Genomic DNA, 57,671 nt, shown 5'->3' with positions numbered 1-57,671 from the left:
GCTCATTTCATTCGTAATATAGAAAGCAATTGCTAAATTAAAATGAATGTATAACATTTTTATATTGATAAGCCAAAGATCGAGAAAAGTAGTAAAGATGACACATGGCTAGAGAGGAAATGTCTTAGGCTGAAAGCATTTCTACATGATGACTTTATGAAAGAACACTCAGGAGGCTTCACTCTGAAAAGGGAAACTTAGTAGGAGATGAACGTGTTCGTGCGTTAACGAAATGAGTGGAAACATGTCATATGTTTCAATTAGGGTGGTACCACGTGAGATTAACTCTCGTCCCTACTATGGAAAAATAGTAGAGGCGAGAGTTTTTTGTATTGTAAATTTTAAATATAGGAGGCATATCACGTTATGTCAGTTCAAATACCTAGAGGCACACAAGATATTTTACCGGGCAAAGTAGAATATTGGCAGTTTGTTGAACAGCGAGCAAGAGAAATCTGCCGTGCGTTCAACTACCAAGAAATTCGTACACCAATGTTTGAACACACTGAATTATTTTTGCGCGGAGTGGGAGAAACAACGGATATCGTACAAAAAGAAATGTACACATTTAAAGATCGAGGTGACCGCAGCTTAACGCTTCGTCCAGAAGGAACAGCTGCAGTTGGACGATCATTTGTTTCAAATAAAATGTTTGGAAATCCAACGCAGCCAACAAAGCTGTTTTATATCGGTCCTATGTTTCGCTATGAACGACCTCAAGCGGGACGTTTCCGTCAATTCGTTCAGTTTGGCGTAGAAGCATTAGGGGTAAACGATCCAGCTATCGATGCTGAAGTTCTTGCCCTGTTAATGAGCTTTTACCAATCGCTTGGATTGAAAAAATTAAAGCTGGTTGTTAACAGTTTAGGAGATACGGAAAGTCGTCAAGCTCACCGTCAAGCGCTTATCGATCACTTTGCACCTCGCATCGGAGAGTTTTGCAGCGACTGTCAAAGCCGATTGGAGAAAAACCCTCTTCGTATTTTAGACTGTAAAAAAGATCGTGACCATGAACTGATGGCTACAGCGCCGTCTATTCTTGATTATTTAAACGACTATTCAAAAGAATATTTTGAAAAAGTACAGCAGTACTTAAGTGATTTAGACATTGACTATGTTGTAGATCCGACGCTAGTCCGCGGGTTAGATTATTATAATCACACAGCGTTTGAACTAATGAGTGAAGCAGAAGGGTTTGGCGCCATTACAACTCTTTGCGGCGGAGGCCGTTATAATGGGCTGATTCAAGAAATCGGCGGACCTGAAACACCGGGTATCGGATTCGCTTTAAGTATTGAACGCTTATTATCTGCATTGGAAGCAGAAGGAATTGAGCTTCCGGTAGAAACAGGCGTAGATTGCTATGTAGTGACAATGGGCGATGAAGCGAAAGAAAAATCCGTTTCAATTGTAAATACGCTTCGACGTGCAGGCTTTGTAGCCGATAAAGATTACCAAGATAAAAAAATGAAAGCTCAGTTCAAAGCAGCGGATCGTGTACAAGCAAAATTTGTTGTTGTTCTAGGTGAAGATGAGCTAGCAAAACAAGTTGTAAACGTAAAGAATATGGAATCTGGCGAACAGCAAGAAGTATCAATTGATCAATTGGTCAGCTATTTGCAAGAACAAGTATAAGGGGGAACCATGATGACAAAACGTTCATACTACTGTGGAGATGTAACAGAACAAGCAACTGGCGAAACAGTTCTATTAAAAGGATGGGTTCAAAAACGCCGTGATTTAGGGGGATTAATCTTTATTGATTTACGCGACCGCGGCGGAGTTGTACAAGTTGTATTTAATCCTGAAAAATCTGCTGAAGCTCTAAAAATTGCTGAAGATGTACGTAATGAATTCGTACTGGAAGTGCAAGGAACTGTTGTAGCTCGTGAAGAGGGAACCGTTAACCCGAACTTAAAAACAGGTAAAATTGAAGTTCATGCTGAGCAGATTACGGTGTTAAACAAAGCGAAAACACCTCCTTTTGCCATTGCGGATCAAACGGAAGTATCAGAAGATGTTCGATTAAAATATCGTTATTTAGACCTTCGACGTTCTGAGATGTTTAACACGCTTAAAATGCGCAATGACATTACAAAAACAATTCGTGATTTCTTAGATCAAAATGACTTTTTAGATGTTGAAACACCTATTTTAACGAAAAGTACGCCAGAAGGCGCACGTGATTATCTTGTGCCAAGCCGCGTGCACGAAGGGGAGTTTTATGCTCTTCCTCAATCACCGCAAATCTTTAAGCAGCTGCTAATGGTAAGCGGAGTTGAGCGTTATTATCAAATTGCTCGCTGTTTCCGTGATGAGGACTTGCGTGCAGATCGTCAGCCTGAATTTACTCAAATCGATATTGAAACATCATTTTTATCTCAAGAGGACATCATGACAATGACGGAAGAAATGATGTCTAAAGTAATGAAGCGCGTAAAGGACTTAGATGTAACGACGCCTTTCCCGCGCATGTCATATGATGAAGCGATGAGCCGCTACGGTTCAGATAAGCCGGATACACGTTTTGAAATGGAGCTAGTTAACTTATCAGAGCTTGTGAAAGACTGCGGGTTCAAAGTATTTAGCGCAGCAGTTGAAAACGGCGGAGAAGTAAAAGCGATTAACGTAAAAGGTGCCGCTTCTAGCTATTCACGTAAAGATATCGATGCTCTAACAGAGTTCGTGAAAATTTACGGTGCTAAAGGGTTAGCATGGCTGAAAGTTGAAGCAGACGGCTTAAAAGGACCGATTGCAAAATTCTTCAACGAAGATGAGCAAAAGCAATTTGCTGAAGCTCTTCAAACGGAAGAAGGAGATTTACTTTTATTTGTAGCTGATAAAAAGTCAGTTGTAGCAGATGCACTTGGCGCTCTTCGTCTAAAGCTTGCAAAAGAACAAGGGATTATTGATGAAACGAAATTTAACTTCCTATGGGTAACAGATTGGCCTCTTCTTGAGCATGACGAAGAAGACAACCGTTACTACGCGGCTCATCATCCATTCACAATGCCAGTTCGTGAAGATTTACCAATGTTAGAAAGCGATCCTGGACAAGTCCGTGCACAAGCATATGACTTAGTATTGAATGGTTACGAACTTGGCGGAGGATCTTTACGTATTTATGAGCGTGATATTCAAGAAAAAATGTTTAAAACGCTTGGATTTACATTAGAAGAAGCATATGAGCAGTTCGGTTTCTTACTTGAAGCATTTGAATACGGTACTCCTCCTCACGGCGGAATTGCGTTAGGTCTTGACCGTTTGGTTATGCTTTTAGCAGGACGCACAAACTTGCGCGATACAATTGCCTTCCCTAAAACAGCGAGTGCAAGCTGTCTATTAACGAACGCACCTGGTGAAGTAAGTGAAGCGCAATTAAATGAGCTGCATTTGCAGGTAAAAAAGCAAAAAACAGAAGCGTAATCGATTGAACTGTCTGTTAAATCGAGCCTGTCACTTGAAGACGACAGGCTCGATTTTTTTGTTTTACTTATTAATTGCAAAGTGATTTTTTCTGTGATAAGATACTTTCAAGAACTAAATAGTCCTGATGTGTTCGTCCTTAATCCAGTTTTGACCGAACAATTTTTTGCTTGGGAGCTCGGAGTTTTTAACGAGCGTACATGCCTCATCTCGAGGACTTACAATGGTTAAAGCAGAGCACCCACCTGCCGAGAGCGGGTTCAAAACGAAGGCACTCGAGACGGCACGATCGGGACTAGCATACATATAAGAAATCCTCTATGTAATGATTTGCATAGAGTTTTTTTATGGAGAAATAACGAATGCTGATGTTCGTTTTGCTAAAAATATGATATAGTCAATTTCGTTGTTTATTTGAATTAATCATACACGTTGGTGTATTTAATAGAGGAGTGTTTTAACATGTTGCATCAGTTTTCGCGTAATGAACTGGCGATAGGAAAAGAAGGGCTAGCTACTTTAAAAGGCAGCACAGTTGCTATTTTAGGGATAGGAGGAGTAGGATCATTTTCTGCTGAAGCTTTGGCTCGCTCAGGAGTAGGGCGTTTAATTCTTGTAGATAAAGACGATGTTGATATTACAAATGTCAACCGTCAAATTCACGCGCTGCTTTCTACGGTAGGACAGCCTAAGACAGAATTAATGAAACAGCGTATTTTAGACATTAATCCAGACTGTGACGTCGTTTCTTTGCAAATGTTTTATACAGAAGAAACGTATGAAGAGTTCTTTAGCTATAAACCGGACTTCGTAGTGGATGCATCTGATACCATTTCGTATAAAATTCACTTAATGAAAGAATGTCTAAAACGTGATATCCCGATCATTTCAAGTATGGGTGCTGCCAATAAAATGGACCCAACACGTTTTAAAATTGCAGACATTTCAAAGACGCATACAGATCCGATTGCAAAAGTTGTGCGTACTCGTCTGCGTAAAGAAGGAATTCGCAAAGGAATTAACGTCGTTTTTTCTGATGAACGTCCAATCGTTATTCGCGAAGAAGTTCGCAAAGAAGTAGGAAATGATCAAGCGCAAATTCGCAAAGCGAAAATGCCTCCATCTTCTAATGCTTTTGTTCCATCTGTAGCAGGCTTAATTATGGGCGGTCATGTTATTAATGAATTATTAAGTGATATTAAGATTCGCCGCGTAGGTGATGAATAAAAAGAAGGCTATCGCAGCCTTCTTTTTTTATGGAAATATCTCTTCTGTTTATGCTTTGGATGGAATCTTCTGTACGATATGTATAAAAAGTACTAATGTTTTGAAAAATATGGATTGATGATGAATTTACACTGTATTAAAAAAAGAGATTTATGTAAATTTATTTAACGCTCTATTTACATAAAATTTACGTTTCCGCTTTCTTTCTTTTGGATATTCTACAGTAATATTCAGAAAGCCTTATATACCAAGGGTTTTGATAGAAACAAGAAAAAATAAGCCCCAAATAAGTAAGTTTACAGTAACTTAAAATTCACTTCATATAAAGACAACAATCTACTCGTATAATGTGTCTTGTACCTGTTGTTCGAGTACAAAGGACTAGTACTAATTACACATACATTTATTGGAGGGTAATGCAATGAAAACAAAGGGTTTTAAAGTAACATTAGCAGCTTTTTTAATGGTAGGAGCACTAGCAGCATGTGGTAAAGAGGGAGCAAGCAACGACAGTGGTTCAGGCAGCAAAGAAGAAGTGTCAGGTACGTTAACAGCGGCGGGATCTACAGCTTTACAACCACTTGCAGAAGAAGCAGCGAATGGAATTACTGAAAAATATCCAAACCTTTCAGTAACGGTACAAGGTGGAGGTAGTGGAACTGGTGTCAACCAAGTAGCATCAGGAGCAGTTGACATTGGAAACTCTGACGTTCCAGCAGCCGATAAAATCGAAGATAAATCAAAAGCAGATAAACTTGTCGATACGAAAGTAGCGGGCATTGGGTTCGCACTTGTTGTAAATAAAGATGTAAAAGTAGAATCGTTAACAAAAGAGCAAATTCAAAAGATTTTCTCTGGCGAAATTAAAAACTGGAAAGAAGTTGGCGGAAACGACGAAAAAATTAACGTAATCAACCGTCCGGCATCATCTGGTACACGTGCTACATTTGAGAAAACATTAATGGGTGACGCAAAAGTAAATGACAGCGTTGGTACAGCTCAAGATTCAAACGGAGCGGTTGAGCAATCAGTAAACTCAACGCCAGGAGCAGTAAGTTACCTTGCTATGTCGTATTTAATTGGCGATAAAAAAGAAAGTTTAAAAATGCTTAATATTGATGGTGTGGAGCCAACAACAGAAAACATTGTTTCTAAAAAATATCCGTTCTGGTCTTATGAGTACATGATTACAAACGGTGAGCCAAAAGATGGTGCAAAAGAGTACATTAACTACGTAGCTGGTAAAGACTTTGCTAAGCAAGTAGAAGATATGGGATATATCCCAATGACTGAGTTCAAAAAATAAGAATGTTTTAAAAAAGAATAGGGCTGACTAACACAGTCAGTCTTATTCTATTTGAATGTTAATAAAGTATATAGCGAATAAAAAGAAAAGCGAATATATACTGAATATGTAAGGAGACAGAGCGATGAAGGGGAAAAAATCCATTAATTATGTAAAAAGCGAATACATTGGCCGTACGCTTTCTACATTTTGCGGTATTTTAATTGTACTTGTTACGTTAGCTATTATCGTATTTATTTGTGAAAAAGGCATACAGTCATTTTTACAAAGTAATATATCAATCGGTGAAATGTTGACTTCAACAAAATGGAGCCCAAACAATAAAGAATACGGGGCACTTGTGTTTATTCTAGGTTCCATGCTTGTATCAATCGGAGCTGTTATTATAAGCGCTCCAATTGGAATTGCTATTGCCATTTTTAACAACTATATTTCGCCTAAATTTGGTTCAACGGTTTTGCGACCGGTGTTAGAGCTTTTAGTCGGAGTTCCTTCAGTGGTATACGGTCTTTTAGGGGTTACCATTTTAGTGCCGCTTCTTCGCGATAACTTCGGCGGAGTGGGCTTTAGTTTGATTGCCGGAATTATTGTCTTAAGCGTCATGATTCTTCCGACAATTGCAAGTATTGCTGACGATGCAATTCGAAGCGTAGCACCTGAATATTTAGAAGCTTCTTATGGATTAGGTTCAACAAGATGGCAGGCCATTAGCCGAGTGATTATTCCATCTGCTAAAACAGGTATTTTAACAGGCATCGTGTTAGGGCTTGCCCGCGCATTCGGAGAAGCGCTAGCTGTTCAAATGGTTATCGGAAACACGGTTAAGCTTCCTGAAAGCTTATATAGCCCAACGGCAACATTAACAGGTATTTTAACAATGGATATGTCTAATACGTTAAACGGAACGGCATGGAATAACGCATTGTGGACGTTAGCCATGATTTTACTGCTTATTTCTTTCGTGTTCATTTTAATTATCCGAGCAATTGGGAAACGAGGTGCTCATCAATGAAAAACAAAAATGCACGCACAGTAAATAATATATGGACAGGTATTTTTTATGGCATTGCCGCTCTAGTTGTGGCGCTATTAGTGTATTTAGTTGTTGAAATTATCGCCAAGGGCTGGGGATTTTGGGATCCGAACTTTTTATTTGGAAAGCCAAGCAATACGATGGCAGGAGGCGGTATCGGACCACAGCTGTTTAACTCGTTTTACATGCTTGTTTTAACGCTGATCATTTCTATTCCTCTTGGGTTAGGAGCCGGAATTTACTTAGCGGAGTACGCGAAGCAAGGTCGTTTCCTAAATTTCGTCCGCTTATGTATTGAGACAATGGCGTCATTACCGTCCATTGTAGTTGGTTTATTTGGATTATTAATTTTCGTCACATTTTCAGGCTGGGGCTATACGCTTATCGGCGGAGCACTTGTGATTACAATTTTAAATTTACCCGGTTTAACGCGCGTATGTGAAAGTGCGATTGCATCTGTTCCTGCGAGTGTAAAAGAAGCGAGTTTAGGTTTGGGTGCAACTAAATGGCAAACAATTGTCAAAGTAGTGATTCCATCAGCGATTCAACAAATTATCACGGGCGTTATTTTAACAGCGGGACGAATCTTTGGAGAGGCAGCTGCGCTGATTTATACAGCTGGCTTAACGACGCCGATGTTAAATTCAAATGCCGACTTAACGAGTCCTGTAAACCCGTTTAATATTTTTCGACCAGCGGAGACGCTTGCCGTCCACATTTGGAAATTAAACTCTGAAGGAATTGTACCTGATGCGAGATTGATTGCAACAAAGTCAGCTGCTATTCTAATCATTATGGTTCTGTTGTTTAACATAGTCGCTCGTTTAGTAGCAAAACTTTTAGACAGCTACTTTAAAGGTTCAACAAAAACGAAAAAACGAAAAGACGTTAAAAGTGCAGCTTAATAGATAAAGAAAAAAAGAAAATGGCTTTGAAACTGAACAACAGTTTCAGCCATTTTCTTTTTTTAATGTCTCTAAACGATTAAAAACTTTTGAAAAGTATTTTTCTTGGCCATTTTGTTTAGGATGAAAATATTGTTTGTTTTTGATGCGATCCGGTAAATACTGTTGAGGGACCCATCCGTTATCAAAATCATGCGGGTACTGATATGCAACGCCTCGGCCAAGGTTTTCTGCTCCTTTGTAATGAGCATCCTTTAAATGAGGGGGAACGTCGCCGGACAACCCTTTTTTAATATCACTTATCGCTTCATCTAATGCTTTGTAAGCAGCGTTGGACTTCGGTGATAGGCAAAGTTCAATAACGGCGTTTGCAAGCGGAATTCGTGCTTCTGGGAACCCTAATCGCTCAGTTGCTTGAATAGCTGCTAGCGTTCTCATACCAGCATCCGGATCAGCTAGTCCAACGTCTTCATAGGCAATGACTAAAAGTCGACGATTGATGCTGATCAAGTCTCCTGCTTCAATTAGCCGTCCCAAATAATGAAGAGCGGCATTTACGTCGCTGCCGCGAATCGATTTTTGAAAAGCCGACAATACATCATAGTGAGCGTCACCATTTTTATCGTGTGAAAAATATTTCTGCTGCAGACATTCTTCCGCCGTTTGTAGGGTAATAACGATTTTACCATCGCTTTCACTTGTTGATAAAACAGCCAGTTCCAGAGCATTCAAAGCGGAGCGTACGTCACCGTTACAGCTGTTGGCAAAATGGTTCATGGCGTCATCTTCTACGACAATTTTTCTATCCCCAAATCCATTGGATGAGTCGCTGAGTGCTCTTGTTAGCGCCATTTTGATATCATCTGGCGTAAGAGATTTTAATTCGAAAATTTGGCATCTGCTTCGAATAGCAGGATTAATCGCGTGATAAGGATTGCTTGTTGTCGCTCCGATTAGAATGATCATGCCGTTTTCTAAATAAGGAAGTAAAAAGTCTTGCTTGGCTTTGTCAAGGCGATGAACTTCGTCTAACAGCAGAATTACTTTGCCTGACATTTTGGCTTCTTCGGCGACAATTTCCATATCTTTTTTATTGTTTACAACGGCATTTAACTGACGAAACGCCGTGTTGGTTGTTTTTGCAATAGCTGTTGCAATTGTTGTTTTCCCAACGCCTGGAGGCCCATATAAAATCATCGAGCTTAAGTGATTTGCTTTTACCATTCGATAAATCATTTTATCTTTGCCAACTAAATGCTGCTGCCCGATAACGTCATCTAAATGAGTCGGACGCATTCGAAATGCAAGAGGTTTTGTAGCCATGTTTATCTCCTTTCTTTTCTTTCACTGTATCACAAGAGGTGAATAGGTGGTGGAAATTTATCTTATAGGCATAGTATGTTATAATGTCAACAGCTACATTTGCAAGAAACGTGTATAGAGAAGTTCATATAGCTTAGTAAAAAACGACTCATCACAGCATTCAGTGACAACGTGAGGGTCTTATTTTTTTCATAAATAAAAAAGTGTATTGAAGGAGTGTATCGTATGAAAATTTCAACAAAAGGACGCTACGGTTTAACGATTATGATTGAGCTTGCGAAGCGCTTTGGAGAAGGTCCTATCTCGCTTAAAACTATTGCTCAAACGCATGATTTATCTGAACATTATTTAGAACAACTTATTTCACCGCTGCGTAACGCTGGGCTTGTAAAAAGCGTGCGCGGAGCTTATGGAGGTTACATCTTGGCACATGAACCTGCTAACATTACTTCTGGCGATATTATTTCCGTTTTAGAAGGTCCTATTAGTCCTGTAGAAGGAATTGAAGATGAAGAGCCTGCAAAACGCGAGCTGTGGATTCGTATTCGAGATGCAGTTAAAGAAGTGCTAGATAGTACAACGCTTGAAGATTTAGCAAATCATTCTGATGATGATCAAGCGTCTTATATGTTTTATATTTAATAATGAGCTAGGAGGCGTTTATTTTGGAACGTATTTATGTTGATCATGCAGCAACGTCTCCAATACATCCAGCAGTCGTTGAGAAAATGACGACTTTTATGCATGAGTACTTTGGAAATCCGTCTAGTATTCATCACTACGGGCGGGAAAGTCGACGCTATTTAGACGAAGCTCGCCAAACGATTGCAGCAAGTATTGGAGCACACGAAAATGAACTGATTTTTACAAGTGGTGGGACAGAAGCAGATAATATGGCACTGATCGGAGTCGCTCTTGCAAACCGCCATAAAGGAAATCATATTATTACCACGCAAATTGAACACCACGCTGTGCTTCATACGTGTGAATATTTAGAAACACAGGGCTTTGAAGTGACTTACCTACCAGTTAATGAGTACGGACAAGTATCTGTGGATGAAATAAAATCAGCCCTAACGGATCAAACAATTCTTGTGTCGGTGATGTTTGGAAATAATGAAGTAGGTGCTATTCAGCCAATTGGAGAAATTGGAGTTCTATTAAAAGAGCATGGAGCATATTTCCACACGGATGCAGTGCAAGCTTATGGATTAATTCCGTTAAATGTGCAACAATTAGGTGTCGATCTTTTATCCGTTTCGGCTCATAAAATTAACGGACCAAAAGGGATGGGCTTTTTATATGCAGCTGCTCACGTTTCACTGTCTCCTTTGCTATTTGGAGGAGAACAAGAGCGCAAACGACGAGCTGGAACTGAGAACATGACAAGTATCGTCGGGTTTGAAGAAGCTGTGAAAATTTCGCAACAAACGCTGCAAACACGTGCAGATGAATATAGAAGATACAAAGAAATAATGGTAGCTGTGTTGAAAGAAGAAGGTATTTCATTTGAAATTAACGGACATCTTGAAAATGCTCTGCCACATGTGTTAAATTTATCATTTCCAAAAACAAATGTTGAATCGATGCTCGTAAATTTAGACTTAGCAGGAATTGCGGCATCGAGCGGTTCAGCTTGCACAGCGGGAGCAATCGATCCTTCTCATGTGCTTGTAGCTATGTTTGGAAAAGGGTCTGAACGTTTAACAACTTCTATTCGATTTAGCTTTGGCTTAGGAAACTCAGCTGAGCAAATTGAAAAAACCGCACGTCAAACAGCAAACATCGTTAAGCGACTAACGATGTAAATAGCAGCCATCAGTAGGGTCTTCATCCCTCACTGATGGTTTGTGTCGTTTCGTTCGCTTTTTAGCGAACAATTTAATTAAAATGAAGAAAGCGGAGGTGGCGAAGTTGACAAAATCACCTAAAGATACGCGTGTAGTAGTCGGAATGAGCGGAGGCGTTGATTCATCTGTAGCAGCTCTTTTATTAAAACAACAAGGATACGATGTGATCGGAATCTTTATGAAAAACTGGGACGATACGGATGAAAACGGTGTTTGTACTGCGACTGAAGATTATAACGATGTTATTCGCGTATGTAACCAAATTGGTATTCCCTACTATGCAGTCAACTTTGAAAAACAATATTGGGATAAAGTATTTACCTACTTTTTAGATGAATATAAAGCAGGTCGTACACCGAATCCTGATGTAATGTGTAATAAAGAAATAAAATTCAAAGCCTTTTTAGAGCATGCAATGACGCTAGGAGCAGACTATCTAGCGACAGGGCATTATGCACGCGTTGCGTATCGCGACGGGGAGTATAAAATGCTTCGAGGCGTAGATGAAAATAAAGATCAAACGTATTTCTTAAATCAATTAGGACAAGATCAGCTGTCTAAAGTAATGTTCCCGATTGGTGAAATTGAGAAATCAAAAGTGCGTGAAATTGCGAAAGAAGCAGGCCTTGCTACAGCAACGAAAAAAGACAGCACAGGTATTTGCTTTATTGGTGAACGCAACTTCAAAGAATTTTTAAGTCAGTATCTTCCTGCTCAGCCAGGTGTAATGCAAACGCTTGACGGCGAAGTAAAAGGCAAGCATGACGGTCTCATGTACTATACGATTGGCCAACGCCATGGTTTAGGTATTGGAGGCAGCGGTGAACCTTGGTTTGTAGTAGGAAAAGATTTAGAAAAAAATGTTTTGTACGTCGATCAAGGCTTTCACAATGAGCTGCTCTATTCTACATCTCTTACAGCAACCAATGTCAGCTGGGTAAGCGACCGTGATTGGTCGTCACCAATGACGTGCACAGCAAAATTCCGCTATCGTCAAACCGATTCAGCAGTAACCGTTGAAAAAGTCGATGATGATACAATTAAAGTTACTTTTGCTGAACCTGTTCGCGCAATTACGCCAGGTCAAGCAGTTGTGTTTTACAAAGATGATGAATGTCTTGGCGGAGCAACAATTGACAAAGTATTTCAAGAAGAAGAGCAAATCTGGTACGTATAATTCATATAAGCAAGAACGAAAAACCTCGGCTGTATATAGCTGAGGTTTTTCTATGATATACTTTACTTATTGGGTAAACTAATAACTTACATATTCTAGATTTTCATGATGTGAAAGTCTTTTAAATCATAACTAAAACAGTGGAGTGAACGAAAAAATGACAGATAAAAATCAGCTAGGAATTCAGTATATGCAGGAAGGGAAATTTGAAGAGGCTGCTAAAACATTTTCAGAAGCAATTGAAGATAATCCAAAAGATCCAATTGTGTATGTGAATTTTGGCAATTTGTTAGCGGCTGTTAGTGAGATGGATCGTGCTTTGAAATTTTATGAACGTGCGATTGAATTAGATGAAGAAACGGCAACAGCGTATTACGGAGCAGGAAATATTTATTTTAATGCAGAGCAGCTTGAGCAGGCAAAGCACTACTTTGATTTAGCAATCAAACAAGGCTTAGATTCATCCGATGCCTACTTTATGCTTGGTTTAACGCTGTTTCATATGGAAGAAATTCGTTTTGCGATGCCTTATCTGCAGCGAGCGGTAGAACTAAACGAACATGATGTAGAAGCAAAATTTCAGTACGGTCTTTGTTTAGCACAGCTCGAAATGGTAGATGAAGCGATTGCTGAATTTCTTAAGGTAGTAAATCAAGAGCCAGAACATGCCGATGCTTTCTATAATTTGGGCGTAGCGTATGCCATGAAAGATGATAAGGACAAAGCAATTGAGATGTTAGATGAAGCTTTAAACGTGCAGCCAGATCACGTAATGGCAGCAAATGCTAAACAAGTTCTGTCTACATTAGAACATTAAGAAAGCGGGTAAAGGAAGGATAACATGAACGAAGAACTAGTGAACCCTTCACAGCCAGAACGTCATTATATAAGCGGCACGTCAATTGTAACGGTTTTTCATAACGAAGAAAACTTATATAACGTTACGCGGATACGGATCAAAAAAACAAATTTAGAGATTGAAGATAAAGAAACGGTCGTTACAGGCTATTTTCCTAAGCTTAATGAAGATGAAGTATATACATTTTACGGGGACTTCAAAGAGCATCCAAAGTTTGGTCTGCAATTTCATGTTGAGCAGTTTAAAAAAGAACTTCCGCAATCAAGGCAAGGGGTTGTTCAGTACCTATCAAGCGATTTATTTCACGGAATCGGTAAAAAAACCGCTGAAAATATTGTGGACGCCCTAGGAGAACGCGCTATTTTTCGTATTTTGCAAAATGAGTCCGTGCTAAAAGAGGTTCCGAGGCTTTCAGCCGACAAGGCAGAGGCTTTAGTAACGCAGCTTCGTGAACATCAAGGGTTAGAAGAAGTAATGGTAAAGCTGACAGACCTCGGGTTTGGACCGCAGCTTTCGATGAAGATTTTCCAAGCGTACAAACAAGAAGCGCTTGAAATTGTTCAAAATAATCCTTATCAGCTCGTAGAAGATATTCAAGGTATTGGTTTTAGCAGGGCCGATGAACTTGGAAAGAGGCTTGGTATGGCAACCAACCATCCTGATCGTTTGCGTGCAGGTATTTTATACGTCATTGAGCAAGAATGTAATCAAATGGGACATGTATACGTCACGGCAGATCAGCTGTACGGAAAAACAGCAGAGCTTCTTCGAAAAAGCAGGCATGAGAATCTGTCTGAAATGGATCTTACAAGAGAAGTGGACGCATTAAAAGCAGACAAAAAGCTTATCATTCAAGACGAAAAAATTTATTTTCCTCCCCTTTTCTATGCTGAAAAAGGGCTGGTTAAAGCTATTCAAAAAATTATGGCCCAAACGCAATACGAAGAGCAGTTTCCAGAATCAGAATTTTTACTAGCTTTAGGTGAACTAGAAGAGCGATTAGACGTGCAATATGCACCGTCTCAGCGCAAGGGCATACAAACTGCTTTAATGTCTCCAATGCTTCTTTTAACAGGTGGACCAGGTACAGGGAAAACAACGGTTATTAAAGGAATAGTCGAACTCTATGCAGAACTTCACGGATGTTCGTTAAATCCAGGGGATTATAAAAAAGATGAAGCTTTTCCTGTTTTACTTGTGGCACCTACTGGACGCGCTGCTAAACGAATGAGCGAAGCGACCGGACTTCCGGCAGTTACGATTCACAGATTATTAAAATGGAACGGACAAGAAGGATTTGACCATAATGAGGAGAATCCAATTGACGGAAAATTATTGATTGTGGATGAAGTATCGATGGTAGATTTGTGGCTTGCTCATCAGCTGTTTAAGTCTCTTCCTGCTAATTTACAGGTTATTTTAGTTGGAGACGAAGACCAGCTTCCTTCAGTAGGTCCGGGACAGGTGTTAAAAGATTTACTGAGTTCAGAAGTAGTTCCTACCGTCCGTCTGACAGATGTATACAGGCAAGCAGAAGGATCGTCGATTATTGATTTGGCTCATGAAATAAAAAAAGGAAAGCTTCCGGAAGACTTATCGAGGCAGCAAGGAGATCGTTCCTTTATTCGCTGTCAAGGACAGCACATCACGAACGTCGTGCAACAAGTTTGCGGGAATGCGTTAAAAAAAGGCTATACGGCTAAAGATATTCAAGTTCTAGCTCCTATGTATAAAGGTCCTGCAGGGATTGATAAACTGAATGAAGTTCTTCAGGAATTATTTAACCCGGCTTCTGAGCAAAGAAGAGAGCTTAAGCACGGAGATATTACGTACCGAGTCGGAGATAAAGTGCTGCAGCTTGTCAATCAGCCGGATAGCAACGTATTTAACGGAGATATGGGAGAAATCGTCTCAGTTTTCTTTGCCAAAGAAAATACGGAAAAACAGGATATGCTGGTTATTTCATATGAAGGAAACGAAGTAACTTATACAAAACAAGACTTTAATCAAATAACTCATGCATACTGCTGTTCCATTCATAAATCACAGGGAAGTGAATTTCCCATTGTTGTGCTTCCAATTGTCAAAAGCTATTACCGGATGCTGCGACGCAATTTACTTTATACCGCCGTTACGCGAAGCAAACAGTTTTTAATTTTATGCGGCGAAGACGAAGCGTTTCAGTTTGGAGTCAGCCGGAATGAAGACAGCGTTCGCCAGACGAATTTACAGCCCCTGCTTCGAGAAAGCTTGGATAACGACATAGAAGATCCCGAAATTCCATTTATGAAAGATGCAAATATTGGGATGGAAAACGTTACGCCGTATGATTTCATGTAACCTTTCGCATGCTAACAAAGAGTTAAATAAACTCCTTTGTTGCCATCCTTCTTTGCTAATTGTCAGAAAATAAAGTATGGACATGGAAAGAAGTGGACATAATGCGTTTATATAAGTAGAACGTATAAAGAGGTGTCGACTTTGTTTAAATGTCCAAACTGTAAAAGTATTGACGTTGGCAAAATTGGTGTAAATCAGTATTACTGCTGGAATTGTTTTATTGAAATGACTATTTCAAAAGGACAAATTAATACTCACCAAGTAGAAGAAGATGGAACATTGAGCTCGCTTGATGATTTGTTCTCAGATGACGAGCGCACAATCAATTTCTAATTCTTTTTTACCGGGAGGAAGAGCAATGGGCAGAATCATTCCGTCAGTAGTCGCTTTCGGTCTTGGAGCTTATGCATTTAAAATGGCAGATGATCGAGAGATGTTTACAAAAAGAAATATGAAAAAAATGCGTAAACGTATGATGAAAGCTATTCACTAATAAAAAAGCACTATTGCACTGAGCTGCAATAGTGCTTTTTTGCAGGCAGAAGATACAACTGCATGTATAAACTCCTTTCTTTATCAAAAAATAGAAGGGAGGAGGAGTTTACGTTGAAAGATAGTTCATTCAAATGGTTCTATAGATTCGGACTGCTGTTATTAGCACTGCTGTGCGTATTAGTCTTTTTTAAAGTCCAGTTTTTATGGCTGCCTGTTATTTACATGTTTTTAAAAGCACTGCTGCCTTTTTTTATTGCAGCATTCATTACATATTTACTTCATCCGCTTATTGAAAAAACGCATGATAAAGGCGTGCCTCGTCCTCTAGCTATTTTACTGATCTACATTATCTTTTTTGGAGGAATCGGGTTCGGAGCCTATAAGTCGTATCCTATTTTTGTGGAACAAGTAAAAGATTTAAATGAACAGCTGCCTCATTTTACGAATACATATAGACATTGGGTAGAATCGATTCATGATCGTACAACTTCACTTCCAAACGGTGTACATGAGAAAATTGAAGGCAGCATTGATGATGTAGAGGCTACGCTCAACGTGTGGCTTACAAAAGTGGCGGAAGGATTAAAATCATTGATTACCTCTTTTTTGATTTTAATCATTATTCCATTTATTGTTTTTTATATGCTGAAGGATTTTTCCTCTATTAAGAAAGCAACAGCTTATGTCACACCGAAAAAGTGGCACAAACCAGGCGAACGTTTTTTATCGGATGTGAATGAATCGCTTGGCAATTATATTAGAGGACAATTTTTTGTTTGTCTCATTATTGGTGTGATTGCCACAGCAGCACTTTGGTTCTTTCATGTACCTTATGCACTTCTTTTAGGCTTTATTATTGGCGTAACGAATATCATTCCGTATTTTGGCCCGATTATTGGTGCGGTTCCAGCAGCTATTATTGCAGCAACTATCTCGATAAAGTTGGTTATTACCATTGTCATTATTATCTTTGTGCTGCAGTTTCTAGAAGGAAATGTGCTGTCTCCGCTTATCGTAGGAAAGAGCCTTCATATTCATCCTTTGTTTATCATGCTTGCGCTCCTTTTAGGAGGAGAGTTTGGAGGAGTATTGGGTCTCATTTTGGCTGTGCCAATTTTAGCAGTCGTTAAAATATCTATTTTGCATATTCGCTCTTATACGCTCAAACATTGACAAAGAGCGGTTAATTTGTCATAATATCGCCATAAGAAAACGCTACATATTTTGAACACAATGATGGATCGAGTACGTTGCACACTGGTTTTTAGAGAAGGGCTTCCTTGGCTGAAAGAAGCGCTAAACAAAGAGCAGCTGAACGCTAGTCCAGAGTGCAGGCTAAAACCTGCCGTGTCAGCAACGTTAACGCTATGAAGGTGATAAATGCTTTTGGCATTTATAATCAGGGTGGTACCGCGAGTTCAACTCTCGTCCCTGCTACAGGGATGAGAGTTTTTTTGTGTGCAAATAACTAGCAATTGCTTTTGGACACAGAGAAAATAGATGCTTTTATGTCATCATTTTTTTGTCTATAAATAAGAAGAGTATTAAAGGAGGACCAATCATGAAAAAACTGACGTCAGCACAAGTTCGTCAAATGTATTTAGATTTCTTTAAAGAAAAAGGCCATGATGTAGAACCAAGCGCATCTTTAGTCCCGCATGAAGATCCATCTTTATTATGGATTAACAGTGGAGTAGCTACATTAAAAAAATATTTTGATGGTCGAGTTATTCCTCAAAATCCGCGTATTTGTAACGCGCAAAAATCTATTCGTACAAACGATATCGAAAACGTAGGTAAAACTGCTCGCCATCATACGTTTTTTGAAATGCTTGGTAACTTCTCTATCGGTGATTATTTCAAAGAGGAAGCAATCCAATGGGCATGGGAATTCTTAACGAACGATAAATGGATTGGATTCGATGCAGATAAGCTATCTGTAACAGTTCACCCTGAAGATGAAGAAGCATTTAAGATCTGGAATGAAAAAATGGGTGTGCCTAAAGAGCGCATCATTCGTTTAGAAGGTAACTTCTGGGATATCGGAGAAGGTCCGAGCGGTCCAAATACAGAGATCTTTTATGATCGCGGAGAAGCATATGGTAATGACCTAACTGATTCGGAATTATATCCAGGTGGAGAAAATGAGCGTTATTTAGAAATTTGGAACCTTGTATTTTCTCAGTTTAATCATAATCCTGATGGTACGTACACGCCGCTTCCAAAGAAAAACATCGATACAGGAATGGGCTTAGAGCGCATGGTTTCTGTTATTCAAGATGTGCAAACAAACTTTGATACAGATTTGTTTATGCCAATTATTGAAGCAACAGAAAACATTTCAGGCGCTAAATATCGTACAAATGATGAGCAAGATACGGCATTTAAAGTCATTGCTGACCATATTCGTACGGTAACATTTGCTGTAGGTGATGGTGCGCTTCCTTCAAATGAAGGCCGCGGGTATGTGCTGCGTCGTTTATTACGCCGAGCAGTTCGCTATGCTAAAAAGTTAAACATTAATCGTCCGTTCATGTACGAGCTGGTGCCGGTAGTAGGTGAAATCATGGTTGATTTCTATCCGGAAGTAAAGGAAAAAACGGATTTTATCCAGCGCGTTGTAAAAAATGAAGAAGAGCGTTTTCACGAAACGTTAAATGACGGACTAGCTATTTTGGCAACGGTTATTAAAAAAGAAAAAGCGCAAAACAGTGATACGGTACAAGGCGAAGATGTGTTCCGTTTATATGATACGTATGGCTTCCCTGTTGAATTAACGGAAGAATATGCAGAAGATGAGAACATGAAAATTGATCATGCAGGTTTTGAACGTGAAATGGAAGCACAGCGTGAGCGTGCGCGTGCTGCTCGTCAAGATTCTAGTTCTATGCAAGTTCAAGGCGGCGTACTTGGTGAAGTAACCGTTGCAAGTGAGTTTGTTGGCTATGATAAAAATGAAGTAGAAACAGTTGTTGAAGCAATTATTGTAGACGGAGAGCTTGTTGACCGCGCTGAAGCTGGAACAGAAGCGCAAGTTATCTTAAGCCACACGCCATTCTACGCAGAAAGCGGCGGTCAAATTGCGGACCAAGGTACAATCCAAAGCGCTGCAGGAACAGCGGAAGTAAAAGACGTTCAAAAAGCGCCAAACGGCCAAAATGTCCAAACGGTATCTGTAACAAACGGAGAGCTTGTAAAAGGTGAAACATACAAGGCGACACTTGATGAAGAAAACCGCAGTGCGATTGTGAAAAACCATACGGCAACGCATTTATTGCATCAAGCACTAAAAGATACGTTAGGAACGCATGTTAATCAAGCGGGTTCTTTAGTAACAGCGGATCGCTTGCGCTTTGACTTCTCTCACTTTGGTCAAGTGACACAAGAAGAGCTTGAGAAAATTGAACAAATCGTTAATGAAAAGATTTGGGACAGCATCTCTGTACAAATTGAAAACAAAGCAATTGACGAAGCAAAAGCGATGGGTGCAATGGCGCTATTTGGTGAGAAATACGGAGATATCGTGCGCGTAGTACAAGTAGGCGACTACAGCTTAGAATTATGTGGTGGATGTCACGTGCCAAATACATCTGTTATCGGTTTATTTAAAATTGTGTCAGAGTCCGGAATCGGTGCAGGTACTCGACGTATTGAAGCTGTAACTGGAAAAGCTGCCTATCAGTTAATGAATGATCAAGTAGGCTTACTAAAAGAAGCTGCGGCAAAAGTAAAATCCAACCCGCGCGATTTAGTAGGGCGCGTTGAAGGATTGCTAGAAGAAATTCGTAATCTTCAGCGTGAAAATGATTCGCTATCTACAAAGCTTGGCAATATTGAAGCTGGCAATCTTGTTGACCGCGTGCAAAACATTAATGGTGTGAATGTACTAGCAGCGAAAGTGAATGCAACGGATATGAATAACCTTCGTGCGATGGTTGACGATTTAAAACAAAAATTAGAATCTGCTGTGATTGTATTAGCTTCTCCACAAGGTGAAAAGGTAAATATTATTGCAGGTGTAACAAAAGATTTAATTGCTAAAGGCCATCATGCTGGCAAACTTGTTAAAGAAGTAGCGACGATTTGCGGCGGAGGCGGAGGCGGACGTCCTGACATGGCGCAAGCTGGAGGAAAAGACGCTAGCCAAATTGAAAAAGCACTTGGCACTGTAGAAGAATGGGTTAAATCCGTTTAATTCTCCTCTTTCTTGGTGTACAATATAAATAAGACTTAGCATAGTGCACAATGTGTTCACAAATTAAGAGAGTGAGGTGGGACCGTGAGTTCATTTGATAAAACCATGCAATTTAATTTTCAAGATGAGCCAGCTGAAACAAACGTACATGAAGTATTGTTTACGGTTTATGACGCACTGCAAGAAAAAGGCTACAACCCGATCAACCAAATCGTTGGGTATTTGTTATCAGGAGACCCTGCTTACATTCCTCGTCATAACGATGCGAGAAACACAATTCGCCAGTTAGAGCGAGACGAGCTCATTGAAGAACTTGTTAAATCTTATTTACAACAGCATCGAAAGGATTCATAAATGCGCGTATTAGGATTAGATGTAGGAACCAAAACAATTGGTGTGGCAGTTAGTGATGAAATGGGATGGACAGCGCAAGGAATTGAAACAATTAAAATTGCAGATGAGCAGATGGAACAATCATATCCTCGTTTACAGCAGTTAATTGATGAATATTCCGTAGAGAAAGTCGTAGTGGGTCTTCCTAAAAATATGAATGGTACGATTGGCCCTCGAGGCGAAGCGTGCATCGAGTTTGCTGACAACGTCAAAGAAAAACTTAACATTGAAACGATGATGTGGGACGAGCGCTTGTCGACGATGGCAGCAGAGCGAGTACTGCTGTCTGCCGATGTAAGCCGCAAGAAACGCAAAAAAGTAATTGATAAAATGGCAGCTGTTATGATTCTTCAAGGATACTTAGACAGCAAGCAATAAGAAAAGCAGCAGGCTTTGCTTAAGCTGACAAGTTATGACTTTCCCTTTTGCATATTCTTTTGTACGTAAAAGGGAAGTGAAATAACTGAACAGCTTGCTTTTCGCTGAAGAAAAAGTTAAGCTAAGAGCTTACAATATAAAATGAGGTGCAAACATGAGCGTAGAAGAAAATAAAATTACAATCGTCGATGAGAATGGAAATGAGCAGCTATGCGAAATTTTATTCACATTTGATTCTGATCAATATAACAAATCATATGTAATTTACTATCCAATCGGAGCAGACCAAGATGATGAAGAAGAAATTGAAATTCATGCATCTGCTTTCACACCAAGTGAAGACGGTCAAGACGGTGAGCTTCAACCGATTGAAACAGAAGAAGAGTGGGACATGGTTGAGGAAATGGTTAACACATTCCTTGACGAAGAAGGCGAATAATTATAGTGAAAAAGCTGATGACAATTGTTATCAGCTTTTTTTTACATAGTGGCTGTTCTTTTTAGATAAAAAAAGGTTTTTCCTTGCATTCTTAGGGGAGATTGTATGATAATGACGAAAAATGAGATAAATTGTAGTATAATAATTCCTGCGTGTGAGAGTGCATTTTCATAAAAGAATTCATTGTTTGAACGGATGAAACTAGACTTTGGGCAGACAATAACATAAATCATGGAAAAATTTTAGGAGAGGCGATAGTTTAAGGAAGCGATACCATCTCACACCTATAGGAGATACGAATGAATCGCAATCTCATGTCTCCTCTCTGTTCATACTTACAAAAAATCAAGAAGAAAAGAGGTGAAACTGGTTGTATCTTCTTTTACAGAAGTAGATTTAACCAGGAAGCTGCTTGTCGCAACAAACATTTTTACCACCTAATCGTTCAAGAAAAAAACGAGTTATTTTTATTACAATTATCGTACTTCTTTTACTTGTTGGCGGTGCATTTTTCTATGCTCAATCCCGCTTAACGCCCGTGGATCGAAACAGCAATAAAAAAGTAAATGTGACCATTCCACAAGGTTCTTCCGTTCAATCGATTGGTACGGTATTGAAAAAAGAAGATTTAATTAAAAGTAAAAGTGCATTTCGCTATTACGTAAAATTAACCCATGTATCTGGATTTCAAGCTGGAACGTATTTATTTTCTCCTTCCATGAGCTTAGGGGAAATGGTTGAAAAAATGGAAAAAGGCGAGGTTTCAAAACAACCTGATATTCGTGTCACCATTCCAGAAGGGCGCCAGCTTGTCGAAATTGCTGATATCATTGCTAAAAATACAAAGTTTACAAAAGACGAAGTCATGAAAAAGCTAGATGATAAGGCTTTCATTAATAAAATGAAAGAAAAGTATCCAGATTTAGTAACGGATGAAGTGATGCAAAAAGATATTAAACATCCGCTAGAAGGTTATTTATATCCCGTTACGTATGATTTTTATGATAAAAATGTGTCGTTAGATGAAATATTGGATAAAATGGTAGGGAAAACAAATAATGTATTAGGTCAGTACAGTGGGCAAATGGAAAAGAAAAAATTCAGTGCGCATAAACTGTTAACAATGTCTTCTCTCATTGAAGAGGAAGCGACTGCGAAAGTCGACCGAGAAAAAATTGCCAGCGTCTTTTATAATCGCCTTGAAAAAAACATGCCTCTTCAAACGGATCCAACCGTATTATATGCCTTAGGAGAGCATAGAGACCGGGTGTTCTATAAGCATTTAGAAGTGGATTCTCCTTACAATACGTATAAAGTAAAAGGGTTGCCTCCAGGACCAATTGCCAGCTCTGGGCTGATGTCAATCAAAGCTGCGTTGCATCCAGCCAATACAGATTATTTATACTTCTTGGCTACACCTGAAGGAAAAGTTATTTTTACCAAAACGTTAGAAGAACATAACAAAGAAAAAGCCAAGCATATTACAGGTAAAGAAAAGCAAAATACCGAAAAATAATTAGAAATTTAAAATTGGGGAATCGCGATACTTCGCATTCCCCATCTTTTATGTTAAAATATATCGGGTTTACGTAAAAACGAAAAAAACTTATAATAGACTAGTTGTCTTACTATTTTGCAGTAATGAAACGTTATGAAAACATAATGTAAAATGTACTTCTGAGAACGGAGGAAGTGTTTTGCTTTTACAAAACGTAGAGCAGTATGTGGAAAAGCTTATTCCTAAGCGCCAGGAGCTTATTGAAGAAATGGAAGCTTATGCAGAAGAACATCACGTTCCGATTATGGAATTGATTGGTGTTGAAACGCTATTGCAAATTCTTCGTCTTCATCAGCCAAAACATATATTAGAAATTGGAACAGCGATTGCATATTCGTCTATTCGAATGACCCATGCGCTTCCAGAGGCACGAGTGGTTACGGTGGAACGAAATGAAGAGCGTTACCAAAAAGCGCAAGAGTTTATTGAACGGGCGGGAAAACAAGATAAAATTGTGTCGTTGTTTGGAGATGCACTAGAGCTTAGAGATGAAATTGAACGTCATGGTCCTTATGATGCAGTCTTTATCGATGCAGCTAAAGGTCAGTATCAGCGTTTTTTTGAACATTATGAGCCGATGCTATCTTCTAAAGGAATGATTATTTCGGATAACGTACTATTTAAAGGTCACGTAGCGACCGATTTGGCGGAAGTAGAAACACGTCGACGCCGCAGCTTAATTAAAAAAATTCAGGCATACAATACGTGGCTGATGAATCATCCCGATTATTATACAACTATTCTCCCTATTGGAGACGGAATCGCGATTAGTATTAAAAGAGGTGACCAAGAATGAAAAAACCAGAACTATTAGTGACACCAACTGCAGTTTCGGAAATCGAATCATTACTACAAGCTGGAGCAACAGCTATTATGGTTGGTGAACAGCGCTACGGTTTGCGTTTAGCAGGTGAATTCAAACGTGAAGATATCGTAGAAGCTGTAAATATTGCTCATCAGCATAATGGAAAAGTCTACGTAGCGATGAACGGATTATTTCACAATGATAAGATCGCCGAATTAAATGAATATATTTTATTCTTAAAAGAAGCAAGCGTAGATGCGATTGTATTTGGAGATCCTGCTGTATTAATGGCAGTGCGTGAAACGGCTCCAGAAATGAAAATGCACTGGAGTACCGAAACAACGGGAACAAACTGGTATTCATGTAACTACTGGGGCCGCAAAGGAGCTAAGCGTGCAGTTCTTGCTCGTGAGTTAAGCATGGATAGCATCATTGATATCAAAGAAAAAGCCGAAGTAGAAATTGAAGTTCAGGTGCATGGCATGACGTGTATGTTCCAATCGAAACGTTCACTTCTTGGCAACTACTTTGAGTATCAAGGAAAAGTCATGGAAATTGAAAATCGTAAAGTAGAAAAAGATATGTTTTTACTTGATAATGAGCGAAACAATAAGTATCCAATTTTCGAAGATGAAAATGGAACGCATATTATGAGTCCAAATGATATGTGCATTATCGATGAGCTTTCCGAAATGATTGACGCTGAAGTAGATGTATTTAAAATTGACGGCGTATTAAAGTCACCGCAATATATTTTAGAAGTAACAAAAAAATATCGTCAAGCGATTGATTTATGTGTAGATGACCGTGAAGAATACGAAAACGTTAAAGACGATTTGTTAGAAGAAATTGAAAGCTTGCAGCCAATTAACCGCCCGTTAGACACAGGGTTTTTCTTTAAAGAAACGGTATATTAAAAAGCATGCAAAGAAAGATAAACAAAGGAGGTACAAACGATGGCTGTTCAAATCGATACTGTAGTAGAAGGTAAACGAGTTATTACTAAAAAGCCTGAGTTGTTAGCTCCAGCCGGTAACCTTGAAAAATTAAAAGTTGCCGTACACTATGGAGCAGATGCTGTGTTTATCGGAGGAAAAGAGTTTGGCCTTCGTTCAAATGCAGATAACTTTACATTTGAAGAAATGGCAGAAGGTGTTCAGTTTGCAAACAAATACGGCGCACGTATTTATGTTACAACAAACATTTTTGCTCACAATGAAAATATGGACGGACTTGAAGATTATTTAATGGGATTAGAGCGCGCTGGCGTTTCTGGAATCATCGTAGCTGATCCGTTAATTATCGAAACCTGTCGACGCGTTGCACCTAAGCTTGAAGTACACTTAAGTACGCAGCAATCACTTTCAAACTGGAAAGCCGTTCAATTCTGGAAAGAAGAAGGATTAGAACGTGTTGTACTTGCTCGTGAAACGGGTGCTGAAGAAATGCGCGAAATGAAAGAAAAAGTGGATATTGAAATTGAAGCTTTTATTCACGGAGCGATGTGTATTGCTTATTCAGGCCGCTGCGTGCTAAGTAACCACATGACAGCGCGTGATTCAAACCGTGGAGGCTGCTGTCAATCATGCCGTTGGGACTATGATTTATTTAAAGTAGAAGACGGTAAAACGGAAACGCCTTTATTTGATGAGCAAGACGATCCGTTTGCAATGAGTCCAAAAGATTTAAATTTAATTCAATCTATCCCTCAAATGATTGAGCTGGGTATTGATAGCTTGAAAATTGAAGGACGTATGAAATCGATCCACTATATTGCAACAGTGGTGAGCGTATATCGCAAAGTGATTGACGCATACTGTGCAGATCCTGAGAATTTTGTGATTCAAAAAGAATGGCTTGATGAGCTAGACAAATGTGCGAACCGCGATACGGCTCCCGCCTTTTTTGAAGGGGTTCCTGGAGTGGATGAACAAATGTTTGGCGTACACGGCAAGAAAACAAAATTTGATTTTGCTGGTTTAGTATTGAATTATGATGAAGAAACAAGCATCGTGACATTGCAACAGCGTAACTATTTTAAACCGGGAGAAGAAGTGGAATTTTTTGGTCCGGAAATTAAAAACTTTACGCAAAAAATAGATAAAATTTGGGACGAAGATGGCAATGAACTAGATGCTGCGCGTCATCCGCTGCAAATTGTGAAATTTAAAGTGGACCAACCTCTATTTTCATATAACATGATGCGAAAGGGGATTTAAATATAAAATGGGGAAAAAGCCCGTTGTAATCGGTATCGCTGGTGGATCCGGTTCTGGTAAAACAACTGTAACCAAAGCTATTTATGAGTATTTTAAAGGGCATTCTATTATGCTTCTTGAGCAAGACTATTATTATAAAGATCAAAGCGATGTACCGTTTGAACAGCGTTTGCAAACAAATTACGATCATCCTCTAGCATTTGATAATGATTTGCTGATTGAACACTTGCAAAACTTATTAAATTATGAGAGCATTGACAAACCGGTATATGATTACGCAATTCATACGCGCTCTGAGAAGGTAATTAAAGAAGAACCAAAAGATGTTATTATCTTAGAAGGTATTCTTGTACTAGAAGATCAGCGCTTGCGTAATTTAATGGATATCAAGCTATACGTAGATACAGATGCGGATCTTCGTATCATTCGTCGTATGCTTCGTGATATTAAAGAACGAGAGCGTACGCTTGAGTCAGTTGTTGATCAATACGTATCTGTCGTTCGCCCGATGCATAATCAGTTTGTTGAACCAACAAAACGCTATGCAGATATTATCATTCCTGAAGGCGGTCAAAACCACGTAGCGATTGACTTGATGGTCACTAAAATTCAAACAATTCTTGAACAAAATGCCATTTTATAATAACATAGCATAGATGCAGGAATTTTTTTGAAGACAATGCAGACATATTCTGCTAACTAAACACAAACATTATAAAGAATAGAGAAACGAGCAGCTTCTATTTTGAAGCTGTCATTTCTCTATTAACTGATTTTTCCACAGAGTGGAAAATTTTTTGTACATACAGAAATCGACTGTATACACTAGAGATTTTGAGTTCAAGAAGGAGTGAAGGGATTATGGCACAAGAAAAAGTATTTCCAATGACAGAAGAAGGAAAGCTAAAGCTAGAGCAAGAGCTAGAATATTTAAAAACAGTAAAACGTAAAGAAGTTGTAGAGCGTATCAAGATCGCCCGCAGTTTTGGAGATTTATCGGAGAACTCTGAGTACGATTCTGCAAAAGACGAGCAGGCTTTCGTGGAAGGACGTATTACAACGCTTGAGAATATGATTCGCAATGCGAAAATTATTGAAGAAGATGTAGAAAATTCTTCTATCGTATCATTAGGTAAATCTGTAACATTTGTAGAGTTGCCAGATGGTGACGAAGAAACGTATACAATTGTAGGTAGTGCAGAAGCAGATCCATTTGAAGGGAAAATTTCAAATGATTCGCCAATTGCTAAAAGTCTAATGGGCAAACAAATTGGAGATCAAGTAACTGTTCAAACTCCTGGTGGAGATATGTCAGTGAAAATTGTATCTGTTAAGTAAAACATATGGTTGGAAGCGTTCTACTGAATGCTCGTAAGTAAAAAAGCTGACACGCGTCAGCTTTTTTTATATGATTTAAAAAAACGGAGAGAATAGAAAAGATATGTAGGAAAGGAAAGATGAAGATGAAAGATATCGATTTTACTAAAACAGCGCTTGTTTTAATTGATTTACAAAAAGGGATTGTGCCAATTGGAGGAGACGAAATTGTAGAAAAATCTGTTCAGCTTGTGAATCGTTTCCGCGAACAAAATGGATTTATTAGCTTTGTACGAGTAGATTTTCAAGATGGAAAAGATGCGTTGACGCCAGAAACGGATCAAAAGCCATCTGCTCCTCAAGAAAGACCTGCAGACTGGGCAGAATTCGATCCAAGACTTAATGTTCAAGAGACTGATTACATTGTGACAAAACGTCAGTGGGGAGCCTTTTTTGGGACAGATTTAGACCTTCAGCTTCGCCGAAGAGGAATTGATACAATTGTCCTTTGCGGAATTGCAACAAACATTGGTGTGGAAAGCACAGCTCGTGAAGCATTTCAGTATGGATATAACCAAATTTTTATCACGGATGCCATGGCGACATTTACAAAAGAAGAGCATGAGGCCACTCTTTCTTACATCTTTCCGAAAATAGGAAAGCTACGAACAACTCAACAATTTTTAACGGAAAATGAATAATAAAAACTTGCTGAATCAGCAAGTTTTTTTATGGAATGAAAAAAAGAATGAATATTTCTTAAGATAATGGTTTTAAAAGTAATGGCAACGTCGACACTTGTAAAGAGTGAGGTGTAGTCATGAAAATAATTCACAAGCGAATTTATATTACTCTTATTTTTATTTTATTATTAATTAGTGGACTGGGAGCACGGCTTGTTCAACTCCAGCTTGTCAGCACGGAATCTTTTACTGATAAAAATATTAACTTAATTGAAGGAAGCGTAAAACAGCGTACGCAGGAAATGGTGGTAGACGACGGGCGAGGGAAATTCGAAGATAAAAATGGACAGTCTTTAACATCTATCACGCATAATCGCTTAGTCCTATTTCCGTTTTTAGAAAAAATGAAGTGGCCCGTTCAGCAAGTAAGCGAAATTGTGGGAATGCAACCACAGGAATTAACGAACAGACTAGCGAATGCTAAAACACCGGTTGTTATTACAAAAGAATTATCCCATGCACAAGTCGAAAAAATAAATGCATTAAAGGTACCTGGCGTGTTTGGAATTCCTCTAAAAGATGAGCGTCCAGTTCCTCTTGCTGAACATTTAATCGGACTAGAAGCACAAAGCAAACAAATAATTGAAGAGAAGTACAGTGATAAATTGAAAAATGGAGCTATTAAATCAACTACACCTGTAGGTATCTCAGGGATGCAGAGGGCTTTTGACGAGTTTTTGCTGCCTGAACAAGAGTCTAAGCTCCTTTATCATGTTGATCGACTAGGTGGGCCTATGTTTGGCATCGATGTAAAATATACGGGCACAGCTAACCCTTATTATCCAGTCAGTGTGCGTACGACGCTTGATTTGTCTGCTCAGGAGCTAGTGGAGAATACATTGAATCATTATAAGTTAAAAGACGGAGGAGCCGTCTTAATTGATATAAAAAACAATAAAGTAATTGCGATGGCCAGCAGGCCTTCAATTAATAAGAAAGATCCATTTAAAAAGCAAAACGGTTCAGACAGCGTAGAAAATCGTTTGCTGACGCCGCAAACTCCTGGATCTATATTTAAAACCGTAACAGCAGCTGCAGCGCTTGAACAAAATAAAATTCAGCCTTCTTTTACCTATAACTGCGATAAAAGTATTTATGGCAATAATGTAGAAGAAGATCATCAAAAAGGGCAGCTGACGTTTGAAGAAAGCTTTGCGCAAAGTTGTAATGCAACGTTTGCCCAGCTAGCAAAAGAAATGATAATATCTAATCCGGATATCATTGAACAATATGCTGATAAGTTAGGGCTTCTTCAGCCTGTAGGATGGACGGGTGATGTGTTTCACTTTGAACATTTTAAGCAGTTTTTAGGAGAAAAATCGGGAAGAGTTTGGACAAATGATAGAGAAAAAAAAGTACCAAATGCTGTAGCGCAAACAGCAATTGGACAGCTTGACGTAAAAGTGACTCCGCTTGCAGTAGCAAATATGATGGCGACAATTGCACGGGGAGGAGAAAAGAAGCAGGTAAAAGCGGTAGATGCGCTGGACTATAAAAATAATACGTCACTGTATACGTTTAAAGAGCATGAGCTAAAAGGAGATACGATTAATGAAGCCACAGCTGCTTCTATGCAGCAGCTTTTAAAAGGCGTCGTACAGAGCGAAAAAGGAACAGGAAGAAGATTTCAAACGCTTCCTTATGAAGTGGCAGGAAAGTCAGGAACTGCTGAAATCAATGTGAAGGCCGATATCGTCAATAAATGGTTTGCGGGTTACTTTCCGGCAGATGATCCAAAATACGCAATGGTAGTAGTGGATTTAAATACAAAAAGTGCGATATCTCCCACAAACAGCGTATTTTATGATATTGTTAAAGGGATGTATGACTTAAATACACGTTAAAACAAGAAGAATTTGTAAAAAATATTACAAATATACTTCAAATAAATTTTGATGCTTCATGTATAAGAAAACACATGTTAGAATAAAGCATTATAAAAGTTGGAGGAAATTGTAGCAATGAATAACAATCGTTCTTCAAGACACGAAAACAAAGAAAAAAAAGTAAACCGATTATATAATCTGTTAATTGCTGTCGTAGCGGTTTTAATTGTATTTGTCGGTGGTACGATGATTCTTGGAAACAAGGATAAATCGGATAACCAAGCGGAAACAACTCAAAACAATCCGCAAACAAATGACCAAAAAACGGACAAGACGGCTAAAAAAGACGATGATTCTTCGAAAGATGATCAAGCAACAGAGGATCAAGCAACGGACGATCAAAGCTCTGAAGATGACCAAAGCTCTGAAGATGATCAAGCAACAGATGAAGAATCAAACGACTCAGATTCACAGGCTGAAGTAGAGAAAAATCCAGAGCCTGGCGTGGCAGAACGCAAGGTAGATCCTTCATGGGATTCAGTAGGTACATCACAAGATGCTCCTGCAGCAACATATAAAAAAGGATCAACGGATTGGAACGAAATGCTAAAAGCTGTAGGCGAAGGGTCAGGCATTAGCCCAAGCAATATGACCGTATGGCGTCTAGGTAATAACGGTGGCGTAGGTAAAGCTGTAGCTACGGTTAGTCCTAAAGGCAACTCATCAACAAAATACCGCGTTCAAATTGAATGGGTAGATGGAGAAGGCTGGAAGCCCGCAGTAGTGGATAAGCTTCAATAAAAAAAGCAGCGCGCTAGCGCTGCTTTTTTATTTTGAAATGAACAACTGCAGAGTACAGTTTTTTACCTTGTTCATAGTCCACAGACATTTGATGAGATACGCTATGTACCTCAAGTAAAATCGCCTTATTTTGATCAATTTTTTCAGCAATTTGTTTTTCAAGCATTTTAACATCAGGCGCTTCAAAAAATTCTATTTTATCTTCAATCATTTCAAATTCAAAATTCATCTTACGGCCTCCTTACCTCATTACTATAGTATAGCAAATAGAAAGTTAAAAGCTTAAAATATTTGTAAATGAAGAACAAACGATGACTAAAAACATACTATATCCATAAGAATTATTAGTTATGAGGAGGCGTTTTTTATGGGGCTAGAGTTTTTAGATATCTTTGAAAAGTGGGCGAATGAGTATGATGCATCGGTAAGCGGGAAAGATGAACAGTATAGAGAAGTGTTTCGCAATTATAATGAAATCTTAGAATATGTAGCAGACCGTTCAATAGGGCATGTGATAGAATTTGGAACAGGCACTGGAAACTTAACAAAAAAACTTTTAGAAAAAGAACTTACGGTAGTAGGAATTGAGCCGTCAGTTCCAATGAGACAATTGGCACACCAGAAATTAGGAGCAGATGTTTTAGTCACACCGGGAGACTTTTTACAGTTTGATACATCGTTGTTTCCAGCAGAGAGCTTAGTTAGTACGTATGCATTTCATCATTTAACAGATAAAGAAAAAGAAGAAGCTGTGATAAACTATGGAAAGTTACTTCAAACCGGTGGTAAAATAGTGTTTGCCGATACAATGTTTGAAACAGCGGATTCATTTGCTGATACCATTGTTCAGGCAAAACAAAAAGGGTATACGCAACTAGCAGAAGATCTAGAGAGGGAATACTATACAACGATCCCTGTCTTAAAGCAAATCTTTGAAAGCAATGGTTTTCACATAACCTTTACACAATTTAATCACTTTGTGTGGGTATTGGAGGCAACGAAACAATAGTAGAAAGAGGTTTTAAAATGAAAGTAGCAATCATTGGAGCAATGGAAGAAGAAGTGACGATTTTACGCGATAAAATTGAGAATCGTCAAGAAACAGTAATCGCAGGATGTGAATACTCAACAGGAACAATCAGCGGCGTGGAGGTTGTATTATTAAAATCAGGTATTGGAAAAGTAAATGCGGCGTTATCTACAGCCATCTTACTAGAGAAGTTCAAACCTGATTACGTTATTAACACAGGATCAGCAGGCGGTTTCCATCCAGAGTTAAACGTAGGGGACGCGGTTATTTCAACAGAAGTTCGTCATCATGATGTAGATGTAACGGTATTCAACTATGAATACGGTCAAGTGCCAAACTTGCCTGCAGCTTTTAAAGCAGATGAAAAACTAGTTCGCCTTGCTGAAGAAAGCGCTCTTGAAGTAACGGATATGAAAATTGTAAAAGGATTAATTGCTACAGGAGATTCGTTCATGAACGATCCTGTGCGCGTAGAGTTTGTTCGCTCTAAGTTTCCAGACCTTTATGCAGCTGAAATGGAAGCAGCGGCTGTTGCTCAAGTATGCTATCAATTTGGCGTACCGTTTGTTATTCTTCGTGCTCTTTCTGACATCGCCGGCAAAGAATCAAATGTTTCTTTTGAGCAATTTTTAGAAAAAGCAGCTGTTAATTCAACGAAATTAGTATTGAATTTTATTACAAAATTAAAATAAGCTGTTCATAAAATATAGAGTTTGTTTTCGTCTACACTCTGCATCGTTTGTCATAACATGGGGTGTAGACTATATTTTTATCTTAATTCCTACTTTATTTATAGGTTAAGTTATATTATTTCGATAGCGAGGTGTTCAAGATTATGAAGGTAGTCAAAAACGTTCATGAATTGATTGGAAACACACCTATGATTGAGATTACACAATTTGATTTACCTAGGGAAATCAGGATATTTGCCAAGCTGGAATATGTTAATCCAGGAGGAAGTGTAAAAGATCGTTTAGGAAAAGAACTGCTGCAAGAAGCTCTTGGCTCTGGAAGACTGAAGCGAGGCGGAACGCTGGTTGAGCCTACTGCTGGGAATACGGGGATCGGGCTGGCTTTAGCTGCTCTTCAGTACGAAATAAACGTCATACTATGTGTTCCAGAAAAATTCAGTATTGAAAAACAGCAGCTCATGAAGGCTTTAGGGGCAACGGTGGTTCAAACGCCTACTGAGGCTGGTATGAAAGGTGCTATAAACAAAGCTCAAGAGCTGCTGCGTGAAATACCTGGTTCTTATTGTCCTCAGCAGTTTGCTAATCCGGCTAATCCTATGACTTATTACAAAACCTTAGGGCCAGAAATATATGAACAGCTTGATGGAAAAATCGACGTGTTTGTAGCTGGAGCAGGTACAGGGGGAACATTTATGGGTACAGCGCAATTTTTGAAAGAAAAAAATCCTTCTCTAAAAACAGTCATTGTTGAGCCAGAAGGTTCAATTTTAAACGGTGGGAAATCCGGCCCTCACTTAACTGAAGGAATCGGAATGGAGTTCATCCCTGATTATATGGAGCGGTCTTATTTTAATGCTATTCATACTGTTAAAGATGTTTATGCTTTTCAAAGAGTGAAAGAGCTGGCTTTAAAAGAAGGGTTACTAGTAGGGAGTTCTTCAGGAGCAGCTTTCGAAGCAGCCCTGATCGAAGCAAAAAATGCAGAAAAAGGGGCTCATATCGTCACGATTTTTCCTGATAGCAGTGAACGGTACTTAAGTAAAAATATTTACAGTGGAGGAAGATAAGATGAAACGTAAAACACAGTTGATTCATGGTGGAATTGTTGGCGATGAGCAGACGGGTGCTGTCTCTGTTCCTATTTATCAAGTGAGTACTTATAAACAAGAGGGAGCAGGAAAACATACGGGATATGAGTATTCGAGAACCGGTAACCCTACACGGCACGCCCTAGAAGAACTTATCAAAGAAATTGAAGGAGGATATGCTGGGTTTGCGTTTGGATCTGGTATGGCCGCTACTACTGCAGTGTTCATGCTGTTTAACAGCGGAGATCATGTGTTAATTACAGATGACGTATACGGAGGAACGTATCGAGTGATCACAAAAGTGCTAAGCCGTATCGGCATTGAGGCTACTTTTATTGATACAAGCGATATCCAAAACATCGAGAAAGAAATTCGTCTTAACACAAAAGCCATTTTTATTGAAACTCCAACGAATCCTCTTCTAAAAATTACTGACTTGCAGCATGCTTCTTCAGTAGCTAAACAACACCATTTACTTACCATCGTTGATAACACATTCAGTACGCCGTATTGGCAAAATCCTATCGAAAAAGGAGCGGATATTGTTCTGCACAGTGCAACTAAGTATTTAGGGGGCCACAGTGACGTTGTAGCAGGGATAGCAGTTGTGAATTCGCCTAAATTAGCTGAAGACCTTCATTTTATTCAAAATGCGACTGGAGGCATTTTAGGACCTCAGGATTCTTGGCTTTTAATGAGGGGGATTAAAACATTAGGAATACGAATGGAAGAACATGAATTCAACACTGGGAAAATAGTAGAATTTTTACTTGCTCATCCTGCTGTGGCAAAAGTATATTATCCAGGGTTAAAAAACCACCCGAACCACCTCATTGCTAAAAAGCAAGCAAGAGGTTTTGGCGGAATGGTTTCATTTGATGTGGGAAGCGAAGAGAAAGCGGAACGAGTGCTGAGCAAAGTGAAGTATTTTACATTAGCAGAAAGTTTAGGAGCCATCGAAAGTCTTATTTCCATTCCTTCCAAAATGACCCATGCTTCTATACCGAGCGACCGACGTAAAGAGCTAGGAATTACAGATGGATTAATTCGTATTTCTGTAGGTCTTGAAGATGTAGAAGATTTAATTGAAGACTTAGAAAGAGCATTGAAATAAAGGTGGTAAAAATAGGATTTTTATAGACCTATAGATCTATGATAGAGTAGAGATATAACATTCTACTGAGAAGGTGATTGTATGAAAGCTCAACACATCAAAGCAAAAATTGAAGATTACAGCCGCTTTATTTACGTCCTTCTAGCCGTAAGTACATTCTTGTATATTGGTGTTATGATTGGCCAAGGTGAAAAAAGTGATATGCAGCTTGGAATAATGGAAGCGATCGTTATTCTTTTTACCACCCTTGCTTTTTATTTTAGTTATCAAACTAAAAAACTAAAAAAAGAATTAATGAAAGAAAAAGAATAATAGATACAAAAAGGCGATTATTCATCGTCTTTTTTTTATGAGGGTTAAAAAAATAAAAAAATTCCCTATTTTTCAAAAAAACAGTTTACTTTTTATAAGTTCGTGGATATAATTACCATTGTAAGGAAAATACTTTATTAAAAGGAGGTCGAGTCATATGTTAAGACGTTTATCAGGTATGGATCATTCAGTTTGGACTATGTTCAAAAATCGTCTATATACGTATACTATTCGGCCGTGTTCCTGTATCAAGTAACTTTCTTACCTTGATCGTTAAAACACGTCAATTCACCACAGGTGCGAATAGTAGCCCTGTGGTTTTTATTTTTTTTCAGCCACAGGATGCTTATGCATAACTGTGGTTTTTTTTATAAGGAGGTGATTGTAATGACACTGAATATTTTCTTTTTAACTATTACCATAAAGTCCCGTCAATACTCAGAGGAAGAAATTAAGCATGAACAGTATGTAAGACAATTAGAAGAAGAAATAAAAGACCGCAAGTATGAATTTTATCGTCATTTCTAATTTGAACAGTGGAAAGGAGTGGATGAATGATGATTAATCAAAAAGGATATATCGTTGTATGGCTGCTTGTGGAGAAAGATTCCACCTAAATGACTAGTAGGGGGAGTAATGATGTGTTTGCTGCGGATTATCATTTGGAAATTATTTTAAAAAAAGAGCGGAAGAAGGATAATTCTCTTCTTCGTCTCTTTTTTTCTTCTTTTTCGGCTCTATAAAATTCGTGAAACATTTTCATCAGCGCTCGCTTTTCAATTCGCGAAACATAACTTCTTGAAATATTTAATTCTTTTGCAATTTCTCGCTGGGTTTTTTCATCCTGCAGATCCAAACCGAAGCGGCCAACAATTACTTCCTTTTCTCGATCATCGAGGATATCGATGTATTCTTTTATTTTTTCTAATTCCATATTTAGTTGAATCATATCAATTACATCGTCTGATTCTGATTTTAATACATCAATCAAACTGATTTCATTTCCTTCTTTATCCTGGCCAATTGGATCATGCAGCGACACATCTTTTTTTGTTTTTTTGAGCGCTCGCAGGTGCATCAATATTTCATTTTCAATACAGCGCGCGGCATAAGTAGCTAATTTTGTGCCTTTTCCTTGAGAATAACTTTCGATTGCTTTAATTAAACCGATTGTCCCAATTGAAATTAAATCTTCCGCATCCTCTCCCGTATTTTCAAACTTTTTAACAATATGCGCAACGAGTCGGAGATTGTGTTCAATGAGAAGATTTCGCGCTTCTTGATCTCCTTGTTCCATTAAAGATAAATATCTCTTTTCTTCAGCAGCAGACAAGGGTTGAGGAAACGCATTGTTTTTTACGTAGGAAACAAGGAAAACCAATTCTTTAAAGAAATAGCCTAGTGCGGTAAATAATGCAGACATCTCTTCACCTCCATAAGGGGATATCAACTTGTGAGAGACTAACATTACACTATATGTAAAAAGAAGGATGTCTTTGCCTGTACGTTTAAAATTCCCCCCGGGGACAAGAGAGTTTGAAAAAGTCCACAGATTTTTCTTTAGAGATAGTTACCAGCCTATACAGGGAAAAAGTATGTACATACGCTAGTAGTAGTTCATAGTGTAAGGAGGGAGAGTATGTACGGTTACGGAAGCTGCTGTTATCCTAATTATCCAGCTTACCCATGTGGAGGAGGCTTCGGCTGGGGACTTGGATTGTTGATTGTTCTATTTGTCCTGTTATTAATTTTCGGAAGCTTCTATTGGTTTTTTAGCTGCTGGTATTAAAAAAAACTCATGCGTGTGCATGAGTTTTTTTAGGTGACATATCCTACCGAATAGAACCATTCATTTTTAAGAATTCTTAAGGAATTTTCGCTTTGTTTCTTAAAGAAGATGATTTATTCTATAATTAGGAAAAGTAGCAAGACGATAATATTCTTCTGCAAAAGTAAATGGAGCTCTATACTTTTTTTAGCTTGAAAGTACTAATCATCAAGCAAGCGAGTACGATAATCAAAAACATATAAAAGTGTGAAGGCAAATAAGGGACGCCCAGGTAGCTAAGAGTTAATAAACAACCTGCTGCGGTAATAGGGAGCCCTGTAAAATACCCAGTATTTTCTGTGATGTTAAAGCGGGCAAGACGAAGCGCTCCGCAAGCAATGTAACAGATGGTAACAATTGAACCTGCAGCACCAAAGTGAGACAAAATACTTTGATAAAGTAGTAGAGCTGGAGCGATGCCAAATGATATAATATCGCACATGGAGTCCAGTTGTTTTCCAAGTTCAGATTCAATTTGCAGCTTTCTGGCTACCATGCCGTCGAATCGGTCTGCTAACGCTGCTAAAAAAATTAGTAATAAACTTAAGTTCAATTCATTTTTCATGACAAATAAAATAGCAAAGCTTCCTAAACTTAAATTAACAATCGTTAAGGAGTTTGCCGCTTGGGATCTCAGCTTTTTAATTGTATGATCTAGATAGTCTAATAAAAACAATTTCCTCACTCCTTTAAAGGATGGAATGAACTAAAGGTAAAAATAATGGTAATTTCATTGTAGACGCAAACCTTAGTCTAGTAAAGAACTATTCAGTATGTGGAGGTAAAATTATTGTTGCAGCACCTGTATCGAACGTTTATTGAGCTTACGAATCACAAAGGATCATCGAAGCTCATTCGAAAATTCACTTTCTCTAAATGGAGTCGGTTTGTTATACCATCCTATACAAAAGTTTTTAAAGTAAATAAAGAAGAAATGGACAAGCCTCTGCATCATTATCAAAACTTACACGAGCTATTTATTCGCCGTTTAGATCCTTCTGCTCGTCCGGTCGATCAGCAGAAAGACAGCGTTGTCAGTCCTGTAGATGCAAAGATAGAAGCATATGGAGTCATTACGCCTCAAAAAGAAATGATTGTAAAAAACAAACCTTATTCTATACAGGAAATGATTTCAAATGATCTCATTCTTGAAAAATATATAGAAGGACAGTTTATTATCCTCTATCTTAGTCCCAAAGACTATCATCGCATTCACAGTCCGCTTAAAGCCCAAATAGGGAATACGTGGACCGTTGGACAAAAGTCTTATCCAGTAAATTCATTAGGAATCAAGTACGGGAAAGAACCGCTGGTGAAAAATTTCCGGAAGCTCACGGAGTTAACATTTGAAAATGGTCACATGCTGATGGTAAAAGTAGGAGCCATGTTTATCAACAGTATTGAAGCGGTTTCTAAAAAAGAAGTAGTCGAAAAAGGGGAAGAAATGGCTTACTTCACGTTTGGTTCGACTGTCATTTTATTATTTGAGAAGAACTCAATCACTTTTGATTCTAACGTTCACTCAGGTTCTTATGTAAAGTATGGAGAACCAATTGCTCATTTGAAAAAATAGAGCCTATATAATAAAAGAGTAGATAGATGATAAATGAAGATGCAGCTTTCTTTTATTAAGAAGGCTCTTTTATTCGTTAAGAAGGAATTTGTATGCTAATCTTTAATGATCTTCTTTCAATTTCCTCTTCAATTAATTTTATAAAATCAGGGCTTAATTGCAGTTCGGTTGCTTTGCTGTATGATTCAATAAGCAGCTCATCTGATAATTTTCTCATAAGATTGCCGCCACCTCCTACTAAAATAAATATCCTAAAAAGTTATATTTAAATGCTAATAAATTCCTTATTTATAATCTAACATGAATCAAATAAAGGAACAATCGTTCTGTTATCCACAGCTTTCGGTGGATAAAATGTGGGTATGTTGTTTATAATTACCATTAATTGCTGAACTATAACAGAGGATAATGTGTATAAACTTATCCACATAGTTGGGCTTATCATTTTTTGTCGAAAACTTTTAACAGAATTTGTTTACCACTTACCCTATTTGATAAGTAATAAACGTTTTCTGCACTATTTTTTATTTTAAGTTTGCAAAGAGTGAATATATCGTAAGCCCACGAACAAATGGAGGTTTACTACCTTTTGTCAATAACTTTCTGTATAAAGTTAAAGCATTCACAAGGCATATCCTTTATACTAAGAAAAGACCTGTTTTTGAAGAGAATAAAATTTTAGGTTGGAAAATAACAAGAAGTCGTTATAATGATAGACGGCGTTAATTTTAGTATGTAACTATATATTCGAGGTGCATGATACGTGTTGAAACTTTTTTTACCAAATGAACATGTGAAAAACGTGTTTCAAATTAAGCCAGACGATTTGAAAGAGCGCGGCATAAAAGGAATTATTACCGACTTAGATAACACGTTGGTGGAATGGGATCGCCCTGATGCCACTCCGGAATTAATTGAGTGGTTTCAGTTAATGAAAGATAGTGGAATTAAAATCACTATTGTATCGAATAATGTGGAGAAACGAGTCAAGCTGTTTTCAGATCCAGTTGGACTTCCATTTGTATATAAAGCACGCAAACCGATGCGTAAAGCATTTAGAAGAGCTCTTCGTGATATGGAGCTGCAAAAAGATGAGGTTGTGGTCATTGGCGACCAGCTTTTAACGGATGTATTAGGAGGAAATCGCCTAGGCGTATATACGGTTTTGGTTGTACCAGTTGCGCAAACAGATGGATTTGTAACGAAATTTAACCGTAAAATGGAACGAAGAATTCTAGGTTGGATGAAACGAAAAGGTATGATTAACTGGGAGGATTAAAACGTGAGTGAAGAAAAAATACAGTGCGTAGGATGCGGAGTGGAGATTCAAACAGAACGACCGAATGAACTTGGCTACGCTCCAAAATCAGCATTAGAAAAAGAAGCTATTATTTGCCAGCGATGCTTTCGCTTGAAGCATTATAATGAAGTACAAGATGTTTCCTTAACCGACGATGATTTTTTAAAAATCTTAAATGGAATTGGTCAAACGGACGGTTTGGTTGTAAAAGTTGTAGATATATTTGACTTTAACGGCAGCTGGTTACCTGGTTTGCATCGATTTGTTGGCAATAACAAGGTTCTTTTAGTGGGAAATAAAGCAGATTTACTGCCAAAGTCTATAAAGAAAAATAAACTAATTCATTGGATGAAGCGAGAAGCGAAAGAGCTTGGGCTAAAATCAGTGGATGTGTTCCTCATGAGCGCGCAAAAAGGACAAGGAATTCGAGAAATTGCCGAAGCTATTGAACATTATCGCGAAGGTAAAGATGTATATGTTGTTGGATGTACAAACGTTGGTAAATCGACATTTATTAATGCCATTATTAAAGAAGTAACGGGAGAAAAAGATATTATTACTACATCTCAATATCCGGGAACAACGCTGGATATGATTGATATTCCGCTTGATAACGGCGCGTCTTTATATGATACGCCTGGCATTATTAATCACCATCAAATGGCTCACTATGTAGATAAACGAGACTTAAAGTTAATTTCTCCTAAAAAAGAAATAAAGCCGAAGGTTTATCAGCTAAACGAAGGGCAAACGTTATACTTTGGAGGACTAGCGCGCTTAGATTATGTGCAGGGAGGCCGCAAGTCATTAACATGTTACGTATCGAATGATTTGCATATCCATCGTACAAAGCTTGAAAAAGCAGATGAGTTGTATGAAAAGCAAGCAGGTGAACTGCTTCAGCCGCCGCGCCCAGAGCAAATGAGTAAGTTTCCTGAACTTGTTGCACATGAATTTACAATAAAAAATGAAAAAACGGATATGTTTTTTCAGGGCTTGGCTGGGTGACGGTTAATGAGTCAGGTTCAAAAGTTGTGGCGCATGCACCAAAAGGAGTCGGCGTATTTGTGCGCGATTCTTTAATTTAAACAAAAAGGGGAAAAAATCTTGAGTACATTATATGGGCTAGTTGGTTATCCGCTTGGGCATTCACTATCGCCATTGATGCAAAATGATGCCTTTAAACGTCTGAACATGGATGCGCACTATGAGGCTTTTCCGATTGAACCTGTTCATTTTGAGTCAGCTATTGGAGAGCTAAAAGATAAAAATATTCAAGGATTTAATGTCACGATTCCGTATAAAGTTGATATTATGAATCATTTGGATGAAGTCGATCCATTAGCAAAGGCAATTGGCGCTGTAAATACAGTTGTTAATCAAGATGGTCGTTATATTGGATACAATACCGACGGAGAGGGATATGTGACTTCTTTACTCAAAGCAGTAGAAGGCGGCTTATCCCAAAAAAGAATTTTAATTATTGGAGCTGGAGGAGCTGCAAAAGCTATTTTTTATACAATTGCAGCTCAGCACGCTCCCGATGTAATTGCGATATGCAATCGTACCGTCGAAAAAGCAGCTTTACTAGCTAATGAGCTGCCTTTTTCGACGAAAACGGCGGCGATGTCTATTTCTGATGCGGAAAAACAACTAGATACATTCGATATTATTATTAATACCACTTCGGTGGGGATGTATCCTAACGTTGATGAGCTGCCTTTAGCACTTACTTTATTGCAAAAAGCAGCGGTAGTCAGCGATATTATTTACAACCCTTTAAAAACAAAGCTTTTGGAAGAGGCTGAAGCAAAAGGGGCAGGCACTCATAACGGTGTCGGTATGTTTGTACTGCAAGGTGCACTTGCATTTGAAAAGTGGACGAACGTCCGTCCTGACGAAGAGGCAATGGAACACATTGTTCTTTCAACACTAACTAAGAGATAAGATACAACGGAGGTTTTTATGTTAACAGGTAAACAAAAACGTTTTTTACGTTCAAAAGCACATCATTTAAATCCAATTTTCCAAGTAGGAAAAGGTGGAGTCAATGAAAATATGATTGGTCAAATTGCTGATGCATTAGAAGCAAGAGAATTATTAAAAGTAAGCATTCTGCAAAACTGTGATGAAGATCGTGACACGGTTGCTGCTCGATTAACAAAAGGAACAAAAGCAGAGCTTGTACAAGTGATTGGAAATACAATTGTGTTATATAAAGAATCACGCGAAAATAAGCAGTTAATGCTTCCAAAAGTGAAATGAAATAGAGCGGGGAAACCCGCTCTATTTAAAAATGAAGTAAATTAAAGGAGTCGGGGATTGTTGAAGAGTATTGGAATTTTAGGTGGAACATTCAATCCGCCTCATTTGGGGCATTTAATGATGGCAAATGAGGTTTTGCATGCCTTGAAATTAGATGAGATATGGTTCATGCCGTCGTATATTCCACCTCATAAAACAATCAAAGAGCCTATTGAGCCATACCATCGTTTACAAATGCTAAAGCTAGCTATTGAAGAACATGATCAATTTACCCTGCAGCCGATTGAATTTGAGCGCAAAGAGCCTTCATATACATATGATACGATGAGAATACTAACAGAGAAATATCCAGCGTATCAGTTTCATTTCATCATTGGTGCTGATATGGTAGAATATTTGCCGAAGTGGTATGAAATTGATGAATTAGTCAATTTGGTTACATTTGTAGGTGTAAAGCGTCCGGGGTATACCATTACGTCCCCTTACCCGATAAAAGAAGTAGAAGTTCCGCAGTTTGATGTCTCCTCTTCCTTTATTCGCGAACGAGTAGTAAAGAAAGAAACCATTCGTTATTTTATACCTGCTGGTGTTAAACAATATATCGAGGAGAATCAATTATATGAATCGAACTGAGGCATTAGAAATCGTAAAGAAACAGTTAACAGAACGTCGTTATATTCATACTGTCGGGGTAATGGAAACAGCAATTGAATTAGCTAAACGTTTTGAAGCAGACGAAAAAAAAGCAGAGCTGGCTGCTATTTTTCATGACTATGCCAAGTTTCGTCCAAAGGAAGAGATGAAGCAAATTATTATTGATCAAAACATGAATCCTACTTTATTGGAATACAATACCGAATTATGGCATGCTCCAGTAGGCGCGTTTTTAGTGAGAAATGAAGTAGGGATTACGGATAAGGAAGTATTGAATGCAATTGCTTACCATACATCCGGAAGACCTGGCATGACGTTACTTGAAAAAATTGTGTACGTTGCTGATTACATTGAACCTGGAAGGAGATTTCCAGGTGTTGATGAAGTGCGGGAGTTAGCTAAAACCGACTTAAATGCAGCACTTATTCAATCATTAAAGAATACCATTTCTTTTTTAATGACCAAACATCAGGCCGTTTATCCCGATACGATGATGACATATAATGATTTAATCTTAGGAGGTCAAACACATGACTGAACGTGAATTGCTATCTCTTGTTGTAGAAGCAGCCGATGATAAAAAAGCAATCGATATCGTAGCGTTAAATATGGAAGGAATCTCACTTGTGGCAGATTATTTTGTTATTTGTCACGGTAACTCAGATAAACAAGTGCAGGCAATCGCTCGTGAAATTAAAGAAAAAGCACACGAACAAGGCATTTCTGTGAAGCGTTTAGAAGGATTTGAGCAGGCTAAGTGGGTGCTTGTTGATCTTGGAGATGTTGTGGTTCACATTTTCCATAAAGATGAGCGCGGATATTATAACTTAGAACGCTTATGGGGAGATGCACCATTTGTAAGTTCAGAAGAGCTACAGCTATGAGCAGGTACGGAGAATTTGCCTACGTATATGATCAGCTAATGGCAGACGTTCCGTATGACGATTGGGCTGAATTTTTTAATCAGCAGGTGGCAAAAGCAAAAACAAAGCCTGACAGTATATTAGACCTTGCCTGCGGCACAGGAGAACTCTCTGTTCGATTTGCAAAAGAAGGTTTCTCCGTAGTAGGTGTTGATTTGTCTGATAACATGCTTATGGTAGCTCAAGAAAAGGCAGCAGAAGCAGGGGTAACGCTATCTCTTTTTCAGCAAAACATGGCGGAACTTGAGTTATTGAAAGAGTTTGACTGTGTAGTGATTTTTTGTGATTCTTTGAACTATTTGCAAAGTGATAAAGAAGTTCAAGAGACCATTCAACGTGTATATAAACACTTAAAACCAGGTGGGCTCTTTATATTTGATGTTCATTCAGTGCACAAGATGAAGGACGTATTTGGAAATCAATCTTTTTCTTACGTAGATGAAGACGTGTCATATATTTGGAATTGCGCCTATAATGATGCAGATCTCCGCGTAGAGCATGACATTACGTTTTTTGCTTATGATGAAGAAATCGATGCATATCATCGCTTTGATGAAGTGCATGCTCAGCGCACTTGGTCGATTGACCATTATCACTCATGGCTGAGCGAAGCTGGTTTTATAAATATAGAAATAAGTGCAGATTTCAAAATGAGTAAGCCTACTTCAAACAGTGAGCGCATCTTTTTCTCTGCGCAAAAAAAAGAAGCCGAGTAGAGGCTTCTTTTTTTGTTTCAAAGCAGGATTTCTATAGAAATTATGGAATAAGACTATCAAACTGATTGTGAACAAGCTCAATGTCTTCGTCAAATTTTTCATGTGTTTTTTGAAATACGTGAACAAACATCTCTCCGAGTTCAGCTTCTAAAACTTTAATACCTTCTCCAGTTACCCCACCTTTTACGCATACTTTATCCTGTAAGGTAGGAAGCGTAAATATTTCTTTTTCCAACAGTTTTCCCATTCCAATAATCATATCACTGGCCATGACCGTAGCTTCTTCTTCAGAAATATTTGTTTCTTGAACTGCTGCATCAATAAAGCGCTGAAGCAAAAAGCTGAAGAATGCAGGACCGCAGCTTACGATATCGGATGATACGCGCGTAATCGTTTGATCAATGGCCACAGGCTTTGACATAGATGAAAATAGTTCATGTAAATAATTTTGGTAAAAAGGCGTACATCTTTCTCCAAACGTGAAAAGAGAAACACCTGCTAATGCCCGATTCGTAATGCTAGGGATAATTCTAGCTGCTTGACTCGGAATGAGGCGTTCGATTTGTTCTACGCTAATTGGACTGGTAATGGATACAATGCAGTGATCTTTCGTCAGCAGTGGTTCTAATTTTATTAAAAGGGGGTGAATATCCAATGGCTTAACACAAATAAAAATGACTTTGGATGCGTGAACAACTTCTTCAGCTGTATCAGCAACATGAATTTTTTTATGCTGCTGTTGAATCTCTTTGGCCCTTTTTTTTGTACGATTCATAATAGTAATTTTAGAAGGACGTACGGCTTTTGATTCAATAAACGCATCAATTAATATTTTCCCCATGTTTCCTGTTCCGATAAACCCTATGTTCACTGATTCATTCCCTCCTTCAAAAGCCTTTTCTTCTAAACACTATGAAGACGTAATGGAATTTATGACGTTACTTCAAAATTCAAAGGAGTGTACAATTTGACTTTTTCAAAAAAACAATGGCTAATTGGGTGTATTTGCTTAGCAGTTGGGTTGGCTTTTTATATCTATCGCACAGGCGGAGAGAAACCGGAAAGTTCTCTTCAAACCTCAGATATAATAAAGGCAGAATCTTCTGCTACAAAAAAAGAAGGAGAGTCGTCTGAGCAAGTAATTTCAAGCCAAGATTCCCCGTTTGTGATGGTGGATATTAAAGGAGCTGTTCAGAAGCCTGGTGTATACCAGCTTCCGAAAGATGCAAGGGTAAAAGATGCTCTAGCACAAGCCGGAGGCGCTACGAAAGAAGCGGACTTAAGACAGCTCAATTTAGCTAGCAAGCTACAAGATGCAATGGCTGTTTATATTCCAGCTGCTGGAGAAGAAATTCCCCCTTCATCTTCAGTTTCTTCAATCTCTTCCTCAGGAACTTCAAATGATCAGCCCCTTGTTAATATCAATACAGCGAACACTGATGAACTGCAAGCGTTAAATGGCATTGGACCTTCAAAAGCGAGTGCCATCGTTTCATATCGAGAGGAAAATGGCTTGTTTCAAACAGTAGAGGATTTGGGGCAAGTATCAGGTATTGGCGAGAAGTCGCTAGAAAAAATCAAAGCTCAAATTACGGTACAGTAGAGACTTATTGACGAAAAAGGAAAAAAAACGCTACACTATGAAAGAGACAAGTATAATTATAATTATTCAGTTTTAAATAAAAAGGTAGGGAATGAGATGAACCGGATTTCATGGGATCAATATTTTATGGCACAAAGCCATTTGCTAGCTTTAAGAAGCACTTGTGAACGTCTGGCTGTTGGGGCTACAGTGGTGCGTGATAAACGTATTATAGCTGGAGGATACAACGGCTCGATCAGCGGAGGCGTGCATTGCGCTGATGAAGGCTGTTATGTGATTGATGGACACTGTGTAAGAACTGTCCATGCAGAAGTGAATGCACTCTTGCAGTGTGCTAAGTTTGGTGTGAAAACAGAAGATGCGGAAGTATACGTCACGCATTTTCCTTGTTTAAACTGCTGTAAAGCCCTTATTCAAGCGGGAATTAAAACAGTATATTACGCTAATGATTACAAAAATCATCCGTATGCTGTTGAGCTATTTCAACAGGCGGGAGTGAAAACAGCAAAAGTTGAACTTGATGAAGCAATCATTGACTTAAAAAGTAAAGAGAAGCTTCAATTTGTGACGGATGTTCTCGCTCGTTTAGAAAAAAGCGGAGCTGACGAAGCAGAAGTGATGAATTTACAGCGTGAAGCTCTCGCATTGTTTACGGCAAATTAAAGATAAAAGAGGTTTTTTACTTGGTAACAGTAAGAAGCCTCTTTCTTTTAAGAAGAAAGGAGCTAAAAGTGAAAGGATATTATATGTACTGTGCTTTTAGCATGATGATAGCTTTATATGTATATGATAATCATTCCGCTGTAAGCCTGTTTTTGCTGATCGTGCTTTTCATTTTTCAATGGCTACAATGTCCGAGGAAAGTGGTTATTGCTTCTGCACTGTTGAGCGTTTTGTGCGTCTACTTATTAGCTGAGACAAATAAGCATAACAAAACGGTTCTTTTAGCTGAATCTTCTACTTTTACAGGCGAAATTTCATCTGTTCCGCATAGTGACGGCGACAAGCTTACTTTTAAGTTTACGGTTCAAAATGAAGAGGTCATGGCTTTTTATAAACTAAAAACGTTGAAAGAGAAACAGCAGCTCGAAAAGCTAACGATTCATCAAGTTTGTCAACTAGCGGGGCAATTAACTTCTCCTTCACCTGCTCGCAATCTTCATGCATTTGATTATCAGCAATATTTGTACCATCAGTCTATTCATTGGCAGCTTAACGTCAAGAGACTTGATTTGGTAAAATGCCAGCTTCCCACTTTAACTCCACTTACGTACCTTACCTTTATTCGTCAAAAAGGAATTAATTATATTCAACAAAATATGTCGGAACCAGGCGCTGGGTTTATGCAGGCACTAATTTACGGTGAGCGCACTGGAATCGAAGAAGAGAGTATCAAGCGCTATCAGCAATTTGGTTTAATACATTTGCTTGCCATATCAGGTCTTCATGTTGGACTGCTGACAGCGATGTGTTTTTATTTGCTCATTCGGATTGGAATAACGCGCGAGCGAGCCATTACGCTTTTACTTTTGCTTCTTCCTGTATACATGGTTTTGGCCGGTGGCAGCGCTTCAGTTGTCCGAGCTGTTTTTATGAGTATGCTGATGCTTATATCGATAAAAATACAAAGGAAAATTCTTTTGGCTGATAGCATCAGCCTTGCTTTTATAAGCATGCTGCTTTTTAAGCCGTACTATTTATTTGATGTAGGATTTCAGCTTTCTTTTGCCGTTAGTTTTGCCTTGATTTTATCGAGTCAGACAATTTTACCTCGTTTTCATTCTTCTTTCAGCCAGCTCATGGCTGTTTCAGCGATTGCACAAGTCAGTTCACTTCCTTTATTGTTGTACTATTTTTATGGAGTATCTCTCCTCAGTTTGCCATTAAATATGGTTTTTGTACCGTTGTTTTCTCTTGTTGTATTACCTCTTTGTTTGCTCATTCTTTTTGTTCGTCTCATCTTGCCGGGAGTGAGTGAATTGCTGGAGCAAATTCTTCATGTTCTTTTACTTGTTTGTGAAAAATTACTTGGCTTTTTTGAGTGGGTTCCCGCTGATTTTGTAACGGGAAAACCCCACATTTTGCTGTTTTTGGGCATGTACTTATGCATTTATGCTTTATTTGTAGCGGTCGAAGAAGGAGAGTTTTTCGTTCGCTATATGTTTCTTCTCGCAGCATTGTTAGCCGCACAATGTATGTATCCTTATTTGAATCCAAAAGGAACGGTCACAATGGTCGATGTAGGACAAGGAGATTGCTTTATCATTGAGCTTCCTTATCGAAAAGGTGTGTATATGATCGATACCGGAGGAACCGTTTCATTTCCAAAAGAACCATGGCAAAAACGTCGTTCTTCTTTTGACGTGGGAGAAGACGTACTTGTTCCCTTTTTGCATTCAAAAGGAATGACAAAGGTAGATAAAATGATTATTACACACGGCGATTATGATCACGCAGGGGCAGCACAGCATCTATTTTCACAAGTGGCTGTCGGAGAGCTGGTGCTTGGGAAAAAAGCTGAATTAAATGACGTAGAGACTGGCTTGGTGATCGCTGCTCAAAAACAAAGCGTGCCTGTTCAAATTGTTCAACAAGGAGATAGCTGGCAAGAAGGAGGTGTCTTATTTCAGGTTATTTCTCCGACAGGTTTCGAAGAAACGAGCAACAACGGCTCAATTGTAATAGACGCTAAGTTAGGAAATTTAAGATGGCTATTCACCGGAGATTTAGAAAAAGAAGGAGAACAAAGAATATTAAAAGACTTTCCCAACCTTAAAGCAGATGTATTGAAAGTTGGACATCATGGCAGTAAAACCTCAACTTCAGAAGAGTTTGTTCAACATTTAAATCCTAAAGTAGCGCTTGTTTCAGCGGGGCAAAAAAATCGTTATGGTCATCCTCATCAAGAAATATTAGAGCTTCTGAAAAGCTACGGGGTTTATATTTATCGAACGGATGAAGATGGTGGGGTAATGTATGAATTTACAAAAAAGTCAGGAACGTTTTCACAGCAACTTCCATAGTCTATAGTAAGAAAAACGAACTGAAAAAGACTGCTAAGAAGCAGCCTTGAAGCAATTTTACGAACCCAAGTAGTGAATCACAGTTGCAATAACAAATAAGGCAGTGAAAAAGCCAAATGAAACACCAAATCCTACGGCAGAATCGACAGCGTCGTTGCGTTTACTTTGGACACTTTCTTCAAATTGGTTCATTAACACCCCTCCTGTTTACAGTATAATCTAACTTTTTTTAAAAATCTAGACAATTTAAAAGCGTTTTCATAAACTGACAACAGTTAACAACTATACTTTATGAGCATGAGGAGAAAATAGAGATAAGGGTTTAATCATTAACAAATAAGTAACCTAGGGCTTATATTGTTGATGTTTATCATAAACTGAGGAATTGTCGTTTTAAGACAATTCCTTTTGTATTGTTGCCAAAAACTCATAACACCTTTACGATAGAAATTGTATTTTGTTTATCAATAACTATACATAATCAATATAGATGAATAAAAAAAAGAGGAGCGTATATACGTTGGCAGTTGATAGCTTAAAAAGTATTACTAAAAATAATATAGCCCCCGTTTATTTAATACACGGGGTTAATGCATTTATGAGTAAAAAGATTAGAGATAAAATCGTCGACTATACGTTGAATGAAGAAGATAAAGAATTTAACTTGTCACTATACGATTTAGAAGAGACATCGATTGATCAAGTGCTAGAAGATGCTGAAACGCTTCCTTTTTTAGGAGACAAGCGTGTAGTGGTCGCGAAAAATGCAGCATTTTTAACGGCTGAAAAATCAAAAGATAAAGTCGAGCATGATCTGGCAAAACTTCAGCAATATGTCGAACAGCCCCCGTCTTTTTCAACGTTAATTCTTCTAGCTCCTTATGAAAAGCTGGATGAAAGAAAAAAAATAACAAAATTATTAAAAAAACAAGCAGCTTACATCGAAGCGAACGAATTTGGTGAAAAAGAAATGAAGCAGTGGATTCATAATTTACTTTCAAAAGATGGAGTGAATATGGATGAAGAAGCTGTAACGCTGCTTATTCAGCTTGTGGGTCTTAATGTAACGCTTGTGACAAATGAAATTGAAAAAATGGTGTTATACGTTGGACAAGGCGGAGTCATTACAAAAGAAGTTGTGCTTAAGCTTGTGGCGAAAACGCTTGAACAAAATGTATTTACGCTTATTGATGCTGTTATTCAGCGAAAGGTTTCTACTGCTTTAAATATGTATCAGGATTTACTGCGTAATAACGAAGAGCCTATTAAAATTTTATCTTTGTTAGCGACGCAGTTTCGATTGATTTATCATACGAAGCAGCTGTCTAGCCAAGGGTACGGTCAGCAGCAAATTGCTCAAACGATTAAGGTTCATCCGTTTCGTGTGAAAATCGCTTTGCAGCAGAGCAGAAGTTTTGAGGAACAGCAGCTTAAAGGAATTTTAAAGGATTTAGCAGAGGCAGATTATGAAATGAAGACGGGGAAAATGGATAAGGCGCTTATTTTACAGCTGTTTTTATTAAAAAGAGCGCAATAAAAAAACGATCCTAATGGGATCGTTTTTGTCTCAATTATGCAGATAAACCGTTAAGTTTTACTGCTAAGCGAGATTTTTGACGAGCTGCAGCATTTTTGTGGATAAGACCAGATTGTGCGGCTTTGTCTAATTTTTTAGAAGCAACAGCAAATGCTGCTTTTGCGTTATCTACATCGTTGTTTTCAACTAAAGCTTCAAAGTTTTTGATTGCAGTACGCATAGCTGATTTAGCTTGAATGTTATGAGCACGGCGAGCTTCAGTAGTTTTTACACGTTTGATAGCTGATTTAATGTTTGGCATCCGTTTCACCTCCCGAAATGATAACAATCGAGATTATATAGAACTCGACATTCTTCACAATAAGAACAAAAGATATTTTATCAAACACAAGGACAGAATGCAATAGCCTTGACAAGGAATTTTATATGACAGACCTCTCTTTAAAAGCTTGTAGCTGATATTGCGCCCTTCCTTCTACTTTTCATTTCTTAAATGCATGAATCTGCCAGTCCTCGGTGACAATAATTTCAACAAAGATTGTCTAGGAGGTTAAGAAATGGAAAAAGAACTTGATTTAAGTCAATATAGCGTGCGCACGGATTTAGCTGTCGAAGCAAAAGACATAGCGTTAGAAAATCAGCCTAAACCGAATAATCAGTCAGAAATCAAAGGCGTAATTGTAAAAGAAAAAGAAGAACAAGGTGTCAAAATTTCAATGGTAGAAATTACGGAAGAGGGCGCAGAAGCAATCGGTAAGAAAAAAGGCCGATATGTAACCCTTGAATCGGTAGGCATTCGCGAGCAGGATACTGAAAAGCAAGAGGCTATGGAAGAAGTATTTGCTAAAGAGCTGAATTTTTTTATTAAAAGCCTCAACATTCCAGATGATGCTAGCTGTCTTGTAGTGGGGCTTGGAAACTTAAGTGTTACACCAGACGCGCTTGGACCAAAGGCAGTAGATAATTTGTTGATTACAAGACATTTGTTTGAGTTACAGCCTGAAAGCGTGCAAGATGGCTTTAGACCCGTTAGCGCCATTGTTCCGGGAGTAATGGGAATGACGGGTATTGAGACAAGTGATATTATCTTTGGCGTTGTAAAGAAAGTGAATCCAGACTTTATTATTGCAATCGATGCGCTGGCCGCTCGTTCGATTGAACGGGTAAATGCTACCATTCAAATTTCAGATTCAGGTATTCATCCGGGGTCTGGGGTTGGAAACAAGCGCAAAGAAATCAGTTATGAAACACTTGGCATTCCAGTTATTGCAATAGGTATTCCAACGGTGGTGGATGCTGTGTCCATTACAAGCGATACAATTGACTTTATCTTAAAACATTTCGGCCGAGAAATGAAAGAGCAGGGAAAGCCGTCTAAGTCGCTGCTTCCGTCTGGTATGACGTTTGGGGAAAAAAAGAAGCTCACGGAGGATGATTTACCCAATGAAGAGCAGCGTCAAACGTATCTCGGTATGATTGGCACCCTTCCCGATGAAGAAAAAAGACGTCTTATTCATGAAGTGCTTGCACCTTTAGGCCATAATTTGATGGTTACACCAAAAGAAGTGGATATGTTTATTGAAGATATGGCGAATGTAGTTGCAGGAGGACTTAACGCTGCTTTGCATCATGAAGTGGACCAAGATAATTTTGGGGCATATACTCATTAATATACGCTTTTAGATGAATGAGTTCTTCAGAATATAGTCATAATGGTTAGTACTACAGAAGATAAAGAAGTAAGGGGCCTAATAATATGATTAAATTTACTTTAAAATCAGTAGTGCTAACCATTTTTTTACTGTGCGTCGTATTTTTAGGAATGCAGACGGCTCAGCAAGGGTTGATTAAAATGAAGGGATATAATGATCCTTCGATTGAACATGTTATTAATGTGTCTAAAACGTCAGATGGTCAGGTGGAAGCTGCTGTTTTAGGTTCAAAAAAAGTCGTGAACATTGATGAAAAACAGCAGTTTTTAGAAAAACGAAAGGCTTTTAACTTTTTCTCCTCGCTAGGTCAAAGTCTAGCGGAAGGCGTGAAAAGTACAATAGGAAAAGCTTTTAAGGCTATCCATCATCTTCTTAATTAAAAGCAGAATCTCTTTCTGCTTTTTTGTATGGAAAAATCCCCAATGGAATGCTTATTGAATGTTGACGAATGTGTTGTTATAATTTAGTTTAGTGTATTTTGCCGATTTTCAGTAGGAGTGAAAAAAATATGGATAGAGAAGCAAGATTGAAACGACAATCGAAAATCAGAAACTTTTCGATTATTGCTCATATAGACCACGGTAAGTCAACATTGGCAGACCGTATTTTAGAAAAAACAAATGCGTTAACACAGCGAGAAATGAAAGCTCAGCTTTTAGATTCAATGGATTTAGAACGTGAACGTGGAATTACCATTAAATTAAATGCTGTGCAGCTTCAATACAAAGCAAAAGATGGAGAAGAGTATACTTTTCATCTAATTGACACACCGGGGCACGTCGATTTTACATATGAAGTGTCGCGAAGTTTAGCCGCGTGTGAAGGTGCTATTCTAGTAGTAGATGCAGCTCAAGGTATTGAAGCTCAAACACTAGCAAACGTATATTTAGCGCTTGATAACAACCTTGAAATTTTACCTGTCATTAATAAGATTGACCTGCCGAGCGCAGAGCCAGAGCGAGTGCGCCAAGAGGTTGAAGACGTAATTGGATTAGATGCGTCGGAAGCAGTATTAGCTTCAGCTAAAGCAGGAATTGGCATCGAAGAAATTTTAGAACAAATTGTTGAAAAAGTGCCTGCTCCTGAAGGGGATCCAGATGCACCGCTTCAAGCACTAATCTTTGATTCATTTTATGATGCATACCGAGGTGTAGTCGCATCTATTCGTATCGTACAGGGACGAGTAAAAGTAGGCGACAAAATTAAAATGATGGCAACAGGAAAAGAGTTTGAGGTAACGGAGCTAGGTGTGTTAACGCCAAAAGCCGTTGCTAAAGATGAACTTTCTGTTGGCGACGTAGGGTTTTTAACAGCAGCTATTAAAAACGTTGGAGATACGCGAGTAGGGGACACGATTACTCTTGCTAAAAACGGAGCAAGTGAACCTCTTCCTGGTTATCGTCGTCTGAATCCAATGGTATACTGCGGACTGTACCCGATTGATACAGCGAAGTATAACGATCTTCGTGAAGCACTAGAAAAGCTAGAGCTAAATGACTCTGCACTTCAGTTTGAACCAGAGACGTCTCAGGCCTTAGGATTTGGTTTCCGATGTGGATTCTTAGGACTGCTTCACATGGAAATTATCCAAGAGCGTATTGAGCGCGAATTTAAAATTGATTTAATTACAACAGCCCCAAGCGTTATTTATGACGTGTATTTAACAGACGAGACTCATCTGTCTGTAGATAACCCGTCTAATATGCCGGACCCACAAAAGATCGAACGCGTGGAAGAACCGTATGTGAAGGCAACGATGATGGTACCAAATGATTATGTTGGTGCTGTGATGGAGCTTTGTCAGAAGAAGCGAGGCAACTTTATTGATATGCAGTACTTGGATGCTAATCGCGTTAGTATTGTATACGAAATTCCGCTGGCTGAAATTGTATATGATTTCTTTGATCAATTAAAATCAAATACAAAAGGCTACGCGTCGTTTGACTACGAGCTTATCGGATATCAGCCTTCGAAGCTTGTGAAGATGGATATTCTCTTAAACGGTGAAACGGTCGATGCGCTTTCCTTTATCGTTCACAGAGATTCAGCTTACGATCGTGGTAAAGTCATTGTAGAAAAGCTTAAAGAGCTTATTCCACGTCAACAGTTCGAAGTGCCGATTCAAGCGGCAATCGGTCAAAAAATTGTGGCGCGTTCAACCATTAAAGCCATTCGCAAAAACGTTTTAGCAAAATGTTACGGAGGAGATATCTCTCGTAAACGTAAACTTCTTGAAAAACAAAAAGAAGGTAAAAAACGTATGAAGCAGGTCGGTTCTGTTGAAGTACCGCAGGAAGCATTCATGGCTGTGCTTCGCATGGACGAAGATTAATAGCTCAAATTCTATTATTTAACATGTCAAATTAGTTTTGAAAATGGAGCTAATCTGATACGATAGTAAAGAGTTTTCAGCGCTGTAAATAAGTGTGAACGAACATAGATAAAAATACCGCAGAGAGACTCTGCGGTATTTTTATCATTTATAAATGTGATTGAGGTGAAAGTCCATGGTGAAGGCAGCATATCTGCATATCCCGTTTTGTCATCATATTTGTCACTATTGTGACTTTAATAAAGTGTTTTTCAAAAATCAGCCCGTTATGCCGTATTTGGAAAGCATGCGAGAAGAAATGAAACAAACAGTCGAACGTTATCCAACGACCAATTTAAACACGATATTCGTTGGGGGTGGAACGCCCACAGCCTTAGATGAACAGCAGCTGGAGTATTTTTTAGAATCTATTCGTATGTATCTTCCTTACGACGAGAAAGGTGAGTTTACATTTGAAGCGAATCCGAATGAATTGACAAAAGAAAAGCTTCAGCTTCTCCATGACTATGGCGTGAATCGTTTAAGCATTGGTGTACAAACGTTTAATGAAAGATTATTGGAGAAAATTGGACGTGTGCATTCAAATAGACAGGTATTTGATTGTGTTGAGCAAGCGAGAAAGATTGGAATGTCGAATATAAGCTTAGACTTAATTTATAGCTTGCCAGAACAAACGGTAGCTGATTTTTCTTCGACGCTTCAAACCGCTTTTTCATTAGAAGTAGAGCATATGTCTGCCTATTCGTTAATTATTGAACCTAAAACGGTATTTTATAATTTAATGAATAAAGGGAAGCTGCCGCTGCCTGCTCAAGAAGAAGAAGCAGCTATGTATGAGCTGCTTATGAAAGAAATGGACAAACAAGGTTTTCGTCAATATGAAATCAGTAATTTTGCAAAGCCAGGGTACGAGAGTATTCATAATCTAACATATTGGAACAACGACGATTATTACGGAATTGGCGCAGGTGCACATAGCTATATTGACGGAATAAGACGAGCAAATATTGGACCATTAAAAAAGTACATTGATTCAGTCGAGCAAAAAGGAAATGCATATCTGAATGAAGTGAGCGTGACCGAGGCTGAAAAAATGGAGGAAGAAATGTTTTTGGGCCTTCGTAAAACGCAAGGAGTCTCAAAAGAGGAGTTTAAGAAAAAATTCAATCGAGAATTAAAAGATGTATTTGGAGAACCTATTCGAGAATACAAAGAGAAAGGACTTTTGGGTGAAGACAATAGCTCCGTCTTTTTAACACACAATGGTCGATTTTTGGGGAATGAAGTTTTTCAAGCCTTTATTGGGATAATCTAATATCAAATCGTTGACATCGCTATAGTGATTTGGTAATTTATTATTAGATTTAGCACTCAGAGTTTTAGAGTGCTAACAGAGGTGATGAAGCGTGCTTACTGATCGACAGTTATTAATTTTACAAGTCATTATTGATGATTTCATTCGATCTGCGCAGCCGGTAGGCTCTCGAACATTATCTAAGAAAGAAGAGTTTAATTTTAGTTCGGCTACGATTCGTAATGAGATGTCAGACCTAGAAGAACTTGGATTTATTGAAAAAACTCATACTTCTTCAGGGCGCGTTCCGTCTGAGAAAGGCTATCGTTATTATGTTGATCATCTAGTGTCCCCGCAGCACTTGAAAGCAAGCGATGTTTCTACGGTGCGTTCAGTATTTGCTGAACGCATTGTAGAACTGGAGCAGCTCGTTCAAAAGTCAGCGCAAATTTTATCTGATTTAACGAGTTTAACGTCCATTGTGCTAGGGCCAAAAGCGGTCAGCCATAAGTTAAAACAGCTGCAGATTTTACCTTTAACGGCTCAGTCAGCTGTTGCGATTATTGTGACCGATACAGGACACGTTGAAAGTCGGACGATTACGCTGCCGAGCAGCATTCAACCTTCCGATATTGAAAAGATGGTTAACATTTTGAACGAAAAGCTCATCGGCGTTCGTATTACGGATTTACATGATAAAATGTACAAAGAAGTAGCGACGCTCTTAAAAAGCCATATTCAAGGGTATGAGCAGACGATGGATATACTCAATGATGCATTAAAGCTCAACATGAATGGCAAATTAGTAGTTGGCGGCAAAACGAATATGTTTGCTCAGCCGGAATTTCATGATCTTAATAAAATTCGCGGGCTGTTCAACATTATTGAACATGAACAGCAGTTTTATAAGCTGCTAAGCCCAAATGAGGCTGGCATACATGTGAAAATTGGTCATGAAAATAAGTTGAATGAAATGGTAGGGTGCAGCTTAATTACAGCTAGTTATTCTTTTGGTCACGAACAGCTTGGCACAATTGCTATACTGGGGCCGACCCGCATGGAATATGCGCGTGTGATTAGTTTGCTTACACTGCTATCATCAGATATGTCTCAAGTGTTAACAAACTTGTATAAAGAATAAAGGAATCGGGTGGAATATATTACTTCCATCCTTTCCCTGTGATAAAATAAAAATCGTTGTTTAAAATGTGAAAATGTGTGTAAACATTTAAGGGAGGTGAATGAATTGTCAAACGAAAAGCAAGTAGAAGAACAAAACGAAGAAGTGGTTGAAGAAGTTCAAACAGAAGCTGCTGAAGCAACTGAAGCTGAAGCGTCTGAGGAAGTAAACCCTCTTCAACAAGAAAATAATCAATTAAAGCAACAGCTTGAAGAAGAAGAGAATCGCTACTTACGTCTACAAGCTGATTTCGATAATTTCCGTCGTCGTTCACGTCTCGATGCAGAAGCTGCTCAAAAATACCGTGCTCAATCATTGGTTGCGGATATTTTACCAGCACTTGATAACTTTGAACGTGCATTACAAGTTAACACAGCGGACGAACAAACCAAATCTGTGCTGCAAGGTGTAGAAATGGTATACCGTCAATTGGTAGAGGCACTTCAAAAAGAAGGTGTTGAAGCAATTGAGTCAGTTGGGAAAACATTCGATCCATACGAGCATCAAGCAGTGATGCAAGTAGAAGACGGTGAATACGAACCGAACACGGTAGTAGAAGAGCTTCAAAAAGGTTACAAATTAAAAGATAAAATCATCCGCCCTGCGATGGTTAAAGTTAATCAATAACACTACATATTATGAAGGAGGTCATTGTCAATGAGTAAGATCATTGGTATCGATTTAGGTACAACTAACTCTTGTGTCGCTGTATTAGAAGGCGGCGAACCAAAAGTAATTCCAAATCCAGAAGGAAACCGTACAACGCCATCAGTTGTGGCATTCAAAAACGGTGAGCGTCAAGTTGGGGAAGTAGCGAAACGTCAAGCTATTACAAACCCTAACACAATTATTTCAGTTAAACGTCATATGGGTACAGACC

General features: G+C 38.5%; 61 protein-coding genes, 1 other RNA gene, 1 pseudogene and 1 other annotated feature (1 of these 64 only partly in view). Of the genes and pseudogenes, 55 read left to right on the top strand and 8 right to left on the bottom strand.

All coding sequences use genetic code 11. From position 1 onward, the window contains the following. The first annotated feature begins 66 nt into the window (after positions 1-66). Positions 67-299 (top strand) — a binding site (T-box leader). Positions 300-366: 67 nt separating this feature from the next. The 7 genes from hisS (at position 367) to pstA (ending at position 7,897) form a co-directional block, all read left to right on the top strand. Continuing rightward, complete coding sequence (hisS, locus tag N178_RS10905) at positions 367-1,635, top strand: histidine--tRNA ligase (RefSeq protein ID WP_025750580.1); 1,269 nt, start codon at positions 367-369, stop codon at positions 1,633-1,635. Positions 1,636-1,647: 12 nt separating this feature from the next. Further along, the gene (gene aspS, locus N178_RS10900; RefSeq protein ID WP_045292125.1) at positions 1,648-3,426 is read left to right on the top strand and encodes an aspartate--tRNA ligase; all 1,779 of its coding nucleotides are present in this window, start codon (positions 1,648-1,650) and stop codon (positions 3,424-3,426) included. A gap of 118 nt (positions 3,427-3,544) precedes the next feature. Further along, a non-coding RNA gene (gene ssrS / locus N178_RS25900) (6S RNA) lies at positions 3,545-3,726 on the top strand. A gap of 162 nt (positions 3,727-3,888) precedes the next feature. Then, complete coding sequence (locus N178_RS10895; RefSeq protein ID WP_025750578.1) at positions 3,889-4,653, top strand: tRNA threonylcarbamoyladenosine dehydratase; 765 nt, start codon at positions 3,889-3,891, stop codon at positions 4,651-4,653. Between the two features lie 421 nt (positions 4,654-5,074). After that, positions 5,075-5,959, top strand: a complete 885-nt coding sequence (locus N178_RS10890; protein WP_045292123.1) for a phosphate ABC transporter substrate-binding protein PstS family protein — start codon at positions 5,075-5,077, stop codon at positions 5,957-5,959. Between the two features lie 124 nt (positions 5,960-6,083). Beyond that, positions 6,084-6,971, top strand: a complete 888-nt coding sequence (gene pstC, locus N178_RS10885) for a phosphate ABC transporter permease subunit PstC (protein ID WP_013059300.1) — start codon at positions 6,084-6,086, stop codon at positions 6,969-6,971. Continuing rightward, positions 6,968-7,897 (top strand): phosphate ABC transporter permease PstA, encoded by a 930-nt coding sequence (gene pstA / locus N178_RS10880; RefSeq protein ID WP_045292121.1) that lies wholly within the window; start codon positions 6,968-6,970, stop codon positions 7,895-7,897. Before pstC ends, pstA begins: the two co-directional genes overlap by 4 nt. Before the next feature lie 45 nt (positions 7,898-7,942). Here the strand turns inward: pstA and N178_RS10875 are convergent, their stop codons facing one another. Continuing rightward, positions 7,943-9,220 carry a replication-associated recombination protein A gene (locus tag N178_RS10875; protein WP_045292120.1) on the bottom strand — a complete coding sequence of 426 codons (1,278 nt, stop codon included), beginning with the start codon at positions 9,218-9,220 and terminating at the stop codon, positions 7,943-7,945. Between the two features lie 225 nt (positions 9,221-9,445). Here N178_RS10875 and cymR point away from each other — a divergent pair, with 225 nt between their 5' ends. The 21 genes from cymR (at position 9,446) to N178_RS10775 (ending at position 30,615) form a co-directional block, all read left to right on the top strand. Further along, complete coding sequence (gene cymR / locus N178_RS10870) at positions 9,446-9,862, top strand: cysteine metabolism transcriptional regulator CymR (RefSeq protein WP_013059297.1); 417 nt, start codon at positions 9,446-9,448, stop codon at positions 9,860-9,862. 23 nt (positions 9,863-9,885) lie between these two features. Continuing rightward, the gene (locus tag N178_RS10865; RefSeq protein ID WP_028411684.1) at positions 9,886-11,028 is read left to right on the top strand and encodes a cysteine desulfurase family protein; all 1,143 of its coding nucleotides are present in this window, start codon (positions 9,886-9,888) and stop codon (positions 11,026-11,028) included. A gap of 106 nt (positions 11,029-11,134) precedes the next feature. Beyond that, entirely contained in the window at positions 11,135-12,247 is a 1,113-nt protein-coding gene (gene mnmA, locus N178_RS10860) for a tRNA 2-thiouridine(34) synthase MnmA (RefSeq protein ID WP_045292118.1), read from the top strand. A 157-nt stretch (positions 12,248-12,404) separates the two neighbouring features. Beyond that, complete coding sequence (locus tag N178_RS10855) at positions 12,405-13,064, top strand: tetratricopeptide repeat protein (protein WP_045292116.1); 660 nt, start codon at positions 12,405-12,407, stop codon at positions 13,062-13,064. A gap of 24 nt (positions 13,065-13,088) precedes the next feature. After that, entirely contained in the window at positions 13,089-15,446 is a 2,358-nt protein-coding gene (recD2, locus tag N178_RS10850; protein ID WP_045292114.1) for an SF1B family DNA helicase RecD2, read from the top strand. 141 nt (positions 15,447-15,587) lie between these two features. Next, positions 15,588-15,779 (top strand): hypothetical protein, encoded by a 192-nt coding sequence (locus N178_RS10845; protein ID WP_013059292.1) that lies wholly within the window; start codon positions 15,588-15,590, stop codon positions 15,777-15,779. Between the two features lie 25 nt (positions 15,780-15,804). Beyond that, the gene (locus tag N178_RS25895) at positions 15,805-15,939 is read left to right on the top strand and encodes a YrzQ family protein (RefSeq protein WP_013059291.1); all 135 of its coding nucleotides are present in this window, start codon (positions 15,805-15,807) and stop codon (positions 15,937-15,939) included. Between the two features lie 113 nt (positions 15,940-16,052). After that, the gene (locus tag N178_RS10840) at positions 16,053-17,114 is read left to right on the top strand and encodes an AI-2E family transporter (protein WP_028411681.1); all 1,062 of its coding nucleotides are present in this window, start codon (positions 16,053-16,055) and stop codon (positions 17,112-17,114) included. A 388-nt stretch (positions 17,115-17,502) separates the two neighbouring features. Then, positions 17,503-20,136 (top strand): alanine--tRNA ligase, encoded by a 2,634-nt coding sequence (alaS, locus tag N178_RS10835; RefSeq protein WP_045292112.1) that lies wholly within the window; start codon positions 17,503-17,505, stop codon positions 20,134-20,136. Between the two features lie 84 nt (positions 20,137-20,220). Next, a complete protein-coding gene (locus tag N178_RS10830; RefSeq protein WP_013059287.1) occupies positions 20,221-20,490 on the top strand; it encodes an IreB family regulatory phosphoprotein in 270 nt (89 codons plus the stop codon). Continuing rightward, on the top strand, positions 20,491-20,907 hold the full coding sequence (gene ruvX, locus N178_RS10825) for a Holliday junction resolvase RuvX (protein WP_045292110.1): 417 nt from the start codon (positions 20,491-20,493) through the stop codon (positions 20,905-20,907). Positions 20,908-21,061: 154 nt separating this feature from the next. Further along, positions 21,062-21,346, top strand: a complete 285-nt coding sequence (locus N178_RS10820; RefSeq protein WP_013059285.1) for a DUF1292 domain-containing protein — start codon at positions 21,062-21,064, stop codon at positions 21,344-21,346. Positions 21,347-21,758: 412 nt separating this feature from the next. Then, positions 21,759-22,862: an endolytic transglycosylase MltG gene (gene mltG / locus N178_RS10815; RefSeq protein WP_045292109.1), complete on the top strand. Its 1,104-nt coding sequence runs from the start codon at positions 21,759-21,761 to the stop codon at positions 22,860-22,862. Positions 22,863-23,043: 181 nt separating this feature from the next. Continuing rightward, positions 23,044-23,700, top strand: coding sequence for an O-methyltransferase (locus N178_RS10810; RefSeq protein ID WP_045292106.1), 657 nt, complete (start codon positions 23,044-23,046; stop codon positions 23,698-23,700). Beyond that, on the top strand, positions 23,697-24,626 hold the full coding sequence (locus tag N178_RS10805) for a peptidase U32 family protein (protein ID WP_045292104.1): 930 nt from the start codon (positions 23,697-23,699) through the stop codon (positions 24,624-24,626). The genes N178_RS10810 and N178_RS10805 overlap by 4 nt, the downstream gene beginning before the upstream one ends. 39 nt (positions 24,627-24,665) lie before the next feature. Further along, positions 24,666-25,928, top strand: coding sequence for a peptidase U32 family protein (locus N178_RS10800; protein WP_028411676.1), 1,263 nt, complete (start codon positions 24,666-24,668; stop codon positions 25,926-25,928). A 7-nt stretch (positions 25,929-25,935) separates the two neighbouring features. After that, positions 25,936-26,571: a uridine kinase gene (gene udk, locus N178_RS10795; protein ID WP_028411675.1), complete on the top strand. Its 636-nt coding sequence runs from the start codon at positions 25,936-25,938 to the stop codon at positions 26,569-26,571. A 218-nt stretch (positions 26,572-26,789) separates the two neighbouring features. Further along, on the top strand, positions 26,790-27,266 hold the full coding sequence (gene greA / locus N178_RS10790; RefSeq protein WP_013059279.1) for a transcription elongation factor GreA: 477 nt from the start codon (positions 26,790-26,792) through the stop codon (positions 27,264-27,266). A gap of 119 nt (positions 27,267-27,385) precedes the next feature. Next, positions 27,386-27,946 carry an isochorismatase family protein gene (locus tag N178_RS10785; RefSeq protein WP_372456109.1) on the top strand — a complete coding sequence of 187 codons (561 nt, stop codon included), beginning with the start codon at positions 27,386-27,388 and terminating at the stop codon, positions 27,944-27,946. A gap of 119 nt (positions 27,947-28,065) precedes the next feature. Then, complete coding sequence (locus tag N178_RS10780) at positions 28,066-29,832, top strand: peptidoglycan D,D-transpeptidase FtsI family protein (protein WP_028411673.1); 1,767 nt, start codon at positions 28,066-28,068, stop codon at positions 29,830-29,832. A 117-nt stretch (positions 29,833-29,949) separates the two neighbouring features. After that, positions 29,950-30,615 carry a YrrS family protein gene (locus tag N178_RS10775; protein ID WP_045292102.1) on the top strand — a complete coding sequence of 222 codons (666 nt, stop codon included), beginning with the start codon at positions 29,950-29,952 and terminating at the stop codon, positions 30,613-30,615. 13 nt (positions 30,616-30,628) lie between these two features. Here the strand turns inward: N178_RS10775 and N178_RS10770 are convergent, their stop codons facing one another. Continuing rightward, on the bottom strand, positions 30,629-30,844 hold the full coding sequence (locus tag N178_RS10770; RefSeq protein WP_033579671.1) for a YrzA family protein: 216 nt from the start codon (positions 30,842-30,844) through the stop codon (positions 30,629-30,631). 138 nt (positions 30,845-30,982) lie between these two features. Here N178_RS10770 and N178_RS10765 point away from each other — a divergent pair, with 138 nt between their 5' ends. The 6 genes from N178_RS10765 (at position 30,983) to N178_RS25890 (ending at position 35,379) form a co-directional block, all read left to right on the top strand. Beyond that, entirely contained in the window at positions 30,983-31,624 is a 642-nt protein-coding gene (locus N178_RS10765) for a class I SAM-dependent methyltransferase (protein ID WP_013059274.1), read from the top strand. A 17-nt stretch (positions 31,625-31,641) separates the two neighbouring features. Continuing rightward, the gene (mtnN, locus tag N178_RS10760; protein ID WP_028411671.1) at positions 31,642-32,337 is read left to right on the top strand and encodes a 5'-methylthioadenosine/S-adenosylhomocysteine nucleosidase; all 696 of its coding nucleotides are present in this window, start codon (positions 31,642-31,644) and stop codon (positions 32,335-32,337) included. 143 nt (positions 32,338-32,480) lie between these two features. Then, complete coding sequence (locus tag N178_RS10755; RefSeq protein WP_045292100.1) at positions 32,481-33,404, top strand: PLP-dependent cysteine synthase family protein; 924 nt, start codon at positions 32,481-32,483, stop codon at positions 33,402-33,404. A gap of 1 nt (position 33,405) precedes the next feature. Next, positions 33,406-34,539 (top strand): bifunctional cystathionine gamma-lyase/homocysteine desulfhydrase, encoded by a 1,134-nt coding sequence (locus N178_RS10750; RefSeq protein ID WP_045292098.1) that lies wholly within the window; start codon positions 33,406-33,408, stop codon positions 34,537-34,539. An 81-nt stretch (positions 34,540-34,620) separates the two neighbouring features. Beyond that, entirely contained in the window at positions 34,621-34,851 is a 231-nt protein-coding gene (locus tag N178_RS10745) for a YrhC family protein (protein WP_045292097.1), read from the top strand. A gap of 387 nt (positions 34,852-35,238) precedes the next feature. Further along, complete coding sequence (locus N178_RS25890) at positions 35,239-35,379, top strand: YrzI family small protein (protein ID WP_014458165.1); 141 nt, start codon at positions 35,239-35,241, stop codon at positions 35,377-35,379. 130 nt (positions 35,380-35,509) lie between these two features. On the opposite strand, the gene sigK is transcribed toward N178_RS25890, so the two are convergent. After that, positions 35,510-36,274, bottom strand: coding sequence for an RNA polymerase sporulation sigma factor SigK (gene sigK, locus N178_RS10740; protein ID WP_045292096.1), 765 nt, complete (start codon positions 36,272-36,274; stop codon positions 35,510-35,512). Positions 36,275-36,490: 216 nt separating this feature from the next. On the opposite strand from sigK, the gene N178_RS27010 reads away from it, so the two are divergent. Continuing rightward, positions 36,491-36,640: a hypothetical protein gene (locus N178_RS27010; protein WP_169746663.1), complete on the top strand. Its 150-nt coding sequence runs from the start codon at positions 36,491-36,493 to the stop codon at positions 36,638-36,640. 175 nt (positions 36,641-36,815) lie between these two features. Here N178_RS27010 and pssA read toward each other — a convergent pair whose 3' ends face one another. Continuing rightward, complete coding sequence (gene pssA / locus N178_RS10735) at positions 36,816-37,355, bottom strand: CDP-diacylglycerol--serine O-phosphatidyltransferase (protein ID WP_013059266.1); 540 nt, start codon at positions 37,353-37,355, stop codon at positions 36,816-36,818. 114 nt (positions 37,356-37,469) lie between these two features. Here pssA and N178_RS10730 point away from each other — a divergent pair, with 114 nt between their 5' ends. Continuing rightward, positions 37,470-38,252, top strand: coding sequence for a phosphatidylserine decarboxylase (locus tag N178_RS10730; protein ID WP_045292093.1), 783 nt, complete (start codon positions 37,470-37,472; stop codon positions 38,250-38,252). Between the two features lie 76 nt (positions 38,253-38,328). On the opposite strand, the gene N178_RS10725 is transcribed toward N178_RS10730, so the two are convergent. Then, positions 38,329-38,469 carry a sporulation histidine kinase inhibitor Sda gene (locus N178_RS10725; protein WP_013059264.1) on the bottom strand — a complete coding sequence of 47 codons (141 nt, stop codon included), beginning with the start codon at positions 38,467-38,469 and terminating at the stop codon, positions 38,329-38,331. A 549-nt stretch (positions 38,470-39,018) separates the two neighbouring features. Between N178_RS10725 and N178_RS10720 the strand changes: the two genes are divergently transcribed. The 8 genes and pseudogenes from N178_RS10720 to N178_RS10685 all read left to right on the top strand — a co-directional run bounded on the left by N178_RS10720 (position 39,019) and on the right by N178_RS10685 (position 44,110). Then, positions 39,019-39,531 carry a YqeG family HAD IIIA-type phosphatase gene (locus tag N178_RS10720; protein WP_013059263.1) on the top strand — a complete coding sequence of 171 codons (513 nt, stop codon included), beginning with the start codon at positions 39,019-39,021 and terminating at the stop codon, positions 39,529-39,531. A gap of 3 nt (positions 39,532-39,534) precedes the next feature. After that, positions 39,535-40,574: pseudogene (yqeH, locus tag N178_RS10715) on the top strand (ribosome biogenesis GTPase YqeH); the annotation flags it as partial. Positions 40,575-40,659: 85 nt separating this feature from the next. Beyond that, positions 40,660-41,499, top strand: a complete 840-nt coding sequence (aroE, locus tag N178_RS10710; protein ID WP_080890170.1) for a shikimate dehydrogenase — start codon at positions 40,660-40,662, stop codon at positions 41,497-41,499. An 18-nt stretch (positions 41,500-41,517) separates the two neighbouring features. After that, entirely contained in the window at positions 41,518-41,817 is a 300-nt protein-coding gene (gene yhbY, locus N178_RS10705) for a ribosome assembly RNA-binding protein YhbY (RefSeq protein WP_013059260.1), read from the top strand. 60 nt (positions 41,818-41,877) lie between these two features. Continuing rightward, positions 41,878-42,450, top strand: coding sequence for a nicotinate-nucleotide adenylyltransferase (locus N178_RS10700; protein ID WP_045292092.1), 573 nt, complete (start codon positions 41,878-41,880; stop codon positions 42,448-42,450). Further along, complete coding sequence (yqeK, locus tag N178_RS10695; RefSeq protein WP_045292091.1) at positions 42,437-43,009, top strand: bis(5'-nucleosyl)-tetraphosphatase (symmetrical) YqeK; 573 nt, start codon at positions 42,437-42,439, stop codon at positions 43,007-43,009. Before N178_RS10700 ends, yqeK begins: the two co-directional genes overlap by 14 nt. Further along, positions 43,002-43,355: a ribosome silencing factor gene (rsfS, locus tag N178_RS10690; RefSeq protein WP_013085071.1), complete on the top strand. Its 354-nt coding sequence runs from the start codon at positions 43,002-43,004 to the stop codon at positions 43,353-43,355. The genes yqeK and rsfS overlap by 8 nt, the downstream gene beginning before the upstream one ends. Further along, complete coding sequence (locus tag N178_RS10685; protein ID WP_045292090.1) at positions 43,352-44,110, top strand: class I SAM-dependent DNA methyltransferase; 759 nt, start codon at positions 43,352-43,354, stop codon at positions 44,108-44,110. Before rsfS ends, N178_RS10685 begins: the two co-directional genes overlap by 4 nt. Positions 44,111-44,150: 40 nt before the next feature. Here the strand turns inward: N178_RS10685 and comER are convergent, their stop codons facing one another. Next, positions 44,151-44,981, bottom strand: coding sequence for a late competence protein ComER (gene comER, locus N178_RS10680; protein WP_025750559.1), 831 nt, complete (start codon positions 44,979-44,981; stop codon positions 44,151-44,153). Between the two features lie 87 nt (positions 44,982-45,068). On the opposite strand from comER, the gene N178_RS10675 reads away from it, so the two are divergent. The 3 genes from N178_RS10675 (at position 45,069) to N178_RS10665 (ending at position 48,736) form a co-directional block, all read left to right on the top strand. Continuing rightward, the gene (locus N178_RS10675) at positions 45,069-45,713 is read left to right on the top strand and encodes a helix-hairpin-helix domain-containing protein (protein WP_237758443.1); all 645 of its coding nucleotides are present in this window, start codon (positions 45,069-45,071) and stop codon (positions 45,711-45,713) included. A gap of 96 nt (positions 45,714-45,809) precedes the next feature. Continuing rightward, on the top strand, positions 45,810-46,376 hold the full coding sequence (locus N178_RS10670) for a ComE operon protein 2 (RefSeq protein WP_025750557.1): 567 nt from the start codon (positions 45,810-45,812) through the stop codon (positions 46,374-46,376). Positions 46,377-46,444: 68 nt separating this feature from the next. Next, on the top strand, positions 46,445-48,736 hold the full coding sequence (locus tag N178_RS10665) for a DNA internalization-related competence protein ComEC/Rec2 (protein ID WP_045292159.1): 2,292 nt from the start codon (positions 46,445-46,447) through the stop codon (positions 48,734-48,736). A 57-nt stretch (positions 48,737-48,793) separates the two neighbouring features. Here N178_RS10665 and N178_RS25885 read toward each other — a convergent pair whose 3' ends face one another. Continuing rightward, positions 48,794-48,928, bottom strand: a complete 135-nt coding sequence (locus N178_RS25885; protein ID WP_013059251.1) for a YqzM family protein — start codon at positions 48,926-48,928, stop codon at positions 48,794-48,796. Positions 48,929-49,256: 328 nt separating this feature from the next. Between N178_RS25885 and holA the strand changes: the two genes are divergently transcribed. Further along, the gene (gene holA / locus N178_RS10655) at positions 49,257-50,273 is read left to right on the top strand and encodes a DNA polymerase III subunit delta (protein WP_045292088.1); all 1,017 of its coding nucleotides are present in this window, start codon (positions 49,257-49,259) and stop codon (positions 50,271-50,273) included. A gap of 34 nt (positions 50,274-50,307) precedes the next feature. On the opposite strand, the gene rpsT is transcribed toward holA, so the two are convergent. Continuing rightward, positions 50,308-50,574, bottom strand: a complete 267-nt coding sequence (gene rpsT / locus N178_RS10650) for a 30S ribosomal protein S20 (RefSeq protein ID WP_013085065.1) — start codon at positions 50,572-50,574, stop codon at positions 50,308-50,310. Positions 50,575-50,830: 256 nt separating this feature from the next. Between rpsT and gpr the strand changes: the two genes are divergently transcribed. The 7 genes from gpr to dnaK form a co-directional block, all read left to right on the top strand. Beyond that, a complete protein-coding gene (gene gpr / locus N178_RS10645; RefSeq protein WP_045292087.1) occupies positions 50,831-51,943 on the top strand; it encodes a GPR endopeptidase in 1,113 nt (370 codons plus the stop codon). An 86-nt stretch (positions 51,944-52,029) separates the two neighbouring features. After that, positions 52,030-52,365, top strand: a complete 336-nt coding sequence (locus tag N178_RS10640) for a DUF3679 domain-containing protein (protein WP_014458177.1) — start codon at positions 52,030-52,032, stop codon at positions 52,363-52,365. A 128-nt stretch (positions 52,366-52,493) separates the two neighbouring features. Beyond that, positions 52,494-54,317, top strand: a complete 1,824-nt coding sequence (gene lepA, locus N178_RS10635) for a translation elongation factor 4 (RefSeq protein ID WP_013059246.1) — start codon at positions 52,494-52,496, stop codon at positions 54,315-54,317. Positions 54,318-54,492: 175 nt separating this feature from the next. Next, positions 54,493-55,632 (top strand): radical SAM family heme chaperone HemW, encoded by a 1,140-nt coding sequence (hemW, locus tag N178_RS10630; protein ID WP_045292086.1) that lies wholly within the window; start codon positions 54,493-54,495, stop codon positions 55,630-55,632. A 91-nt stretch (positions 55,633-55,723) separates the two neighbouring features. Beyond that, the gene (gene hrcA, locus N178_RS10625; RefSeq protein ID WP_013059244.1) at positions 55,724-56,752 is read left to right on the top strand and encodes a heat-inducible transcriptional repressor HrcA; all 1,029 of its coding nucleotides are present in this window, start codon (positions 55,724-55,726) and stop codon (positions 56,750-56,752) included. 105 nt (positions 56,753-56,857) lie between these two features. Further along, the gene (grpE, locus tag N178_RS10620) at positions 56,858-57,418 is read left to right on the top strand and encodes a nucleotide exchange factor GrpE (protein WP_045292085.1); all 561 of its coding nucleotides are present in this window, start codon (positions 56,858-56,860) and stop codon (positions 57,416-57,418) included. A 30-nt stretch (positions 57,419-57,448) separates the two neighbouring features. Continuing rightward, positions 57,449-57,671: the beginning of a molecular chaperone DnaK gene (dnaK, locus tag N178_RS10615; protein WP_013059242.1), read on the top strand. It continues 1,595 nt past the right edge of the window; 223 of the gene's 1,818 nt are visible here — the first part of the coding sequence; its start codon is at positions 57,449-57,451; its stop codon lies beyond the right edge, outside the window.

The sequence above is a fragment of the Priestia aryabhattai B8W22 genome, assembly GCF_000956595.1.
GTDB classification, from domain to species: domain Bacteria; phylum Bacillota; class Bacilli; order Bacillales; family Bacillaceae_H; genus Priestia; species Priestia aryabhattai.
The sequence above is the reverse complement of the archived record's forward strand: the minus strand, read 5'-3'. Positions and strand labels throughout refer to the sequence as shown.

Bases quoted from the DNA above. Each gene is read 5' to 3' on its own strand.
- hisS (WP_025750580.1), top strand. From the start codon at position 367: ATGTCAGTTCAAATACCTAGAGGCACACAAGATATTTTACCGGGCAAA.
- aspS (WP_045292125.1), top strand. From the start codon at position 1,648: ATGACAAAACGTTCATACTACTGTGGAGATGTAACAGAACAAGCAACT.
- N178_RS10895 (WP_025750578.1), top strand. From the start codon at position 3,889: ATGTTGCATCAGTTTTCGCGTAATGAACTGGCGATAGGAAAAGAAGGG.
- N178_RS10890 (WP_045292123.1), top strand. From the start codon at position 5,075: ATGAAAACAAAGGGTTTTAAAGTAACATTAGCAGCTTTTTTAATGGTA.
- pstC (WP_013059300.1), top strand. From the start codon at position 6,084: ATGAAGGGGAAAAAATCCATTAATTATGTAAAAAGCGAATACATTGGC.
- pstA (WP_045292121.1), top strand. From the start codon at position 6,968: ATGAAAAACAAAAATGCACGCACAGTAAATAATATATGGACAGGTATT.
- N178_RS10875 (WP_045292120.1), bottom strand. From the start codon at position 9,220: ATGGCTACAAAACCTCTTGCATTTCGAATGCGTCCGACTCATTTAGAT.
- cymR (WP_013059297.1), top strand. From the start codon at position 9,446: ATGAAAATTTCAACAAAAGGACGCTACGGTTTAACGATTATGATTGAG.
- N178_RS10855 (WP_045292116.1), top strand. From the start codon at position 12,405: ATGACAGATAAAAATCAGCTAGGAATTCAGTATATGCAGGAAGGGAAA.
- recD2 (WP_045292114.1), top strand. From the start codon at position 13,089: ATGAACGAAGAACTAGTGAACCCTTCACAGCCAGAACGTCATTATATA.
- N178_RS25895 (WP_013059291.1), top strand. From the start codon at position 15,805: ATGGGCAGAATCATTCCGTCAGTAGTCGCTTTCGGTCTTGGAGCTTAT.
- alaS (WP_045292112.1), top strand. From the start codon at position 17,503: ATGAAAAAACTGACGTCAGCACAAGTTCGTCAAATGTATTTAGATTTC.
- ruvX (WP_045292110.1), top strand. From the start codon at position 20,491: ATGCGCGTATTAGGATTAGATGTAGGAACCAAAACAATTGGTGTGGCA.
- N178_RS10820 (WP_013059285.1), top strand. From the start codon at position 21,062: ATGAGCGTAGAAGAAAATAAAATTACAATCGTCGATGAGAATGGAAAT.
- N178_RS10805 (WP_045292104.1), top strand. From the start codon at position 23,697: ATGAAAAAACCAGAACTATTAGTGACACCAACTGCAGTTTCGGAAATC.
- N178_RS10800 (WP_028411676.1), top strand. From the start codon at position 24,666: ATGGCTGTTCAAATCGATACTGTAGTAGAAGGTAAACGAGTTATTACT.
- udk (WP_028411675.1), top strand. From the start codon at position 25,936: ATGGGGAAAAAGCCCGTTGTAATCGGTATCGCTGGTGGATCCGGTTCT.
- greA (WP_013059279.1), top strand. From the start codon at position 26,790: ATGGCACAAGAAAAAGTATTTCCAATGACAGAAGAAGGAAAGCTAAAG.
- N178_RS10785 (WP_372456109.1), top strand. From the start codon at position 27,386: ATGAAGATGAAAGATATCGATTTTACTAAAACAGCGCTTGTTTTAATT.
- N178_RS10780 (WP_028411673.1), top strand. From the start codon at position 28,066: ATGAAAATAATTCACAAGCGAATTTATATTACTCTTATTTTTATTTTA.
- N178_RS10775 (WP_045292102.1), top strand. From the start codon at position 29,950: ATGAATAACAATCGTTCTTCAAGACACGAAAACAAAGAAAAAAAAGTA.
- N178_RS10770 (WP_033579671.1), bottom strand. From the start codon at position 30,844: ATGAATTTTGAATTTGAAATGATTGAAGATAAAATAGAATTTTTTGAA.
- N178_RS10765 (WP_013059274.1), top strand. From the start codon at position 30,983: ATGGGGCTAGAGTTTTTAGATATCTTTGAAAAGTGGGCGAATGAGTAT.
- mtnN (WP_028411671.1), top strand. From the start codon at position 31,642: ATGAAAGTAGCAATCATTGGAGCAATGGAAGAAGAAGTGACGATTTTA.
- N178_RS10755 (WP_045292100.1), top strand. From the start codon at position 32,481: ATGAAGGTAGTCAAAAACGTTCATGAATTGATTGGAAACACACCTATG.
- N178_RS10750 (WP_045292098.1), top strand. From the start codon at position 33,406: ATGAAACGTAAAACACAGTTGATTCATGGTGGAATTGTTGGCGATGAG.
- N178_RS10745 (WP_045292097.1), top strand. From the start codon at position 34,621: ATGAAAGCTCAACACATCAAAGCAAAAATTGAAGATTACAGCCGCTTT.
- N178_RS25890 (WP_014458165.1), top strand. From the start codon at position 35,239: ATGACACTGAATATTTTCTTTTTAACTATTACCATAAAGTCCCGTCAA.
- sigK (WP_045292096.1), bottom strand. From the start codon at position 36,274: ATGTCTGCATTATTTACCGCACTAGGCTATTTCTTTAAAGAATTGGTT.
- N178_RS27010 (WP_169746663.1), top strand. From the start codon at position 36,491: ATGTACGGTTACGGAAGCTGCTGTTATCCTAATTATCCAGCTTACCCA.
- N178_RS10725 (WP_013059264.1), bottom strand. From the start codon at position 38,469: ATGAGAAAATTATCAGATGAGCTGCTTATTGAATCATACAGCAAAGCA.
- yhbY (WP_013059260.1), top strand. From the start codon at position 41,518: ATGTTAACAGGTAAACAAAAACGTTTTTTACGTTCAAAAGCACATCAT.
- yqeK (WP_045292091.1), top strand. From the start codon at position 42,437: ATGAATCGAACTGAGGCATTAGAAATCGTAAAGAAACAGTTAACAGAA.
- rsfS (WP_013085071.1), top strand. From the start codon at position 43,002: ATGACTGAACGTGAATTGCTATCTCTTGTTGTAGAAGCAGCCGATGAT.
- N178_RS10685 (WP_045292090.1), top strand. From the start codon at position 43,352: ATGAGCAGGTACGGAGAATTTGCCTACGTATATGATCAGCTAATGGCA.
- N178_RS10670 (WP_025750557.1), top strand. From the start codon at position 45,810: ATGAACCGGATTTCATGGGATCAATATTTTATGGCACAAAGCCATTTG.
- N178_RS25885 (WP_013059251.1), bottom strand. From the start codon at position 48,928: ATGAACCAATTTGAAGAAAGTGTCCAAAGTAAACGCAACGACGCTGTC.
- rpsT (WP_013085065.1), bottom strand. From the start codon at position 50,574: ATGCCAAACATTAAATCAGCTATCAAACGTGTAAAAACTACTGAAGCT.
- gpr (WP_045292087.1), top strand. From the start codon at position 50,831: ATGGAAAAAGAACTTGATTTAAGTCAATATAGCGTGCGCACGGATTTA.
- N178_RS10640 (WP_014458177.1), top strand. From the start codon at position 52,030: ATGATTAAATTTACTTTAAAATCAGTAGTGCTAACCATTTTTTTACTG.
- lepA (WP_013059246.1), top strand. From the start codon at position 52,494: ATGGATAGAGAAGCAAGATTGAAACGACAATCGAAAATCAGAAACTTT.
- hemW (WP_045292086.1), top strand. From the start codon at position 54,493: ATGGTGAAGGCAGCATATCTGCATATCCCGTTTTGTCATCATATTTGT.